This is a genomic window from Pseudomonas sp. MWU16-30323 (genome assembly GCF_020515595.1).
GTDB classification, from domain to species: Bacteria; Pseudomonadota; Gammaproteobacteria; order Pseudomonadales; family Pseudomonadaceae; genus Aquipseudomonas; species Aquipseudomonas yamanorum.
The window spans coordinates 1-57,671 of the sequence record NZ_JAIWYM010000003.1 but is presented as its reverse complement, the minus strand read 5'-3'; the positions used below and the strand labels follow the sequence as shown (position 1 = coordinate 57,671).

Annotated in this window: 49 protein-coding genes and 1 tRNA gene (1 of these 50 running past the window's edge); 21 read left to right on the top strand and 29 right to left on the bottom strand. The window is 60.9% G+C overall.

Annotated elements, in window-relative coordinates; translation table 11 throughout:
• The 8 genes from tolR to LIY45_RS05135 all read left to right on the top strand — a co-directional run.
• Positions 1-145 carry the 3' portion of a protein TolR gene (tolR, locus tag LIY45_RS05170; protein WP_161635741.1) on the top strand. 308 nt of this gene lie to the left of the window's left edge, so the window shows 145 of its 453 coding nt (coding positions 309-453); its start codon lies off the left edge, out of view; its stop codon occupies positions 143-145.
• Entirely contained in the window at positions 145-1,218 is a 1,074-nt protein-coding gene (tolA, locus tag LIY45_RS05165) for a cell envelope integrity protein TolA (RefSeq protein ID WP_017475681.1), read from the top strand. Before tolR ends, tolA begins: the two co-directional genes overlap by 1 nt.
• A 17-nt stretch (positions 1,219-1,235) precedes the next feature.
• Entirely contained in the window at positions 1,236-2,516 is a 1,281-nt protein-coding gene (gene tolB, locus LIY45_RS05160) for a Tol-Pal system beta propeller repeat protein TolB (RefSeq protein ID WP_032868196.1), read from the top strand.
• Positions 2,517-2,571: 55 nt separating this feature from the next.
• The gene (gene pal, locus LIY45_RS05155; protein ID WP_003209827.1) at positions 2,572-3,072 is read left to right on the top strand and encodes a peptidoglycan-associated lipoprotein Pal; all 501 of its coding nucleotides are present in this window, start codon (positions 2,572-2,574) and stop codon (positions 3,070-3,072) included.
• Positions 3,073-3,078: 6 nt separating this feature from the next.
• The gene (gene ybgF, locus LIY45_RS05150; protein WP_063027616.1) at positions 3,079-3,915 is read left to right on the top strand and encodes a tol-pal system protein YbgF; all 837 of its coding nucleotides are present in this window, start codon (positions 3,079-3,081) and stop codon (positions 3,913-3,915) included.
• Positions 3,916-4,079: 164 nt separating this feature from the next.
• Complete coding sequence (queE, locus tag LIY45_RS05145) at positions 4,080-4,727, top strand: 7-carboxy-7-deazaguanine synthase QueE (protein WP_226475570.1); 648 nt, start codon at positions 4,080-4,082, stop codon at positions 4,725-4,727.
• Between the two features lies 1 nt (position 4,728).
• A complete protein-coding gene (gene queC / locus LIY45_RS05140) occupies positions 4,729-5,406 on the top strand; it encodes a 7-cyano-7-deazaguanine synthase QueC (RefSeq protein WP_226475569.1) in 678 nt (225 codons plus the stop codon).
• 63 nt (positions 5,407-5,469) lie between these two features.
• Positions 5,470-5,545 (top strand) — tRNA-Lys (locus LIY45_RS05135).
• 117 nt (positions 5,546-5,662) lie between these two features.
• On the opposite strand, the gene pstB is transcribed toward LIY45_RS05135, so the two are convergent.
• The 7 genes from pstB to lldD form a co-directional block, all read right to left on the bottom strand.
• Positions 5,663-6,442 (bottom strand): phosphate ABC transporter ATP-binding protein PstB, encoded by a 780-nt coding sequence (pstB, locus tag LIY45_RS05130; RefSeq protein WP_003209835.1) that lies wholly within the window; start codon positions 6,440-6,442, stop codon positions 5,663-5,665.
• On the bottom strand, positions 6,442-7,314 hold the full coding sequence (gene pstA, locus LIY45_RS05125) for a phosphate ABC transporter permease PstA (protein ID WP_017475685.1): 873 nt from the start codon (positions 7,312-7,314) through the stop codon (positions 6,442-6,444). The genes pstB and pstA overlap by 1 nt, the downstream gene beginning before the upstream one ends.
• Positions 7,311-8,306 carry a phosphate ABC transporter permease subunit PstC gene (gene pstC / locus LIY45_RS05120; protein WP_017475686.1) on the bottom strand — a complete coding sequence of 332 codons (996 nt, stop codon included), beginning with the start codon at positions 8,304-8,306 and terminating at the stop codon, positions 7,311-7,313. The genes pstA and pstC overlap by 4 nt, the downstream gene beginning before the upstream one ends.
• Before the next feature lie 65 nt (positions 8,307-8,371).
• Positions 8,372-9,388, bottom strand: coding sequence for a phosphate ABC transporter substrate-binding protein PstS (gene pstS, locus LIY45_RS05115; RefSeq protein ID WP_017475687.1), 1,017 nt, complete (start codon positions 9,386-9,388; stop codon positions 8,372-8,374).
• A gap of 173 nt (positions 9,389-9,561) precedes the next feature.
• Positions 9,562-14,517 (bottom strand): hemagglutinin repeat-containing protein, encoded by a 4,956-nt coding sequence (locus LIY45_RS05110; RefSeq protein WP_226475568.1) that lies wholly within the window; start codon positions 14,515-14,517, stop codon positions 9,562-9,564.
• A 103-nt stretch (positions 14,518-14,620) separates the two neighbouring features.
• A complete protein-coding gene (locus LIY45_RS05105) occupies positions 14,621-16,291 on the bottom strand; it encodes a ShlB/FhaC/HecB family hemolysin secretion/activation protein (protein ID WP_226475724.1) in 1,671 nt (556 codons plus the stop codon).
• A gap of 393 nt (positions 16,292-16,684) precedes the next feature.
• Positions 16,685-17,827, bottom strand: coding sequence for an FMN-dependent L-lactate dehydrogenase LldD (lldD, locus tag LIY45_RS05100; RefSeq protein ID WP_017475690.1), 1,143 nt, complete (start codon positions 17,825-17,827; stop codon positions 16,685-16,687).
• Between the two features lie 108 nt (positions 17,828-17,935).
• Between lldD and LIY45_RS05095 the strand changes: the two genes are divergently transcribed.
• Positions 17,936-18,844, top strand: a complete 909-nt coding sequence (locus tag LIY45_RS05095; RefSeq protein ID WP_017475691.1) for a LysR family transcriptional regulator — start codon at positions 17,936-17,938, stop codon at positions 18,842-18,844.
• On the opposite strand, the gene LIY45_RS05090 is transcribed toward LIY45_RS05095, so the two are convergent.
• Positions 18,841-20,799 (bottom strand): PAS domain-containing sensor histidine kinase, encoded by a 1,959-nt coding sequence (locus LIY45_RS05090; protein ID WP_226475567.1) that lies wholly within the window; start codon positions 20,797-20,799, stop codon positions 18,841-18,843. The genes LIY45_RS05095 and LIY45_RS05090 overlap by 4 nt on opposite strands.
• A 359-nt stretch (positions 20,800-21,158) precedes the next feature.
• On the opposite strand from LIY45_RS05090, the gene LIY45_RS05085 reads away from it, so the two are divergent.
• The 3 genes from LIY45_RS05085 (at position 21,159) to nadA (ending at position 25,423) form a co-directional block, all read left to right on the top strand.
• The gene (locus LIY45_RS05085; RefSeq protein WP_017475693.1) at positions 21,159-22,445 is read left to right on the top strand and encodes an outer membrane protein transport protein; all 1,287 of its coding nucleotides are present in this window, start codon (positions 21,159-21,161) and stop codon (positions 22,443-22,445) included.
• Positions 22,446-22,672: 227 nt separating this feature from the next.
• Positions 22,673-24,145, top strand: a complete 1,473-nt coding sequence (locus tag LIY45_RS05080; protein WP_226475566.1) for a lactate dehydrogenase — start codon at positions 22,673-22,675, stop codon at positions 24,143-24,145.
• A 219-nt stretch (positions 24,146-24,364) separates the two neighbouring features.
• Positions 24,365-25,423 carry a quinolinate synthase NadA gene (nadA, locus tag LIY45_RS05075; protein ID WP_003209852.1) on the top strand — a complete coding sequence of 353 codons (1,059 nt, stop codon included), beginning with the start codon at positions 24,365-24,367 and terminating at the stop codon, positions 25,421-25,423.
• Between the two features lie 854 nt (positions 25,424-26,277).
• On the opposite strand, the gene LIY45_RS05070 is transcribed toward nadA, so the two are convergent.
• The 12 genes from LIY45_RS05070 to arcD (LIY45_RS05015) form a co-directional block, all read right to left on the bottom strand.
• Entirely contained in the window at positions 26,278-26,766 is a 489-nt protein-coding gene (locus LIY45_RS05070) for an RDD family protein (protein WP_017475695.1), read from the bottom strand.
• Between the two features lie 95 nt (positions 26,767-26,861).
• Positions 26,862-27,074: a cold shock domain-containing protein gene (locus tag LIY45_RS05065; RefSeq protein WP_017475696.1), complete on the bottom strand. Its 213-nt coding sequence runs from the start codon at positions 27,072-27,074 to the stop codon at positions 26,862-26,864.
• A gap of 388 nt (positions 27,075-27,462) precedes the next feature.
• Positions 27,463-28,587 carry a glycine cleavage system aminomethyltransferase GcvT gene (gene gcvT, locus LIY45_RS05060; RefSeq protein ID WP_226475565.1) on the bottom strand — a complete coding sequence of 375 codons (1,125 nt, stop codon included), beginning with the start codon at positions 28,585-28,587 and terminating at the stop codon, positions 27,463-27,465.
• A gap of 39 nt (positions 28,588-28,626) precedes the next feature.
• Positions 28,627-30,003 carry an L-serine ammonia-lyase gene (locus tag LIY45_RS05055; RefSeq protein ID WP_226475564.1) on the bottom strand — a complete coding sequence of 459 codons (1,377 nt, stop codon included), beginning with the start codon at positions 30,001-30,003 and terminating at the stop codon, positions 28,627-28,629.
• Between the two features lie 142 nt (positions 30,004-30,145).
• Entirely contained in the window at positions 30,146-32,992 is a 2,847-nt protein-coding gene (gcvP, locus tag LIY45_RS05050) for an aminomethyl-transferring glycine dehydrogenase (protein ID WP_226475563.1), read from the bottom strand.
• Between the two features lie 10 nt (positions 32,993-33,002).
• On the bottom strand, positions 33,003-33,386 hold the full coding sequence (gene gcvH / locus LIY45_RS05045) for a glycine cleavage system protein GcvH (RefSeq protein WP_005790845.1): 384 nt from the start codon (positions 33,384-33,386) through the stop codon (positions 33,003-33,005).
• 406 nt (positions 33,387-33,792) lie between these two features.
• Positions 33,793-35,301 (bottom strand): sigma-54-dependent transcriptional regulator, encoded by a 1,509-nt coding sequence (locus LIY45_RS05040; protein WP_226475562.1) that lies wholly within the window; start codon positions 35,299-35,301, stop codon positions 33,793-33,795.
• 184 nt (positions 35,302-35,485) lie between these two features.
• Positions 35,486-35,848, bottom strand: a complete 363-nt coding sequence (locus tag LIY45_RS05035) for a DUF5064 family protein (protein WP_226475561.1) — start codon at positions 35,846-35,848, stop codon at positions 35,486-35,488.
• 18 nt (positions 35,849-35,866) lie between these two features.
• The gene (gene arcC / locus LIY45_RS05030) at positions 35,867-36,796 is read right to left on the bottom strand and encodes a carbamate kinase (protein ID WP_226475560.1); all 930 of its coding nucleotides are present in this window, start codon (positions 36,794-36,796) and stop codon (positions 35,867-35,869) included.
• A gap of 186 nt (positions 36,797-36,982) precedes the next feature.
• Complete coding sequence (locus LIY45_RS05025; RefSeq protein WP_017475702.1) at positions 36,983-37,993, bottom strand: ornithine carbamoyltransferase; 1,011 nt, start codon at positions 37,991-37,993, stop codon at positions 36,983-36,985.
• 11 nt (positions 37,994-38,004) lie between these two features.
• A complete protein-coding gene (gene arcA / locus LIY45_RS05020) occupies positions 38,005-39,261 on the bottom strand; it encodes an arginine deiminase (protein ID WP_226475559.1) in 1,257 nt (418 codons plus the stop codon).
• 24 nt (positions 39,262-39,285) lie between these two features.
• Positions 39,286-40,713: an arginine-ornithine antiporter gene (arcD, locus tag LIY45_RS05015; protein WP_226475558.1), complete on the bottom strand. Its 1,428-nt coding sequence runs from the start codon at positions 40,711-40,713 to the stop codon at positions 39,286-39,288.
• Between the two features lie 451 nt (positions 40,714-41,164).
• Here arcD (LIY45_RS05015) and arcD (LIY45_RS05010) point away from each other — a divergent pair, with 451 nt between their 5' ends.
• Together arcD (LIY45_RS05010) and LIY45_RS05005 are read left to right on the top strand one after the other, a co-directional pair.
• A complete protein-coding gene (arcD, locus tag LIY45_RS05010) occupies positions 41,165-42,592 on the top strand; it encodes an arginine-ornithine antiporter (protein ID WP_226475557.1) in 1,428 nt (475 codons plus the stop codon).
• Between the two features lie 2 nt (positions 42,593-42,594).
• The gene (locus LIY45_RS05005) at positions 42,595-43,458 is read left to right on the top strand and encodes a DNA-3-methyladenine glycosylase (protein ID WP_226475723.1); all 864 of its coding nucleotides are present in this window, start codon (positions 42,595-42,597) and stop codon (positions 43,456-43,458) included.
• Positions 43,459-43,581: 123 nt separating this feature from the next.
• On the opposite strand, the gene LIY45_RS05000 is transcribed toward LIY45_RS05005, so the two are convergent.
• The 7 genes from LIY45_RS05000 to LIY45_RS04970 all read right to left on the bottom strand — a co-directional run bounded on the left by LIY45_RS05000 (position 43,582) and on the right by LIY45_RS04970 (position 49,211).
• Positions 43,582-44,931 (bottom strand): CoA transferase, encoded by a 1,350-nt coding sequence (locus LIY45_RS05000; protein ID WP_226475556.1) that lies wholly within the window; start codon positions 44,929-44,931, stop codon positions 43,582-43,584.
• Between the two features lie 40 nt (positions 44,932-44,971).
• Complete coding sequence (locus LIY45_RS04995; RefSeq protein ID WP_017475708.1) at positions 44,972-46,315, bottom strand: HAMP domain-containing sensor histidine kinase; 1,344 nt, start codon at positions 46,313-46,315, stop codon at positions 44,972-44,974.
• Between the two features lie 65 nt (positions 46,316-46,380).
• A complete protein-coding gene (locus tag LIY45_RS04990; RefSeq protein ID WP_063027665.1) occupies positions 46,381-46,845 on the bottom strand; it encodes a Spy/CpxP family protein refolding chaperone in 465 nt (154 codons plus the stop codon).
• A gap of 269 nt (positions 46,846-47,114) precedes the next feature.
• Complete coding sequence (locus LIY45_RS04985; RefSeq protein WP_003220065.1) at positions 47,115-47,792, bottom strand: response regulator transcription factor; 678 nt, start codon at positions 47,790-47,792, stop codon at positions 47,115-47,117.
• A gap of 7 nt (positions 47,793-47,799) precedes the next feature.
• On the bottom strand, positions 47,800-48,207 hold the full coding sequence (locus tag LIY45_RS04980; protein ID WP_017475711.1) for a hypothetical protein: 408 nt from the start codon (positions 48,205-48,207) through the stop codon (positions 47,800-47,802).
• A 106-nt stretch (positions 48,208-48,313) separates the two neighbouring features.
• A complete protein-coding gene (locus LIY45_RS04975; RefSeq protein WP_226475555.1) occupies positions 48,314-48,613 on the bottom strand; it encodes a YciI family protein in 300 nt (99 codons plus the stop codon).
• Position 48,614: 1 nt separating this feature from the next.
• Positions 48,615-49,211: a septation protein A gene (locus LIY45_RS04970; RefSeq protein ID WP_226475554.1), complete on the bottom strand. Its 597-nt coding sequence runs from the start codon at positions 49,209-49,211 to the stop codon at positions 48,615-48,617.
• Positions 49,212-49,298: 87 nt separating this feature from the next.
• Between LIY45_RS04970 and LIY45_RS04965 the strand changes: the two genes are divergently transcribed.
• The 6 genes from LIY45_RS04965 to rluB all read left to right on the top strand — a co-directional run bounded on the left by LIY45_RS04965 (position 49,299) and on the right by rluB (position 54,308).
• Positions 49,299-50,162 carry a PHP domain-containing protein gene (locus LIY45_RS04965; RefSeq protein ID WP_017475714.1) on the top strand — a complete coding sequence of 288 codons (864 nt, stop codon included), beginning with the start codon at positions 49,299-49,301 and terminating at the stop codon, positions 50,160-50,162.
• Between the two features lie 13 nt (positions 50,163-50,175).
• A complete protein-coding gene (locus LIY45_RS04960; RefSeq protein WP_003220075.1) occupies positions 50,176-50,805 on the top strand; it encodes an L-threonylcarbamoyladenylate synthase in 630 nt (209 codons plus the stop codon).
• Between the two features lie 120 nt (positions 50,806-50,925).
• Complete coding sequence (locus tag LIY45_RS04955; RefSeq protein WP_172834604.1) at positions 50,926-51,624, top strand: ScpA family protein; 699 nt, start codon at positions 50,926-50,928, stop codon at positions 51,622-51,624.
• A 12-nt stretch (positions 51,625-51,636) separates the two neighbouring features.
• Positions 51,637-52,596: an SMC-Scp complex subunit ScpB gene (gene scpB / locus LIY45_RS04950; RefSeq protein WP_226475553.1), complete on the top strand. Its 960-nt coding sequence runs from the start codon at positions 51,637-51,639 to the stop codon at positions 52,594-52,596.
• A gap of 126 nt (positions 52,597-52,722) precedes the next feature.
• Positions 52,723-52,914: a DUF1289 domain-containing protein gene (locus LIY45_RS04945; RefSeq protein WP_017475717.1), complete on the top strand. Its 192-nt coding sequence runs from the start codon at positions 52,723-52,725 to the stop codon at positions 52,912-52,914.
• Between the two features lie 143 nt (positions 52,915-53,057).
• A complete protein-coding gene (rluB, locus tag LIY45_RS04940; protein ID WP_017475718.1) occupies positions 53,058-54,308 on the top strand; it encodes a 23S rRNA pseudouridine(2605) synthase RluB in 1,251 nt (416 codons plus the stop codon).
• 210 nt (positions 54,309-54,518) lie between these two features.
• On the opposite strand, the gene LIY45_RS04935 is transcribed toward rluB, so the two are convergent.
• Together LIY45_RS04935 and LIY45_RS04930 are read right to left on the bottom strand one after the other, a co-directional pair.
• On the bottom strand, positions 54,519-55,478 hold the full coding sequence (locus tag LIY45_RS04935) for a leucyl aminopeptidase (protein WP_226475552.1): 960 nt from the start codon (positions 55,476-55,478) through the stop codon (positions 54,519-54,521).
• 77 nt (positions 55,479-55,555) lie between these two features.
• Positions 55,556-55,693, bottom strand: a complete 138-nt coding sequence (locus LIY45_RS04930) for a hypothetical protein (RefSeq protein ID WP_003175756.1) — start codon at positions 55,691-55,693, stop codon at positions 55,556-55,558.
• 525 nt (positions 55,694-56,218) lie between these two features.
• On the opposite strand from LIY45_RS04930, the gene LIY45_RS04925 reads away from it, so the two are divergent.
• A complete protein-coding gene (locus tag LIY45_RS04925) occupies positions 56,219-57,631 on the top strand; it encodes an amino acid permease (protein ID WP_017475720.1) in 1,413 nt (470 codons plus the stop codon).
• Positions 57,632-57,671: the final 40 nt, after the last annotated feature.

Below are 57,671 nucleotides of genomic sequence, written 5' to 3'. Positions count from 1 at the left end.
TCGCGCCGGCAACGAAGGTGGCAAGCACACCCAGGTGTTCATCCGCGGCGACAAGGTCGTCGACTATGGTTCCGTCATGGGCGCCATGGGCGGGCTGCAGAAGGCCGGCGTCGGTAACGTTGGCTTGATTACCGAGGCGCCCTGATGCACCAACAGCGAGAGCCGTCCGCCTCGGAAAGCTTCTTCTGGCCTAGCGTCTGGGCAATTGCCCTGCACGTCCTGGTGTTTGGCATGCTGTTCGTCAGCTTTGCCATGACCCCGGACCTGCCGCCAGCCAAGCCGATCGTGCAGGCGACCCTGTATCAGCTGAAATCGAAAAGCCAGGCCACCACCCAGACCAATCAGAAGATTGCGGGTGAGGCCCAGAAGTCGGCTGCGCGCCAGACTGAAGTCGAACAGATGGAACAGAAGAAGGTCGAGCAGGAAGCGGTGAAGGCTGCTGCGGAACAAAAGAAAGAAGAGGCGGCTCAAAAGGCCGAGGAATCGAAAAAGGCTGACGAGGCGAAGAAAGCTGACGAGGCTAAAAAGGCTGATGAAGCCAAGAAAGCCGATAAAGCTGCCGAAGCCAAGAAGGCTGAAGAGAAACAATTGGCTGATATAGCCAAGAAGAAATCTGAAGAAGAAGCCAAGAAAGCTGCTGAAGAAGAGGCCAAGAAAAAGGCCGCTGAAGACGCGAAGAAAAAGATAGTCGAAGACGCGAAGAAGAAAGCCGCGGACGACGCCAAGAAGAAAGCTGAAGCTGACGAGGCGAAGAAGAAAATCGCCGACGATGCGAAGAAGAAAGCTGCCGCCGACGCCTCGAAGAAAAAGGCCCAGGAAGCAGCACGTAAATCGACCGAAGACAAAAAGGCCCAGGCCTTGGCCGATTTGCTTTCCGACACGCCGCAACGCCAGCAAGCCTTGGCCGATGAACGTGGTGATGAAGTCGCGGGCAGTTTCGATGACCTGATTCGTTCACGGGCAGCGGAAGGTTGGACCCGTCCTCCTTCGGCACGTAAAGGCATGACAGTAGTGCTGCAGATCGGCATGTTGCCGGACGGTACGGTGACCTCGGTCAGCGTGGCCAAGTCCAGTGGCGACGGTTCGTTCGACAGTTCGGCGGTAGCAGCGGTCAAGAACATTGGCCGGTTGACCGAGATGCAGGGAATGAAACCAAGCGACTTCGCTCCCTACCGTTCATTCAAGATGACATTCACACCTGAGGATCTAGCCTTGTGAGAAACCTTCTTCGAGGAATGCTTGTCGTTATTTGCTGCATGGCAGGGATAGCGGCGGCGGATGAAAAGAACATCCTGGTCACCAGCGGTAGCGACCGGGCCACCCCGATCGCCGTTGTACCGTTTGGCTGGCAGGGCGGCAGCGTGCTGCCGGACGACATGTCGCAGATCATCAGTGATGACCTGCGCAACTCCGGTTACTACGCGCCGATCGACAAAGGCAACATGATCAGCCAGCCGACCCAGGCCAGCGAAGTCATCTTCCGTGACTGGAAAGCGCTGAACGCCCAGTACCTGATGGTGGGCAGCATCACGCCTGCCGGCGGTCGCCTGCAGATCCAGTACACCCTGTTCAACGTCGCGACCGAGCAACAAGTGCTGACCGGCAGCGTGTCGGGTACCACGGATCAGTTGCGGGACATGGCGCACTACATCTCCGACCAGTCGTTTGAAAAACTGACCGGGATCAAGGGTGCCTTCTCGACTCGCCTGCTTTATGTAACAGCAGAGCGTTTTTCGGTAGACAACACGCGCTACACGCTGCAGCGCTCCGACTATGACGGCGCTCGTGCAGTGACGCTGCTGCAATCCCGTGAGCCGATCCTGTCGCCACGCTTTGCACCCGACGGCAAGCGTATCGCCTACGTGTCCTTTGAACAGAAGCGTCCACGGATCTTCGTTCAGCACATCGACACCGGTCGCCGTGAGCAGATCACCAACTTCGAAGGCCTGAATGGTGCGCCAGCCTGGTCGCCGGATGGTTCTCGCCTGGCGTTCGTATTGTCCAAAGACGGCAACCCGGACATTTACGTGATGAACATGGCTTCGCGCCAACTGAGCCGTGTCACCAGCGGCCCGGGCATCAACACCGAACCGTTCTGGGGTAAGGATGGTTCGACCATCTACTTCACCTCCGACCGTGGCGGCAAGCCGCAAGTCTACAAAACCAGCGTCAACGGCGGCGGCGCCGAACGTGTGACCTTTATTGGTAACTACAACGCTGCACCTAAGCTTTCGGCTGATGAAAAGACGTTGGTGATGATTCACCGTCAGGATGGTTTCACTAATTTCCGGGTTGCGGCCCAGGATTTGCAGCGCGGAACCGTAAAAATCCTTACAGATACCAACCTTGATGAGTCAGCCACTGTTGCGCCCAACGGCACCATGGTAATCTACGCCACCCGCCAGCAGGGCCGGGGAGTCTTGATGCTCGTGTCCATTAATGGACGCGTAAGGCTCCCGCTTCCTACCGCACAAGGCGAAGTCAGAGAACCATCCTGGTCCCCTTACCTGAACTGACGCGGCGCTACAAAAAGAAGTACTTAACACACTGGGGTTCATTAGGAGTTTCACGATGGAAATGCTGAAGTTTGGTAAGTTTGCTGCTCTGGCTCTGGCTCTGTCCGTAGCCGTTGGTTGCTCGTCTAAAGGCGGCGACAATGCCGGTGAAGGCGCAGCTGTTGATCCAAACGCTGGTTACGGCGCTAACACTGGTGCAGTTGACGGCTCCCTGAGCGAAGAAGCTGCTCTGCGCGCTATCACCACTTTCTACTTCGAATACGACAGTTCGGACCTGAAACCAGAAGCCATGCGCGCTCTGGACGTTCACGCGAAGGACCTGAAAGCTAACGGCGCTCGCGTTGTTCTGGAAGGTAACACCGACGAACGTGGTACTCGTGAGTACAACATGGCACTGGGCGAGCGTCGTGCGAAAGCCGTTCAGCGCTACCTGGTACTGCAAGGTGTTGCTCCAGGCCAACTGGAACTGGTTTCCTACGGTAAAGAGCGTCCAGTTGCTACTGGCCACGACGAGCAGTCCTGGGCTCAAAACCGTCGCGTCGAACTGCGTAAGTAATTCGTCATGCGAACGTGCCGTCGTGCTCTAACTGTATTGGCTCTCAGCCTGGCACCGCTTGCGGTGTGGGCTGCGGTTCCTGTGGAAGATAGCAACTCTGGCTATAACAATAGCGGGAGCAGTTATCCGCCAGCGGGTTATGGCACGAACGGCGCCTATGCCGGGGGGGCGGCTACGGCCGCGCCTTCGGCACAGGGCGAACTGTTCAACCAGCTGCAACGCATGCAGGATCAATTGTCGCAGCAACAAGGCACGATTGAAGTTCTGCAGAATCAAGTGAACCAGCTGAAGCAAGAAGGCCTGGAGCGTTACCAGGATCTTGATCGACGTATTGGAGCCGGCGTTACACCCGCCGCTACTCCTGATAATTCTTCTGCCGGTGGCGCGCCAAGTGCCGCCGCCGGTGGTGCAGCAGCAGGGGCCGCGGCTGCCAGCCAAGCCCCTGCCGCCAGCAGCGAGCCGGGTGATCCGGCGAAGGAAAAACTGTATTACGATGCAGCCTTCGACCTGATCAAAGCCAAGGATTTCGATAAGGCCAGCCAGGCTTTTACCGCATTCCTGCGCAAATACCCGAACAGCCAGTACGCGGGCAACGCCCAGTACTGGTTGGGTGAGGTGAACCTGGCCAAAGGCGACTTGCAAGGTGCAGGTCAGGCGTTTGCCAAGGTCAGCCAGCTGTACCCCAAGCACGCCAAGGTGCCGGATTCGCTGTACAAACTGGCTGACGTAGAACGCCGCCTGGGTCATACCGACAAGGTCAAAGGCATTCTGCAGCAGGTGGTGGCCCAATATCCGGGTACCTCTGCTGCTCAGTTGGCACAGCGGGATCTGCAACGCATGTAAGCGTCGCAACCCGTTCAGAAGAAACCCGCGCCCTGCGCGGGTTTTTTCGTTAGAATCCACGCCCTTTTATGAAACACGCTTCCTGGGGTTTACGCGTTGGCGGAATTCCTCGAAGTGCCTGACGGAGGCGGACAGCCTGTTTAGCTGTTACGCCCGTGGCGACTATGCAAGACACATTACGTATCACCGAAGTTTTTTACTCGTTGCAGGGTGAAACGCGCACTGCCGGGCTGCCCACTGTATTTGTGCGCCTCACTGGTTGCCCGCTGCGTTGCCAGTACTGCGACAGCGCCTACGCCTTCAGTGGCGGTACCGTGCGCACCCTTGAGGACATCCTCGAGCAAGTGGCCGGTTACCGGCCGCGTTATGTCTGCGTCACCGGTGGCGAGCCGCTGGCGCAGCCTAATGCCATTCCCCTGCTCAAGCAGTTGTGTGATGCCGGTTACGAGGTGTCCCTGGAAACCAGCGGCGCCCTGGATATTTCCGCGGTCGACCCTCGCGTCAGTCGTGTCGTTGACCTCAAGACCCCGGGTTCCAAGGAAGCGCACCGCAACCGCTACGAGAACATCGAGTTGCTGACGGCCAACGACCAGGTCAAGTTCGTCATCTGTTCCCGTGAAGACTACGACTGGGCGACCTCCAAGCTGATCCAATATGGCCTGGACCGCCGCGCCGGCGAGGTGCTGTTTTCCCCCAGCCACCATGACCTGAATGCTCGCGACCTGGCTGACTGGGTTGTCGCAGACAATCTGCCGGTGCGCCTGCAACTGCAGTTGCACAAGTACCTGTGGAACGATGAGCCGGGGCGCTGAGATGACTGATCAAAAGCGTGCAGTCATCCTGCTGTCCGGCGGCCTCGACTCCGCCACCGTGGTCGCGATGGCCCGTGCCGAAGGCTACAGCTGCTACACCCTGAGCTTCGACTACGGCCAGCGCCACCGCGCCGAGTTGAATGCTGCTGCCCGTGTCGCTCGAGACCTGGGCGTGGTGGAGCACAAGGTGATCGGCCTGAACCTCGACGGCATGGGTGGTTCGGCTTTGACCGACAGCTCCATAGACGTGCCGCAAGGCCCCAGCGAAGGCATCCCGGTGACCTACGTGCCGGCGCGCAACACCGTCTTCCTGTCCCTGGCCCTTGGCTGGGCCGAAGTCCTCGAGGCGCGCGACATCTTCATCGGCGTCAACGCCCTGGACTACGCCGGCTACCCGGACTGCCGTCCCGAGTACATCGAGTCGTTCGAGCGCATGGCGAATCTGGCTACCAAGGCCGGTGTAGAGGGGCAGGGCTTTCGCATCCTGGCGCCGCTGCAGAACCGCAGCAAGGCCGATATCGTGAAGGCTGGCGTAGGACTTGGCGTCGATTACTCGCTGACCGTTTCCTGCTATCAGGCGGACAATGACGGTCGTGCTTGTGGGAAATGCGACAGCTGCCGACTGCGTGCTGAAGGCTTCCAGGCAGCCGGAATTACTGACCCGACGCGTTATTTCTGATTTATTTTAAATAAGGTGTTGAATAATCCTTAGAAATCAGTATTATACGCGCCACCACACAGCGGGTCGTTAGCTCAGTTGGTAGAGCAGTTGGCTTTTAACCAATTGGTCGTAGGTTCGAATCCCACACGACCCACCATTTTTGGCGGTTTAGAAAATCCGGAAGGCCCACGCAAGTGAGGATTTCCGGGTTTTTTTTTGCCCAACAAAAGCCGATCACTCTCATGGCAGAGAGTGATCGGCTTTTTTGTTAAAGCTAGCCGAACCGCCCGGTGATGTAGTCCTCGGTCTGCTTCATCTTCGGCTTGGTGAAGATCTCATCCGTATTGCCGTGCTCAATCAGCTCCCCCATGAACATGAACGCCGTGCTGTCCGAGACCCGAGCGGCCTGCTGCATGTTGTGGGTCACGATGATCACCGTGTATTGCTCTTTCAGCTCAGTGATCAACTGCTCGATGCGCCCGGTGGAAATCGGGTCGAGCGCCGAGGTCGGTTCATCCAGCAGCAAAACCTGCGGCCGCAGTGCAATGGTGCGGGCGATGCACAGGCGCTGTTGCTGGCCACCTGAAAGACTCTGGGCGCTCTGCTTGAGCTTGTCTTTCACCTCATCCCACAGCGCGCCGCCGCGCAAGGCTTGCTCGACTCGATCATCCATTTCCCGGCGTGACAGCTTTTCATGGTGGCGCACGGCATAGGCGATGTTGTCGTAGATCGACATCGGGAACGGCACCGGCTTCTGGAAGACCATCCCGACGTGGCTGCGCAGGCGGTTCATCGAGTAGCCGGGGGCGAGGATGTTTTCGCCATTGAGCAGCACTTCACCGCGGGCTTCCTGCTTGGGGTACATCGAGTAGATACGGTTGAACACCCGCAGCAAGGTCGACTTCCCGCAACCTGATGGGCCAATGATCGCGGTGATGCGTTTTTCCGGAATGTCGATGTCGATGGATTTCAGCGAACGTTGGTTGTTGTAGAAAAACTCCAACCCACGGACACGGATTTTGGTTTTTTCAGGATCAAGGCGGGTCGATTGCATCAGTGGGACCTATTGCGCAAAAGAATCAGGCGAGACAGCAAGCTCAGCACCAGCACGAACATCGTCAGTACCAAGGCGCCTGCCCATGCGAGGGAGTGCCAGTCATCGAAGGGGCTCATGGCGTACTGGAAAATAACCACCGGCACGCTGGCGATCGGTTTGAGCAGGTTGCTGCTCCAGAACTGGTTGCCGAAGGCGGTGAACAGCAGCGGGGCGGTTTCCCCGGTAATCCGGGCCAGCGCCAGCAGGATGCCGGTCACCACACCCGCCTTGGCCGCCCTCAACACGATCTGCAACGTCAGCTTCCATTGCGGCACGCCCAGGGCCAGGGCCGCCTCACGCATGGTGGAGGGCTGCAGTTGGAGCATCTCGTCGGTTGTCCTCACCACCACCGGAATCACCAGCAGTGCCAACGCCAGGGCGCCAGCAATGGCAGAGAAGCCGACCTGGTGATTGGTCAGCAGGTTCAGCGGCAGGATTACGCCGGTGTAGATGAACAAACCGAGGACGATCGAGGGCGCGGACAGCAGAATGTCGTTGATGAAACGCACGGTGGTGCCCAGGCGCGAGTGCCGTGCGAATTCCGCCAGCCAGATACCGGCCATCAGCCCGATGGGCGTGCCAATCAGCAGCGCAATCCCGGACATCAGGGCACTGCCGTAAAACGCGTTGGCCAGGCCGCCGTCTGTTCCGGGGGGCGGCGTCATCTCGGTAAACAGGCGCAGGTTGAGTGCCTGGAAACCGTTGATGATGGTGGTCAGCAGAATCCACGCCAGCCACAGCAGGCCAAAGACTGTCGCGCCGCAACTGAGCAGCATGGCCACCCGGTTCTTGAAGGCACGCTTGCGGTACAGGCGGTCGTTGCTGCTCATAGGCCCTCCTTGCGTGACAGGCGCATGAGCATCAACCGCGCCAGTGCCAGCACCACGAATGTCACGATAAACAGCAGGAAGCCCAGGGCGATCAGCGCCGAACGATGCAGGTCGGTGTAGGCTTCGCTGAACTCGTTGGCGATGACCGATGCGATGGAACTGCTGGGCATCAGCAACGAGGCGGAGAACTGTTGCGCGTTACCCAGCACGAAGGTGACGGCCATGGTTTCACCCAGGGCGCGGCCGAGGCCAAGAAAGATCCCCCCGACCACGGCCGAGCGGGTGTAGGGCAACACGATGTCCCACACCACTTCCCAGGTAGTACTACCGAGTGCGTAGGCCGACTCCTTCAATTGAGTTGGCACACTGCGGAAAACCTCATGCATCACCGACGTGATGAACGGCGTAATCATGATCGCCAGCACGATGCCGGCGGTCAGCATCCCGATGCCCAGCGGCGGCCCCTGGAACAGCGAGCCAATAAACGGAAGTGCGCCCAGGTAGTCATTGATCCAGGGCGACAAGTGTTCTGCCATAAAGGGCCCGAAAACAAACAGGCCCCACATGCCGTAGATGATTGAGGGAATGCCCGCGAGCAATTCAACGGCGGAGGCGACTGGCATTCTCAGCCAGGGCGGCGCCACTTCGGTGAGGAAAATCGCGATGCCGAAACTCACGGGCACCGCAATCAGCAACGCGAGGAAAGAGGTGACCAAGGTGCCGTAAATCGGCACCAGGGCGCCGAAGTGGTTGTTGACCGCATCCCAGTCGGTGCTGGTAATGAAACCGAAACCAAACGTCTTGAAGGCCAGGCCGCCGCCCCAAAGCGTTGAGGCAGCAATGCTGGCCAATAACAGCAAGACCAGCATGGCAGCGCCGAACATGGAGCGTTTGAACCACAGGTCGTTGCGCTGATCGCGAGCAGCACGGTTGTCACCGCTCACATCGCCCGCGTGAGTAGTCATCACCATCGGTTGCACGGTTTCGTTCATATCAGATGTGCTCACCAGCGCCCCCTGGCATCAGGTTGCTTGAGGGCGCGGGTCTCAGGGACGGATCAGTGGGCGAAGTCGGACTTCCAGTAACCTTCGATCCGGGTCACGAGGGAATCAGGCAGCGCGACGTAGTCCAATGCCGCAGCCTGCTGTTGACCTTTCTCCAACGACCATTTGAAGAAGTTGAAAGCGGCCTGGCTTTGCTCGGCGTTCTTTGCCTGCTTGTACATGATGATCCAGGTGGTCGCCGTGATCGGCCACGCGTTCTCGCCCGGTGCGTTGGTCATGATCAGGTTGAAGTCCTTGGCGTTGGCCCAGTCGGCGGTATCCGCCGCTGCCTGGAAGGCCTTGGCGTTGGGCTCGACGAATTTGCCGGACGCGTTCTTCAGTGAGGCGTAAGTCATCTTGTTCTGCAGGGCGTAGGCGTATTCAACAAACCCGATGGAGTTCTTGATCTGCTTTACGTAGGCCGAAACACCTTCGTTACCCTTGCCGCCTACACCGACTGGCCACGGCACGGTGGTGCCGAAACCGATTTTGGTTTTCCAGCCATCACTGACTTTGGAGAGGTAGTTGGTGAAGTTGTACGAAGTGCCCGAGCCGTCCGAGCGGTGGACCACGGTGATATTCGCGCCGGGCAGCTTCAGGCCGGGGTTGAGGGCGGCAATCGCCGGGTCGTTCCAGGCCTTGATGTCACCGAGGAAAATCTTCGCCAGCACCTCGCCATCCAGTTTCAGCTGGCCAGCCGCCACACCCTCGACGTTCATCACCGGCACGATGCCGCCAATCACGCTGGGGAACTGGCCGAGGCCGCCGGCCTTCAGTTCATCTGCCGACAGCGGTGCGTCGGAAGCACCGAAATCCACGGTGGCCGCCTTGATCTGGGCGATGCCGCCGCCAGAACCGATGGACTGGTAGTTGATCCGGTCACTGGAGCTTTTGCTGTATTCCTGGGACCACTTGGACAGCACCGGGTAGACGAAACTGGAGCCTGCACCCGTGACGTCAGTGGCGTGAGCGACACCACTCAGGCACAGGGCAGTGAACAACACTGACAGACTCTTTTTGGTCAGCAACATCACGACGACACCTCAAAGGAAGGGGGTAGGTGGAGGGCTCCACCTGTCTGGGACGTGACGATTTAATTCCTGAAATGTGTCTGTTTAATGACGGTTTGGCTTTATGAAGAAACATTTAGAAATGTTTGCTCCGGTGCAGGCGGGCGTGCTCGTCTGCACCGGAGCAGGGTTGCTTAGTGGGGGCCTTGATCAATCCCGGCCTGTAGCTCCTGGCTGTTACTGTGGCCGCCTACCCGCAACGGTCCGAGGTTGATGGCTTGATCCTTACGCGTTGCGTCGTCCTGTTTGCGGGTCAATTCGTCCTTGGCGCCCAGCGCCAGATTGACCGGTGACTTCGAGACGTTCAGCCCGACATCCGCGCGATAGTCGCTGCCCTTCAACGTGGTGGCGTTTACCGCAGACCCCCCCAGGTCGACCTTGCCTGCCGAAGCCCCGATGCGCGCACCGATCAGGCGAGTCTCGCCACCCACCTGCAAGTTCACGCCCTGGGTGCCGCTGATGCCCGAGGCCTGAGTGACGCTGTCCTTGGCGACGTGGCTGACGTCCAGGTTCAAGGTCGGGGTGTAGGCGGTGCTGCCGCTCTTGTCGCCGAATAACACGCTTTCTGCGGTATTGGCCACCGAGCTGCCGGTGGTGTTCTTGCCGCTGACGGCGTAGCTGTCACTGGTTTTTGGCCAGAGCTGTTCCTTGACGCTGGACAGGCGCGTGCCCAGGGCGTCCTTCTTGTCGGCGAGGTAAGACTTGGCCTGGTCCACGCGGGTGCCGAAAGCGCCACGGGGCTCGGGGTTCACGTCGTAGCTACCGCTGCGGGTGAGTTTTTCGCCCAAGCGTTCCTTGGCGTTGCCGACGCTGTTGACCACGTTGTCCTTGGCCGAGGCCAGGTGCTCGGTGCCCTTGTCGACGGCGTTCTCGAGTTTTTCGCGGTGCTTGTCGAACGCGCCTTCCGCCTTGGCCTGCACTTTGTCCTTGAGGGGGCCGGTGGTCTTGGCGAGTTTATTGACGACGCCGGGCTGGTTTTTCTCGACGTCCAGCCTGGCGTCGACGTTGACCTGGGTGCTGCTGACGTGATCCTTGCGGCTCTCGACAACGAGGTCGCCGCCGATCTTGCCGCTCACCTGATTCGCGTCGATCCGTGCCCCGGACACTCGGGTATCACCGGCACTGTTGATCACCACGGTGTCGGCCTTGATCCGGCTGTCGTGCTGAGTGGTGCCTTGCAGGTAATTGACGTCGACCTTGGCCCGGGCATTGATGCCATGTTGGGTCTTGGGCCTGTCGTGTTCACCCGCGTTGGCCAGCGTGGTTTTGCCGCCACTGCCGCCCGCGCCCAAGGTCACGCCCCAGCTGTCATGGGCCTGGGTCGATTGCGCCGACGCCTGCAGGATGCCGCCATTTACCGCGTCGAGGCTGACGTTGCCGGCCGCGATTTGCGTGCCTTGCAGGTGGATGGCATCGGCGCTGTTGCCGCCGCTGGCGAGCGTCACGTTGCCGTTGCTGTGCAGCTGTCCGACGCTGACGGTCTGGTCGTTTTCCGCGCCCTTGCCGATGTTGAAGTTGGCGCTGAGGCTCCCGGTCTTGCCGCTGCTTTCAGCGCTGCTGGTCTTGCCGGCGCCGACGTTCAGGCCGCCGCCCAGGTTACTGGCGTTGCTGACGTGGCGCTCGGTGGCGGCTTGCAGGTCCAGCTTGCCACCGGCGGCGAGGTTGATGTCACCGGTCCTGGCGCTGCTGCTGCCAATTCGGGTGCCTTGCAGGGTCAGGTCGGCGCCGCTGTCGAGTTGCACCGGACCTTTGCCCTGGATGCTCGCGACCCGGGCCTGGCTGTCCTGGGTGTCCAGGCGCTTGTTGTCCAGTTGCACGCCGGCACCGAGGTTGACGTTATTGCCGTTGGCGCCCGGCGCCGTGCCCACGGTCAACGAGCCGTTGCCGCGCAGGGTGCTGCTGGTATTGCTCTGGGTATCGTTGGCTTGATTCAGCGCCAACTCGCCGCCCGCCTTGAGGTCGACACCGGCCTGGCCGCCGTTGAACTGGCTGCCTTCATAACGCGCATCGCCCTTGGCATCGATGCTAACGCCCTTGGCCCCGGCGTAGCTGCCGACCACTGCCGTGCGGGTGGATTCGCGTACATCACTGCTGCCGCCTGCGCCGCTGCCGCGCACGTTCAAGTCTTCTCCGGTGGTGGTGTAGACCCGCACACCAGCCTTGGTGTCCACGCCTTGCTCGCTGCTGCTGTGGGTAGTGGCGGCAGCGGTGGCAAGGTGGCTGCCGGCATCGATTTTCAGGCCGACCTCGGTGGCGTGGTATTGAGTGCCTTCATCCTGCAATTTGCCGGCGACGTTGACCTGCACCGTGCCGCCCGTGAACTGGCTGACCACTGCCGTGCTGTCCTGCTGTGTGCGGGTCTTGTTGGCATGTCCGATTTCAACATCGAGCCCGACATTGGGTTGTTCGAACGCGTCCAGCAGCCCTGGCTGATGAAACTTGCTTTGGGCCACACCTTCGATGGCTTTTTCGATGGGCCGGGTGATGCCCTTGTATTCGACATTGGCGCCGACATCGGCCGTCCAGCCATTCTCCTTGTGGGTGCTGGACTCGCTGTTATGCGCCGCCTGGTTGTCGACCTGCGCAGCGTTGAGCTGCAACCCGGAACCGGCCTTGACCTGTGCGCCCTGGCTGGTGAGGGTGTTGCCGGCATTGATGGTCAGCTTGCCGGCCGCCGCAACAGTGGTGGTGTGCGCGGTGGTTTTGCTGTTGGTGTCGTGGCTGCTTTGATGGCTGAACTGCGCGCCGCTGCCGGCCCTGTCGAGGCCGCCGGTGTAGTAGACGCCGCCGCCAGTGGTGGTCTGCTCGGTGGCGTTGGCCGTGCTGTCATGGGTCGCCAACAACTCGACATTTTTCCCGCTCAAGGTCGCATCACCCTGGGTGGCCTTGAGGCCTGAACCCTCGACGCTCAAATCGCCACCCGCAGTGACGGCCAGGGTGCCGCCGCTGAGGCTGGAGGCTTGTTGGCGGGTGGTGTCGGTGTGGCTGGTTTTCTGCTGGTCTTCGTAGTTCACGCCGGCGCGGTACTGGCGCGTGCCGTCGGCGGTTTCCCTGGCGTAGCCATCAAAACCACGGGTGTGAGTGCGGGTGGTGTCGCTGGAAGTGTTTTCCGCCGAGGCGATCTTGATATCACCCTTGGCGTCAGCCGTCAGTTCGCCTGTGGCAGACACCTTGGAACCACTGACTTCGATGTCCTTGGCGCTGTGCAGTGCGAGGTTACTGTCCGAGCGCAGTTCGCTGGCGACCACGGTGCTGTCCTTGAGGTTCTTGCGGCTTTCGTCCTTGGAGATCCCGAAGAACTTGCTGTCCTTGCTGTAGCGGTTGTCGTGGGACGTGTCGCGTACGCCATCGATCACCAGCGAACCCTTGTCGCTGATGACGCTGGCCTGCGTGCCGCCACGGGCCTGGCTGCCGCTGATGCGTACTTCATCGGCTTTCACGATCAGCTTGCCGTCGGCGTTGACCTTGCTGCCGGTATTCAGGGTTTTGCCCTTGTCGCCATCGCCCTTGGAGCCGAAGAAACTGCCGCCCACCAGGTCACCGGAGTAACCGTTGTCCCGGCTGCTTTGGGTACGGCTGGCGCTGGTGATTTCCACGTGCCGGGCGGCCAGTTGAATATCCCCCGGGGTTTGCAGTTCGGCGCCTTGCAATTGCAGGGTCTGCCCGCCGGTTAGCTCCAGGTTCTTGCCAGCCTTGAGGCTGCTGGTGATGCTGCGTTGTTCGCTGGCGGATTTGTCCCAGTCGGCTTTCCACAGGTGCTTGCGGTGGTTGCCCTGGTCGCGGGTTTCATGGGTTTCGGTGGCGGCGGTCAGGCGCAGGTCCGCGCCACTGTTGACCCGCACGGTGTCGCCGGCGTCGACACGGCTGGCCTTGATCTCGGTGTTGGCGCCGGAAGACAGCGCGGCATTCTGCTGCGCGACGACGCTGTTGCCGTGCTGGCGCGAGTCCTTGTCGGTGGTGGTGCGGTCATAGGTTTCGTAGGTGAAGAGGAAGTTGCTGTTGTTCCACTGCTCACGCTGTTCCTGAAGCTTGCGGCTTTCCAGGCTGCTCAGGGTCAGGTTGCGGCCAGCGTCGAGCTTGACGTTGCGCCCACCGACATCGGTGGCGGCGAGATTCAAATCCTTGGCGCTGTGCAGGTCCACATCGCCCTGGCGGCTCTGCACCCCGGCGCGGGTGGCCTCGAGGCTATTGGCGTGCACCTGGCCGCTGATGTCGAGGTCGCCGGCCGAGCGGATGTTCACGCCGTCCCGCCCATCCACTTGCACGGCCCCCACGCGTACGCCGGCACCTTCGGCGGTACTGACGATATTGATCCGCCCGGCCTGCATCGCACCGAACAGGCTGGCGTCGATACGCTGGTCGCCGGTCTTGCTGGCCGGGTCTACCTGGCGCACCTGGCCGCTGGCAACGTCGACCTGATTGCGGCCGATGGTGAGGTTCAATTGATCACGGGCGCTGAGCCGACCTTCGCTGTCGATGCGCGGTGCGATCAGGTTGATCGAACCGTCACGGTTTTGCAGACCCTGGGCCTGCACCGTCAGTTGGCCGCTTGCATCACGGGTGTTCAAGCCTTGCAGCTTGCCGTCGTTGAGCTCGGGACGGCCGACCACCAGGCTGGCGTTGGGGGTGTTGATGAAGCTGCCGCCGTTGACTGAAATCCCGTTCGGGTTGGCCAGCACATAATCGGCTGCCCGGCCAAAAATCTCCTGCGCACCGTTGAGGGCCGAGGCGTTGCGGCTGACCACTTCATTGAGGATCACGCTCGCTGCCTGGCCCTGGAACTGCGGGTTGGCCGCCAAGTGCCCCGCGAGTTGGGATTGCCCCGCCTGCAAGGCGTTGTTCAACACCACGCCTTGGCGGTCGACGTTGTAGTCGAGAAATTGGTTGTGGGACAGGCCGCCGGCATTCGGCGCGACGATATTGACGATGGGCACGCCCGCCTGGTTTTGCAGTTGCGGGGTGCCGCCGGGCCCTTCGATGACGGTCAAGCCGCCGGCCAGTACGAGTTGAGGTAACAGGAACAGGCTGGCGATGGCCCAGCGCAGTTTGCCCTGTGGAGAGAGGTGAAAGGCATGAGTGTTAGTCGGCATAAATAGTCTCGCTCTGTTGGCTGATCCGCGAAGTGCGTCGTTCGGTGCAACGCTGCCGTGCTGATCAGGTGCTGCGGTTATTTCAGGCAAATCAGGTGTCGGCTCATATCTGCAAACTAAGGCGCGTCAGCCAGACCTCCGGCTCTTGGGCAAACCCCGCGGGGGTGTTCAGGTTGCGTTGGTAATCGAGGTCGAGCTGCAGGTTCTTCCAGCTCAGGTTGAGCCCGGCACTGGCGCCGCTCAGGCGTTGGCTGCGGGCGCCGTATTCACGCTTGACCCAGCCGTTGTCCAGGCCCAGGCGCGGGGTGATCTTGAACGGCAGGTCGCTGTTGAGTGGCAGGCGCAGGGTGTTGCGCCACACCGCGCCAATGGCGCCGGACGCGCTGTTCTCGCGATAGCCACGCACCGCCGAATCGTCAGTAACCAGCAGTTGTTCGATGGCCGGCAATGCATCCGGGCTGTATTGCACCGACAGTTGGCTCTGCCACTGCCACGGTTGCCCGATGAGCTGGCCGTTGCGCCATTGGGTGAGGTTGGCGCGGTACTTGTGAAATTGCGCCTGGGGCAGGTTCTTCACCACCTGATCGGCGTCGCGGTCGGCGCCGAACCAGGTCAGGCCCTGGGCGTAATTGACGTCCAGGTTCCACACTGCGCTGTTGAGCCAGAACAGATTCACACCGGCCTCGGCCACGGTCAGTGTCGGGCTCTGGATACCCAGGCGGACCTTTTGCAGGTAGCTGTCGACATCCTTGTAAGCCAGTTGCAGGTTGGCGCTCAGTTGATGGCTTTGGTCGCGCCACAACACGCGGTCGGTGCGCAGGCTGACTTGATCGGTGCGGCCACTGTTATAGAGCGTGGTGCGGCTGAGCTTGAACGGCGAGCGGTACTCGGCATGGCTGGCGAACAGGCTGTAGGTCCAGTAACCGTAGGGGATGGAATAAAACAGGCTGTTGCTGCGGCTGTAACGCGGACCGTGGTTGAGGGTGTCGCTGAAGCTCAGGTTGAGGGCGTCGTTGAGCTGCAACGGGCTGTCCAGGCTCAGGCTGACCGCATTGCGATCACGGCCGGTGCCGGCGCTCCCGAGGTTGTCGACACCCAGTCCCAACGCCCACCGCGAGGCACTGCTGCGCGAGCGCAGGATGATCCGTGAGGCGCCCGCTGCGCTGCCGGGGGCGATGTCGGCGGTGAGGTCTACCGAGCGCAGGCGATTGAGTTGGTCCAGGCCCTGTTCCAGGTCCCGCAGGTTCAGCGGTTGGCCGAGCATGCCCGGGAATGCCCCGCGTAACGACACGGGCAGGCTCTGGTCGGCCAGCTCGATAGCTTCGACGTAGCCTTCCTCGACGTGAATATCCAACGGGTGCCCGGCGGCCGGGGGGCTGATCAGGTATGGGCGACTGGCGATATAGCCGGCCTCGACATACAGGCGGGTGATCTCGGCGAGCAGGCGGTTGATTTGCGCGACGCCCATGCACGGCGCCACATAGGGCTCGATGCGGGTGTTCAGTTCAGCCTTGTTGAACAGCGTGACACCGGCCACGCGCGTCCCGCTCAAGGGCCAGCAGCGCTGGTCCTGGGGGGTGTCTGCCGGCAATGCGGGTGTGGTCGGTGGTGCTGCGAAACGGCCTCGCTGGATTTGCCGCTGACGCTGTTCCAGTTGTAATTGCTGCAGGTCGCGCAGCTGTTGCTGCTGCAAGCGCAATGCTTCCTGGCCAGGCAGCGGCCCATCGGCGGCGGCCGCCGGCAGCGTGCACAGGCAGAGCAGGGCAACGATCAGTCTGTTGCTACAACAGAGTGGCTCGGTTGAGGGCTGATTTGGCACTCGACATCCTTAACGTGAAATACGCACGATCCATGCCCCTGAGCCAAAACGGTGAACTCAGGGACTTTCCACAGTTGAGCCACCTTTAAAACGTTTGTTACATCAGGGACAGGATTTATTACGTAAAACGTGGGGAATGCCGCGTTATTCACAAAATAAATGCACAGAGGTGGTGCAAGTCGGGTAGAAGGGTGCCTAATGCAGGTTGTTTTTGCGGGATTTTTTCGTGAGGAGTGGTGCGAGGGGCCTTTTGATTGTTGCAGCAAAGGCGTTTAATCATTTTGTTTATGCGTGACTGAAAAGGGCAGCCCCGGTCTTGGCAAGAGACCGGGGCTGCTTCGTTTCAACTCAGTGTTGGCCGCGTACCAGAATCGATTCATCGATTTGTGCAATCGACGTGACCCCGGTCAGCGTCATCGCCACGCGCATCTCCTTGGCGAAGATATCCAGCAGGTTCTCCACGCCACGCTGCCCGTCAGCGGCCAGTGCGTAAGCCTGGGCACGGCCCAGCAACACGCCCTTGGCGCCCAGCGCGAGCATGCGCACCACGTCCAGCCCCGAGCGTACGCCGGAGTCCACCAGCACCGTCAGGTCGCTGCCCACGGCTTGTACGATAGGTGCCAGCGCCTTGGCCGTGGACAGCACACCGTCCAGTTGGCGGCCGCCGTGGTTGGAGACGACGATGCCGTCGGCGCCAAAGCTCACTGCGTCCTTGGCATCCTGGGGATCGAGGATGCCTTTGATGATCATCGGGCCTTTCCAGAACTCGCGGATCCACTCCAGGTCTTTCCAACTGATGGACGGGTCGAAGTTGTTGGCCAGCCAGCCGATGTAGTCCTTCAACTGCGTGGGCTTGCCCAGGTATTTGGAGATGTTGCCCAGGTCGTGGGGGCGCCCCAGCAGGCCCACATCGAAGGCCCAGGCCGGTTTGGTCATGGCCTGCAGGATTTGGCGTTGCGGCCCGTAGGCGCCGGACATCCCCGAATGGGCGTCGCGATAACGCGCGCCGGGGGTGGGCATGTCGACGGTGAACACGAGGTTTTTCACCCCGGCGGCCTGGGCTCGCTCCAGGGCATTTTTCATGAAACCGCGATCTTTCAGCACATACAGCTGAAACCAGATGGATTGCGCGCTCTGGGACGCCACTTCCTCGATCGGGCACACAGACACCGTCGACAGGCAAAACGGAATGCCCTTGTTCGCTGCCGCCTTCGCCGCCTGGACTTCACCGCGCCGGGCAAACATGCCGGTCAGGCCCACCGGACTGAGGACCACCGGCATCGCCAAGGGCTGGTCGAACAGCGTGGTTTCAAGGCTCAGGCTTTCGACGTTACGCAGGATGCGCTGGCGCAGGCTGATATCGGACAGGTCCGAACTGTTGGCCCTGAGGGTGTGTTCGGCGTAGGCACCGCCGTCGATGTAGTCGAACAGGAAACGCGGCAGTTTGCGGCGGGCGGCTTCGCGGTAATCCGATGCGGACGAAATGATCATGAACAGTGATGCCCCGAGTGAAGAAAAACGGTGGGGTGAGCATAGACAAAGGCCTTTCATGGTAAAAACAACTTTTTCAACTTGATTCAAGTCGCAAATGGAATACTCATGAACCTTCGCACGTTGTTGGCCTTTGTCGAAGTGGTGCGCCAGGGCAGCTTCTCACAGGCGGCCGAGGTGGTTTCGCTCACTCAGTCTACCGTCAGTAAGGCGGTCAAGACCCTGGAAGATGAGTTGGGCACGCCGCTGTTCAATCGCATCGGCCACAAGAGCGAGCTGACGGCCGCTGGCGAAATTGCCTATCGTCGCGCGCTGGTGTTGCTGGCCGAGCGCAGTGACCTGGTGGCCGAGATCAACGACCTGCTGGGGCTCAAGCGCGGTGTATTGCGCATTGGTTTGCCGCCGGTGGGCAGTGGCGTGCTGTTTGCGGCGATGTTTGCGTTGTATCGACAGCGTTATCCGGAGATCGAGATCGAGCTGATCGAGCACGGCAGCAAGAAGCTGGGCGAATGCCTGGAAGCCGGGGAGGTGGACCTGGCCGCGTTGCTGGTACCCGTGGCGGGTGAATTTGAATATCAGGATGTCCGCGTCGAGCCGCTGATGGTGGTGATGCCGATCGACCATCCATTGGCCGGGCGCAAAAGCGTCGATTTTTCCGATCTGGCCGACTCGCCCTTCATTCTGTTCGAAGCCGGGTTTGCGCTTAACCGGATTATTCTCACGGCCTGCGAGCGCAGAGGCGTAGTCCCACGCGTCACCGCCCGCAGCGCCCAGATCGACTTTATCGTCGACCTGGTGGCCGCAGGCTTGGGGGTCGCGTTTTTGCCGAGCATGCTGGCTTACAAACACCTGCATGCCGGTATTGCCCTGATCCAGCTGGACGAGCCCCAGACCGATTGGCACATCGCCCTGGCCTGGCGGCGACAGGCGCATCTGCCCCCGGCAGCGCGGGCCTGGCTGGACTTGGCCCTGGAGATGGGCAATGTTCCAGACAGCGCGGCCCAGCCTGCGGTTTAGCCTTGAGCGATCAGGGTCAGGCGACTCTTGACGACTTTTTGCAGCAGCAGGGCCAGGGCCTCGGTGGAGTACGGCTTCTGCAGCAAGACAAAACGGCTGGCCTCTTCCTGAGCGATACGCGCGTACTCGTCGTTGTAGCCAGTGGTGAGCACCACCGGCAGCCACGGATACAGGGCCTCGATTGCGTCCAGCAACTCCAGGCCGCTCATGCCGGGCATGGAGATGTCGGAGAACACCACCTGGAAGCTTTCCGGGTTGGGTGCCAGGGCGTCCAGCGCGCTGTTGGCATCCGGCACCCAGAGGACGTGAAAGCCCATCTGTTCCAGGGTTTGCGAGGTATACAGGCCGACATCGGCGTTGTCCTCGACCATCAGCACGCACAAGCTTGAGACGATGGGCGTGGCGCTGGTGTCTTGAAGAACCGGTAGGGTACTTGGCTCGACCTTGGGCAGGTACAGGGTGAACTGGCTGCCAGTGCCGCACTCGCTCTGCACCAGGATTTCACCGCCCGACTGCTTGGCGAAGCCGTACACCTGGGACAAACCCAAACCGGTGCCCTGGCCGATGCCCTTGGTGGTGTAGAAGGGCTCAAAGATCGCGTCGAGTTTTTCCGGCGGGATACCCGAGCCGGTGTCGGCCAGCTCGATGGTCACGTATTCGGCGACGCGTACCGGATGAGCGCGAACCGAAGGCAACCAGGTTGCCGTCGAAACGGTGATCGTCAAATGCCCATGACCGGCCATGGCGTCCCGGGCGTTGACCACCATATTGACCAGCGCGGTATCGAACTGGCTTTCATCGGCGTTGATAAAGCAGGCGTCGTCAGGCACCTGGATGCTGACCTTCACCCGTGAACCGGTCAAGCTGTCCATCATCTCGCCCACTCGCTTCACACTTTCGCCGACGTTGAACACTTCTGGCCGCAAGGCCTGGCGGCGAGCGAATGTGAGCAACTGGGCGGTCAGGCGGGCTGCGCGGTCGACGGTGCTGGCGATGGCTTCCACGTATTTCACGCGCCGCGCCTCGCTGAGGGCGGGCGGCTTGAGCAAGTCGGCGCAGGACTTGATCACCGTCAGCAGGTTATTGAAGTCATGTGCGACACCGCCAGTCAGCTGGCCGATGGCTTCCAGTTTCTGCGACTGGCGCCGGGCATCTTCCGACAGGCGCAAGGCTTCCTTGGCTTCTTCCTCGGCCTGGATGTCGCGGCCCACCGCATGGATGTAGTCGCTGTCGGGCACGGCCGTCCAGGCGATCATGCGGTAGCTGCCGTCCTGGTGACGGTAACGGTTCTTGAAGTTGGGGAAGTTCTTGCCATCCCCCAGGCGGCTGACCGCCGAGGATGAGACGGCCAGGTCGTCGGGGTGAACCAGGGCCAGCAATTGGCTGCCCACCAGGTCGTGTTCGGTGTGGCCGAGCATGCGTGTCCAGGCCGGGTTCACGGCGGAGATCACACCATCGAGTTGCGCCACCAGCATCAGGTCCGGCGACAGGCGCCAGATACGGTCGCGGTCGCGGGTGCGTTCGATCACCCGCTGTTCCAGGGACTCGTTGAGTTTGCGCAGGGACTCTTCGGCTTCGCGCAGGGGCGTGATGTCCCGGGACACGCAGAGGATTTTTTCCGGCAGGCCGTTACTGCCCATGATCGGGCTGACGTTCACGTGCCACCATTTCAGGTTGCCGGCCAGGGTGTTGGCGGCGCCGACAAAGCTGGCGTTGCGCCCGGCCTTGGCGGCCTCTACGGCGGCCTTGGCGTCGAGATTGCCCTGGTCCTGCCAGAAGTCCGGCCAGGGGCAGCCGCGAATCGCATTGAAGTCGCTGACTTCCATGATCTGCTTGCCGCCTTCGCTCATGAAGGTCAGACGGGCGTCCAAGTCCAGCACCTTGATGCAGTCATTGATGCTGGCAAGCACGCGCTCAGTGAAGGCTTCACTGTGAGTGAGGCCCGCGGCGGACAAATCACTCTCGCCAGATTCAGGTGGGCTATTTGTATCGGAGCCCTTCCCGATAGTGCTATTCATTTGAGTGCGGCCGCGCGTGTTAAATGGCCGCCATCATGTCATTACGACACCTATACCACCAGCGACTTGACACTTATTCGGTGACCACCGCTCGCCATGCTGCAAGCGGAAGGACCAGGGTTAAAACCCATCAGTCATAGTGGGGTTTTCGGGTCTGAATAAGTGCTGGGAAAACCGTCGAAGTCTTTGAAAAAGCTAAGATTGTCGGACAGTTTCTCCCATGAAAAACTCTTCATAATTTGCCCGCTCGAAGATTGGTAGCTTCCTCTCGCTGCCCAATAATTCGAGTTCTAATAATGAATAAAAAACTCTTCAAGAGCGCTTTGGCGCTGTCGATTTCGCTCGCCTCCACTTCCCTGCTTGCGGGTGGTTTCGCCCTCAATGAACAAAGCATCAGTTCAATGGGTACCGGTTACGCCGGGCGCTCCTCTTCCGCCGATGATGCCAGCACGGTGTACGGCAACCCGGCCGGCATGGCCCGCCTCAAGCAGAATGAAGTGAGTATCGGGGCGACCTACCTGGATGCCAGTTCGAATATCAAGAATGCCAGCTCCTCGCAATTGGGTGCCAACAACCCCGGCACCGACAAGGGCGACATGGTGCCGGGCATTGCCGTACCGATGGGCTACCTGGTGACGCCGATTGATGAACACTGGGCGTTCGGCCTGGGGATCTACGCGCCGTTTGGCCTGGAAACCGACTATGAGCGCAGCTTTCAGGGCAATGGCTTTGGCAATAAAAGCGAGATCAAGGTCATTACCGTCCAGCCGACGGTCAGTTATGCCTTCAACGACAAGGTCTCGGTGGGTTTCGGTCCTACCTTCAACCGGATCTCGGGTGAACTGGATTCCAACGTGCCGCTCGGGGGTGGCGCCGGCGAGAAGGTCAAGGTCAAGGGGGACGACACCGCCACCGGTTTCAATGCCGGTATCCTGGTGCAGCCGCTGGAAAGCACGCGCATCGGCCTGACTTATCACTCGCAAGTGGTCTACCACCTCAGCGGCAAGACCAACGCTTCCGGCCTGATTTCCGATGCCTTTGATGGCGGCCCGCAACGCTATGACGCCAGCCTCAATGTCACCACACCCTCGTCGGTGGACTTCTCGGTTACCCATCAACTGAACGATGACTGGACCTTGTACCTGGGCAGCACTTACACGCGCTGGAGCCAGTTGAAGAAGATCACCATCAACAACGACGGTGTGTCCGCTTTGGCCGCCCAGTTCGGCGGTTTGAATTCAATCACCGAACAGCAGAACTGGCATGACACCTGGTCCCACGCCATTGGCGCGGCGTATCGGGTCAACAAGCAACTGGTGCTGCGTACCGGGTTCTCGGTGGACCAGACGCCAACCAACAACACCGACCGTTCCGTGCGGATTCCGACGGGTGACCGCACCGTATTCAGCCTCGGTGCCGGGTGGACGCCAATCGAAAACGTAACCTTTGACGTGGCTTATTCCTACCTCAAGGAAGAACCGATCAAGGTCCGTCAGAGCCAGCCGGCCTTGGGCCTGACCTACGACGCCAAGTATGAAAACAGCGCCAACGGTTTTGGTGGTTCGGTCACTTACCGCTTCTGATGCACTGGAAAAGGGCAAAGAGTCATTTTTCTGACATGGCTCTTTGCTAGCAATTGTATCAATCGTGCTACCAAACCCTGCCTGCCTTGGCTAAATTAGGTGCAATCCAGCTCAAGACAGGGATCGTCATGACTACGCTTTCGCCGATAAGCTCCGCCATTCCCCTTATCAATCGACCCGCCGTTACGCCACCAGCAACGCTGACGTCAGAAACGGACGCCACTGCCGTGCGTCCTTCCTCGGTGGTCAGCCTTGGCAATGTCACCGTGGAGGTTCAAGCCGAGACCTATTCCCGTAACGGCCAATTGCCCGGCCATGGGTCGATCAACGCCTGGGAAAGTGACCGCTACGATGCGGTCACTAAAGCGATCAACACGAATTTCTACGCGCTGCCCAGAGGCACTGGCTTCAGCGGCCTGGGCGCTACCCTGATCGAGCAATTTGCGAAGAGCGGTACCGACATTTCCCAGTCGGCGCTGAGCACCACCTCGTCCAAGACCCAAAGCCCCGACGAGCTCAAGATTCAACAGGCGCTGCTGCACAGCAAGGCAGACAACCTGGTCAGCCTCACCGTCAAAACGGCCAGCGGCAAGACCGTCACCTTCAGCCTGGCCAGCCAGTCCGGTGGCCTGGCCGCGCAGGCCAAGGTGGACGGCGGCACCCTCAGCGCCGCCGAGCTCAAGGAAGTCGCCAAGTTGGGCGAAGCCTTCCAGGGGGCTATCGACGGCCTGACCGCCCAGCCGCCGAAACTCGAGCTGAGCAAGCTGACGCAGTTTGATTCCAGTGTGTTGTCCTCGGTGGACCTCAGCGGTAAATTGAAAGTACGCAATGCTGAGGACCTCACCCTTGCATTCCATGCGGACAGCCAGAGCCGTACGACCCGCATGAGTGGCCCGGCGGGGGACGTGAATCTCTCGGTCGACCTGAAAAACGCCGGCATCATCGGTGACGCCAAGCAACAGGCCATCGCGCTGAAAAGCTACCTGGCCCAGTTCGACAAGGCCCAGGCGCGAGGCAAAGCGGATGCTGAGCTGATGGCCATGTTCAAGGCTGCGTTTACCGCCATGAACAGCAACTACCCACAGGGCGTCAAAGCCCCTGCGGCGCTGACCCGGAGCGCGGCGGATCAAGGCCTGCTGACGGGCTTGGCCGACTTCAAGGCATCCATCACCCAGGCCGCCAAGTCCACTAACCCCGGACGCCTGGGAGAAACCGACACCTTTGCCTATGACGTCTCCCAGAAGACGCGCGTGGGTGGCAATGATATTTTGAATCGCACGATCCAGCAGGCCCAGCAATCAAGTCTCAAAGCCAGTTTTCATTTGGGGCTCGACGGTGGGAAGGCGCCGGATCTCGGCACCCGGCGCGCGTCGCAGAACTACCTCTATGTGCAGGTCGATGACAAGGCCAGCAGCGCGGCGAATATCACCTATAAGGATGGCTTCCTGACCAACGCCTCCGTGGACCAAAGCGCCAGCCAGAACACTCGCACCCAGCGCTATGAAATGGGGATATTGGTTAAAGACAGCGTGGCGCCGAACCAGGCCAGCAGCCATCGCGACTACCGGGTGTTGCTGGAGTATGCGGCGCGGGAAGGCAAGAAGGCCCAGGGCGCCGATGAAACCATCCTGAAGGATGCGCTGGCGAACATGCATCAGTGGGTGTTGCTGCAAGACGACCCCACCGTTTTGCCCCGTTAATCCGATCGTTGTCAAAAAGGGAAACCCCTGGCCGGGTTTCCCTTTTTTATGCCTCGCCGGATCCCAGATTAGGCTTTTGAAACCATTCGATATTCTGTAGCCTTGCGCAGCTTCACCGTGCTTGATGAACACAATCACTTCGTCCGGCGGCGCCCGAAGGGCTCCAGAGCCGGTGGTACACTCGACTTTCGCGCAACTGCGCCTGCAGGTCTTGCGAACATGACGCAAATTTCCGAACGCCTTCTGGTCCAAGCCCACCTCGACGCCAAGCAGCCCAAGGTGCTGAGCGCCGAAGAAGAGGCGGGCTACCGTGCCGCCATCGCCGCCGAGCTCAAGGCTCAAGACGCGGTGCTGGTGGCGCACTTCTACTGCGACCCGGTGATTCAGGCCCTGGCCGAAGAAACCGGTGGCTGTGTCTCCGACTCCCTGGAAATGGCCCGCTTCGGCGCGGCGCACCCGGCCAAGACCGTATTGGTGGCGGGCGTGCGCTTCATGGGCGAGACGGCCAAGATCCTCACCCCTGAAAAACGCATCCTGATGCCAACCCTGGAAGCCACGTGCTCCCTGGACCTTGGCTGCCCGGTGGATGAGTTCTCGGCGTTCTGTGACCAGCACCCCGAGCGCACGGTGGTGGTTTATGCCAACACGTCGGCGGCGGTGAAGGCCCGGGCTGATTGGGTGGTCACCTCCAGTTGTGCGTTGGAGATTGTCGAAAGCCTGATGGATAACGGCGAGACCATTATCTGGGGGCCGGACAAGCATCTGGGTACCTATATCCAGCGCCAGACGGGGGCGGACATGCTGCTGTGGGACGGTGCGTGCATCGTGCACGAGGAGTTCAAGTCCAAGCAGTTGGAGGACATGAAGGCGTTGTACCCGGACGCAGCGATTCTGGTGCACCCGGAGTCGCCGACGTCGGTGATCGAGTTGGCGGATGCGGTGGGGTCGACCAGCCAGTTGATCGCGGCAGCGCAGCGGTTGCCGAACAAGACGTTTATCGTGGCTACCGATCGGGGCATCTTCTACAAGATGCAGCAGCTGTGCCCGGACAAGGTGTTTGTCGAGGCGCCGACGGCAGGGAATGGGGCGGCGTGTCGCAGTTGTGCGCATTGTCCCTGGATGGCGATGAATACCCTGGAGCGCACGCTGCAGTGTTTGCGTGAGGGGAGTAATGAGATTTTTGTTGAGCCTTCGGTGATTCCGCAGGCGGTTAGGCCGCTGAAGCGGATGTTGGATTTTACTCAGGCGGCTCGGTTGAGGTTGGCGGGGAATGCCTGATTTGCGGTGGGTTGGTTTGTGTACATATCCGTTGCTGCGGTAACGGCGGCTTAGGGTTCCGCTCTTACAGCGGGTCACTTTTGGCAAACGCCCGGAATGCCGGCCCAGCCAAAAGTAACCAAAAGGTCTTTGCCCCACCACTCGGTGCCTCGCCTAGGCTCGGCATGCCCGCACTCCGGCCCGGCTCCGCGGGCCGCCGCGATGGGCCATCCCTGGCCCAGCGCGGCTAAACCGGCGTCCTGCCGGTTTACCCGCTCCACCGTGCCTACTTGCGGCCATCGTGGTTAACGGGGCCCGCAGATCAAAATCAAAAGCAGATCAAAAGCAGAGCACAGCGGCCTCCCGGCCGGCTTGAGTGTTAAAAGCAAAAGCAAAGACCAGAGCGAAAACAGATCTGCTTTTCTGTGGGAGCTGGCTTGCCTGCGATGCAGACAACTCGGTCTTCCAGATGCACCCAGTTGATGCTATCGCAGGCAAGCCAGCTCCCACATTTGACCGTGCCCGCTTTAGATTTTGATTTTGCTCTTCAACACTCAAGCCGGCCGGTAGGCCGCTGTGCTTTTGCTTTTGATCTTGATCTTAGGCGCCCCGTTAAACCACGCTGGCCGAACGCAGGCTTTGGAGCGTGGGTAACCCGGCAGGACGCCGGGTTAGCCGTCCTGGGCCAGGGATGGCCCATGACGGCGGCCCACGGTCCAAAGCCGGAGTGAGGGCACACCGAGCATTAGCGAGGTGCCGAGTGGTGGGGCAAGAGCGTTTTGCTTACTTTTGCGCTTTTCAAAAGTGAGCCGCTGTAAGAGCGGAACCATAAGCGGCCATCACCGCAGCAACGGATATGCCCCCAATCTAAAAACCTACTTCTTTTTCTTCGGAACCCGCACCAACTGCGTGTCGGAGTAGATGTCGTGCCAGCCACGCTTCTGCTTGTCGAACAACGACCAGATAAACCCAAGCCCCAGACACAACCACGAAGCAATCGACACCACAAACCGCAACAACGCCTGCCACAGACTAATCCGCGACCCATCAGCGTTCTGCACCCGCACCCCCCACACCTGCATCCCCAGGGTCTGCCCCGAATGCGTCCAAAACTTGGCAAAAAACCCAAACAACACAAAAAACAAAATCGTCGACAACAGCGGATCACCATCCAGCGCGCCAGACTCAGACAGCGCCCGTAACTTGGCCTCCCCGACAAACCCCATCCACACCAGCTTGTAGATAAAGGCCGTGACGATCAGCAGGGCCGTGCACAACAGGAAGTCATAGAACATCGCTGCCAGACGACGGCCCAGGCCTACGGCGGGAAACTCGCCTTGGGGGCTCAGCAGGTGTTTCGACATGGCATGGCTCTCGGCAGGAAAAAAGCCATTTTACGGAAGAACGCCCATAAAAAAGCCCCTGATGTCATATCAGGGGCTTTTTGTCGCAGCAAGGATCAGCCTTCTGCTTGTACTTCGTCGGCTTGCATGCCTTTTTGGCCTTGCACCGCGATGAAGGTCACTTTCTGGCCTTCTTTCAGGCTTTTGAAGCCGTTGCCCTGAATAGCGCGGAAGTGGACGAACAGATCCGGACCGCTTTCTGGAGTGATAAAACCAAACCCTTTTTCGTCGTTAAACCACTTGACGGTACCGCTCTGACGATTCGACATTTCTTATTTCCTTGACGCTAAAAATTAATGACAGCCCCTTTCACATGAAAGAGTACTGGGCTGGGTTGCAGGAAAGTAAGAGACGTCGAACGGGTTGTAGCAAACTTTGGCTACTGCCCAGGTCCAGGTTCCAAGCGACCCATGCAAACACAGTGGGCAAACTCTACGACAACTAAGACAGAAAAAACAAGCCCCGGGAAAAGCCCAGGTTTTGCTCGGCTTTATTACAGTTCTGTTCACAATGTGGAACGTCTTTATTCGATAGAATTCGTCACTTGTTATAGGTGACGGTACATAACATTGACTATCGACAGTGCACTTTAATGTGGCGGTTGCGTTACAGATTAGTGCACGTTAACGCAACCGCGTTACTTATAGGAACAGTCAATCAACCACGGTAGTAACGTTGTGGCACGAATGGCATTTTACTTACACGAAGTGGCACCTTTTTCCCACGTACCAAGGCAGACACTTCGGTATCCAGTGCGATGAACGCGCTGTCCAGGTAACCCATGGCGAGCGGGCCACCCAGGCTCGGGCCAAAACCGCCGCTGCAGACGCTGCCGATCACGGTGCCGTGTTCGTCGACGATTTCTGCGCCTTCACGCACCGGTGTCCGCTCCTGCGGCAACAGGCCCACGCGTTTGCGGCTTACACCGGTTTGTTGCTGGGTGAAGATTTCGTCGGCACCCGGGAAGCCGCCGGCACGTGCGCCATCCGCGCGACGGGCCTTGGAAATTGCCCACAACAGGCTGGCTTCAATCGGTGTGGTCTCGGTGTTCATGTCATGGCCATAGAGGCACAGGCCGGCTTCCAGGCGCAGGGAGTCGCGAGCGCCCAGGCCGATGGCCTGCACTTCGGTTTCGGCCAGCAGGCTGCGGGCCAGGGCTTCGGCACTGGCGGCCGGCACCGAGATTTCGAAGCCGTCTTCGCCGGTATAGCCCGAACGGCTGACGTAACAGTCCACACCCAGCAGGCGGGTCGGTGCGAATTGCATGAAGGTCATGTGCTTGACCTCTGGCGCCAGGCGCGCCAGCACGCTGACGGCGGCCGGGCCTTGCAGGGCCAGCAGGGCGCGTTCCTCGAACAGCGGCTCGATGGTGCACTGGTCACCGATGTGCTGGCGCAGGTGGGCCAGGTCCTGGTCCTTGCAGGCGGCGTTGACCACCAGGAACAGTTCGTCGTTACCCAGGTTGGCGACCATCAGGTCGTCCAGGATGCCACCTTGCTCGTTGGTGAACATCGCGTAACGCTGCATGCCCACCGGCAGGTCGATGATGTCCACCGGCACCAGGGTTTCCAGGGCTTTTGCGGCACCGGCGCCGGTCAGGCGGATCTGGCCCATGTGCGACACATCGAACAACCCGGCCTGTTCACGGGTGTGCAGGTGTTCCTTCATCACGCCCAGCGGGTATTGCACCGGCATGTCGTAGCCGGCGAAGGGCACCATGCGCGCGCCCAGCTCGATGTGCAGGGCGTGCAATGGGGTTTTCAACAGGGTTTCGGTGGACATATTCAGCTCCTGAAAAACGTGCGGACGCGCGGGTGGGCGTCAGCACTCGATAATGTTGACCGCCAAACCGCCACGGGCGGTTTCCTTGTATTTGCTTTTCATGTCGGCGCCGGTCTGGCGCATGGTGCGGATGACCTTGTCGAGGGACACGAAGTGTTGCCCGTCGCCGCGCAGGGCCATGCGCACCGCATTGATGGCCTTGACCGAACCCATGGCGTTGCGCTCGATGCAGGGCACCTGCACCAAGCCGCCGATGGGGTCGCAGGTCAGGCCGAGGTTGTGTTCCATGCCGATCTCGGCGGCGTTCTCCACCTGGGAAACCGTACCGCCCAACACTTCGCACAGGGCGCCGGCGGCCATGGAGCAGGCCACGCCGACTTCCCCCTGGCAGCCGACTTCGGCGCCGGAGATCGAGGCGTTTTCCTTGTACAGAATGCCGATGGCCGCGGCGGTGAGCAGGAAACGCACCACGCCGTCTTCGCTGGCCCCTGGGATAAAGCGCATGTAGTAGTGCAACACCGCCGGCACAATCCCGGCTGCACCGTTGGTGGGCGCAGTCACCACGCGCCCGCCATTGGCGTTTTCTTCGTTGACCGCCAGGGCGTACAGGTTGACCCAATCCAGTACCGACAACGGGTCACGCAGCGCCGATTCCGGGTGCTTGCACAGTTGGCGATGCAGCGCGGCGGCGCGGCGCTTGACCTTCAGGCCGCCGGGCAAAATCCCTTCGTTGCGACAGCCCGCGTCCACGCAGTCCTGCATCACCTGCCAGATTTTCAGCAGGCCGGCGCGGGTTTCCGCTTCCGGGCGCCAGGCGCTTTCATTGGTCAGCATCACCTGGCTGATGGACAGCCCATAGGTGGCGCAATGGCCGAGCAAGTCCTTGGCACTTTTGAACGGGAAGGTCAGTGGGGTGGCGTCTTCGACGATACGGTCGTGGCCGGCGGCATCTTCATCCACCACAAATCCGCCGCCCACCGAGTAGTACTCGCGGCTGCGAATCTGCAGGCCGGCGGCGTCGAAAGCGCGGAAGATCATGCCGTTGGGATGATAGGGCAGGGGTTTGCGAATCATCGCCAGGTGTTCTTTCTCATTGAACGCAATGCTGTGTTCGCCGAGCAGGTTCAAGCGTGCGTTGCCGCGAATTTCCAACAGGCGGGCGGCAACGGTTTCAGTGTTCACAGTGTCCGGGAGTTCGCCTTCCAGGCCCAGCAATACAGCCTTGTCACTGCCGTGGCCTTTGCCGGTGGCGCCGAGTGAGCCGTAGAGTTCCACCTTGATGCAGGTGGTGGCGCCCAACAGGTTGTCGCGCTTCAGTCCCTCGACGAATCGAGCGGCAGCGCGCATCGGGCCGACGGTGTGGGAGCTGGAGGGGCCGATGCCAATCTTGAACAGGTCGAACACGCTTAAAGACATGGTTGTTCTCCGGTTTCTTATTATTTATCGGATGTACTCGGTCCAATTGTGGGAGCGGGCTTGCTCGCGAAAGCGGTGGGTCAGTCACCAGATGTATCAACTGACACTCCGCATTCGCGAGCAAGCCCGCTCCCACATTAGGTTACGCGTAGCTCTCGATCGACGGGCAAGCGCACACCAAATTGCGATCGCCAAACACGTTGTCGACCCGGCCAACCGGCGGCCAGTACTTGGCTTCGATCAACGACGCCACCGGGTACACCGCTTGCTCGCGGCTGTAGGGGTGGCTCCATTCGCCAACCAGTTCCGCGGCAGTGTGTGGTGCGTTCTTCAGCGGGTTGTCGTCCTTGTCCAGGGCACCGTTTTCCACTGCGCGAATCTCTTCGCGGATGGCGATCATCGCGTCGCAGAAGCGGTCCAGTTCTTCCCGGGATTCGCTTTCGGTCGGCTCGATCATCAGGGTGCCGGCTACCGGGAACGACATGGTCGGGGCGTGGAAACCAAAGTCGATCAGACGCTTGGCCACGTCATCCACGCTGATGCCGCTGCTGTCTTTCAACGGGCGCAGGTCGAGGATGCATTCGTGGGCCACCAGGCCGTTGCTGCCGGTGTACAGCACCGGGTAGTGCTCTTCCAGGCGGCGGGAAATGTAGTTGGCATTCAGGATCGCCAACTGCGAAGCGCGCTTGAGGCCCGCGCCGCCCATCATGCTGATGTACATCCAGGTGATCGGCAGGATGCTCGCGCTGCCGAACGGTGCGGCACAGACCGCGCCTTCCTTGCGTTCCATCGCGGCATGGCCGGGCAGGAACGGCGTCAGGTGGGATTTGACACCAATCGGGCCAACGCCCGGGCCGCCACCACCGTGGGGAATGCAGAAGGTCTTGTGCAGGTTGAGGTGGGACACGTCGCCGCCGAACTTGCCCGGGGCGCACAGGCCGACCATCGCGTTCATGTTGGCGCCGTCGATGTACACCTGGCCGCCGTTGTCGTGAATGATCCCGCAGATTTCGCGGATGCCTTCTTCGAACACGCCGTGGGTGGACGGGTAGGTGATCATCAGCGCGGCGAGGTGTTCGCGGTGCTCGATAGCCTTGGCGCGCAGGTCTTCGATGTCGACGTTACCGCGGGCATCGCACGCGGTGACCACCACGCGCATGCCAGCCATGTTGGCGGTGGCCGGGTTGGTGCCGTGGGCCGACGACGGGATCAGGCAGATGTCGCGGCGCTCTTCGCCACGGCTCTGGTGATAGGCACGGATGGCCAGCAGGCCGGCGTACTCGCCCTGGGAACCGGCGTTCGGTTGCAGGGAGATCGCGTCGTAACCGGTGGCCGCGCAGAGCATGGCTTCCAGTTCGGTGGTCAGTTGCTGGTAGCCGGCGCTTTGCGAGGCGGGGGCGAACGGGTGCAGGGCACCGAACTCGGCCCAGGTGACCGGGATCATTTCGCTGGCGGCATTGAGCTTCATGGTGCAGGAACCCAGCGGGATCATGGTGCGATCCAGGGCCAGGTCCTTGTCGGCCAGCTTGCGCAGGTAGCGCATCAGCTCGGTTTCGGAGTGATAGCGGTTGAACACCGGGTGGCTGAGGATCGGCGACTGGCGCAGCAGCGCGGCCGGCAGGGTGCTTTCAACGCTGGCAGCCAATGCGGCGAAGTCTGGCAGGGCTTTGCCGTCGGCGAACACGCTCCACAGGGTTTCGATATCGGCCTGGGAGGTGGTTTCGTCCACCGACAGGCCAAGGCGTTCGCCATCGACCACGCGCAGGTTGATGCGCTGGGCGCGGGCCTTGTCGTGCAGGGCGGCGGTTTGCGCGCCGGTCTTGAGGGTCAGGGTGTCGAAGAAGTGGGCTTGTTCAACTGCCAGGCCCAATGCGCTCAAGCCTTTGGCGAAGATCGCGGTCAGGTGATGGATGCGGTTGGCAATCTGGGTCAGGCCTTTCGGGCCGTGGTACACGGCGTACATGCTGGCGATGTTGGCCAACAGCACTTGGGCGGTGCAGATGTTGCTGGTGGCTTTCTCGCGGCGGATATGTTGCTCGCGGGTCTGCATGGCCAGGCGCAGGGCCGGCTTGCCGAAACGGTCGACGGACACACCGACCAGACGGCCCGGCATGTCGCGCTTGAACGCATCCTTGGTAGAGAAGTACGCCGCGTGCGGGCCACCGAAGCCCAGCGGCACGCCGAAGCGTTGCGCGCTGCCGATGGCCACGTCGGCGCCGAACTCGCCCGGCGGGGTCAGCAGGGTCAGGGCCAGCAGGTCGGCGGCCACGGCCACCAGTGCGTTGGCGGCGTGGAAACGCTCGGTCAGTTCGCGGTAGTCGAACACGTCACCGTTGCTCGCCGGGTATTGCAGCAGGGCGCCGAAGAAGGCGCTGACGTCGGTCAGTTCACGCTCGTCGCCCACCACTACGTCGATGCCCAGTGGCTCGGCACGGGTGCGCAGTACGTCGAGGGTTTGCGGGTGGCTGTGCACGGAGGCGAAGAACGCGTTGCTGCCTTTGTTCTTGCTCAGGCGTTTGCAGAAGGTCATGGCTTCGGCAGCGGCGGTGGCTTCGTCCAGCAGCGAGGCGTTGGCGATCGGCAGGCCGGTGAGGTCGCTGATCAGCGTCTGGAAGTTCAGCAGCGACTCCAGGCGGCCCTGGGAAATCTCAGGCTGGTAGGGCGTGTAGGCGGTGTACCAGGCCGGATTTTCCAGCAGGTTGCGCAGGATCGGCGACGGCGTGTGGCAGTTGTAGTAGCCCTGGCCGATGTAGGTCTTGAACAGCTCGTTCTTGGCGGCAATCGCCTTGATCGAAGCCAGTGCGTCGGCTTCGCTCAGGCCATCACTCAGGCCCAGCACGGCGGTGCCCTTGATGCTTTCCGGGATCACGCTGGCGCTCAGGGCTTCCAGGGAGTCAAAGCCCAGGGTGGCGAGCATGTGTTGCTCGTCGTCCTGGCGCGGGCCGATGTGGCGGGCAATGAATTCGTTGGCGGTGGTCAGATTAGTCATGGCGCGCTCCTCAGGCTTCAGCGTTGGCTTTGATCAGGCGGTCATACGCATCCTGATCCAACAGCTTAGCTACTGCATCGGCATCAGCCGGTTTAAAGCGGAAGAACCAGCCTTCGCCCATCGGGTCTTCGTTGACCAACTCAGGGCTGCCGTCCAGCTTGTCGTTCACTTCGAGGACTTCGCCGTCCAGCGGCATGTACACGCCGCTGGCTGCCTTGACCGACTCAACGGTGGAGGCTTCTGCGCCCTTGTCGTAGGCCTGCAGTTCAGGCAGTTGCACGAAAACCACATCACCCAGCGCGTTCTGCGCAAAAGCGGTAATGCCCACGGTAACGCTGCCGTCGGCTTCGGCGCGCAGCCATTCGTGATCTTCAGTAAAGCGCAACTCGCTCATGGAAACTCCTCAGGGCCAGATTCGTCTGGTGGACGGGATTGGAATAATGGGGAGTTGCTTAGCAAAATCGCGGCCAATGTTTTTTTATCTTTATAAAACAATTAGTTACTGATTATGGCTGGCGATGTTCGAATGCTGGTTGTAGCGATATCGCTACAGCTGGGCCGTGGAAAAAAAGACTATGAGGATCAAAGCCTTGCATGGCGTCGCCTAAGACGGTGTGTATCGATATCGTTCCGCTGTAGCGCTTTCAGTACAGGTGGACGTCGCTTTTGATATCAACGTTGGAATGCAATCAATGTGGGAACTGGCTTGTCGAAACGTCGCACCGCTGCGATAGCGGTGGGTCAGTCGACACCGCTATCGCAGGCAAGCCAGCTCCCACATTTTCACCGCGTGCAGTCAGTCAGGGCTTGTTGGGAATGCCGTACTTGCGCAAGCGATGGGCGATGGCGGTGTGGGAGGTTTGCAGGCGGCTCGCCAGCTGACGCGTGGACGGATAGCTGGCGTACAGCTTCTCCAGCAACCCGCGCTCGAAGTCTTCCACCGCCTGCTCCAGGCTGTCGACTTCACCGTCGTTCTGGCGCGCCACCGAGGTGCCGGCAATGTCCAGGTCGCCAATATCCACCAGGCTGCTTTCGCAAATGGCCGCGGCGCGGAAGATCACGTTCTGCAATTGCCGCACGTTGCCCGGCCAGCGGTTGCCCAGCAGTGCAGGGTAGGTGCCCGGCGCCAGGCGGCAGACCGGGCGCTGGATCTGCGCGCAGGCCTGCTGCATGAAGTAGCGGGCCAGCAGCAGGATGTCCTGGCCGCGCTCGCGCAGGGGCGGCACTTCGACGTTGAGCACATTGAGGCGGTAGAACAGGTCTTCGCGGAAGGTGCCTTCGCTGACCATTTTTTCCAGGTCGCGGTGGGTGGCGCTGAGGATCCGCACATTGACCTTCACCTCACGGTCGCCGCCTACCCGACGGAAGCTGCCGTCGTTGAGAAACCGCAGCAGCTTGGCCTGCAAGTACGGCGACATCTCGCCGATTTCGTCGAGGAACACCGTGCCCTGGTTCGCCAGTTCCATCAGCCCCGGCTTGCCGCCACGCTGGGCGCCGGTGAATGCGCCGGGGGCGTAGCCGAACAGTTCGCTCTCGGCCAGGTTTTCCGGCAGCGCCGCGCAGTTCAGGGCCAGGAACGGCGCACTGTGCCGCGCGCTGATGGCGTGGCAGGCGCGGGCCACCAGTTCCTTGCCGGTGCCGGTCTCGCCCTGGATCAACAACGGTGCATCCAGCGCCGCCACCCGTTGCGCCCGCGCCTTGAGGGTGCGGATCGCCGGGGACTCGCCCAGCAGCGCGTCGAAACCTTCGGCATGGTCGTGGTGCAGCGCCGAGAGTTGTTCGCCGATGCGGTTGGGTTGGTACAGGGTCAGCAGGGCGCCCGCATCGGTGATCGGCGTGGCGTCCAGCAGCAAGGTCTGGCCGTTGACGCTGATTTCCCGCAGGGCCAGGCGAAAGCCGTGTTCCAGCAGGGTGGCCAGCAGCGTTGGGTCGTCGAACAGTTCGTTGATGCTTTCCCCGGCGGGCTCGCGGCCGTACAAGGCGATCAAGGCCGGGTTGGCCAGGAGGATCTTGCCCGCGCTGTCCAGGGCCAGTACCGGGTCGGTCATGGCGGCGAGCAGGGCGTCGAGTTGCAAGTGCTGGCGTTGGCCGGGGAGGATGTCGACCACGGTCACGGCTTGCACGCCGCGCACGCTGAACAGTGCGTCGCGCAGTTCTTCCAGCACCTCGGCGCTCAAGGTCGGCGCGTCGATGTAGACGTTGGGCGGAACCATTTCCACCGCATCCAGGTTGAGATTGCGCCCACCGAGCAAGGCCAGGACTTCCTGGGTGATGCCGACGCGGTCGATGAAGCTGACGTGGATACGCATGGGGCGGTTAGCGGTTCTGGCGAGCGAGAGGTGGCAAGTATGCCTTGGAGAAGATGGAGATCAAAATGTGGGAGCGGGCTTGCTCGCGAATGCGGTGTATCAGCTGATACATCCGGTGACTGACACACCGCATTCGCGAGCAAGCCCGCTCCCACATTTGATGGTTGGGGCTTGGGAAACCGGGTTATCCGAGGTGTTCGGGTTTGACCGGATCCCCAGGCTTCACATCCAGCTGGTGCCGCACATCCTCAAACATCAAATCGTACTGCTTGTGCATCTGGCCATTGAGCGTCGCGACCTTCGGCATACCGTATTTCTGAGCAATATTCATCGCATGCCGGGCGAAGTCGAACGACTGGTCCTTGGGCAGGAAAAACTCTTCGTTGAGCTCCTTGCCTTGCACCGAGCCGTGCATTTTGAAGAGCATTCCTTTGCCTTCCTTTGGGTCCTGGCTGACTTCGTAGTCGATGCACAGGTTGTAGCTGTAGTCATCCGGGTTCAGCGCGTGGCGTTCGATGTGCAGGTGACCAGGTTCAAAGGTAGCCATAGGCATTTCTCCTCTACTTCACAGGTAGGTGATTCCGGGTTTCGCCGTGCTGATTCGCGTGCCGGCAGTGCCCTGGACAATCGCTTCGATGTCCGAGAGTGAACCGATCACTGCGGTTTTGCCAGTCTGGCGGGCGAACTCGCAGGCGGCCTGGACCTTGGGCCCCATGGAGCCGGCGGCGAAGCCGAGCTTTTCGATTTCGTCCGGGTGCGCCTGGCCGATGGCTTTCTGAGTGGGCTTGCCGAAGTCGATAAACGCGGCATTGACGTCGGTGGCGATCACCAGCAAATCGGCGTCCAGTTGCCCGGCCAGCAAGGATGAGCACAAGTCTTTGTCGATCACCGCTTCAATGCCCTGGAGCTTGCCGTCTTCGCCATACATCGTCGGAATCCCGCCGCCGCCGGCGCAGATTACGATGCTGCCTTTTTCCAGCAGCCACTGGATCGGGCGGATTTCAAAGATCCGCTTCGGCCGTGGGCTGGCCACCACGCGGCGATACTTGTCGCCATCGGGGGCAATCGCCCAGCCTTTTTCGGCGGCGAGTTTTTCCGCTTCGGCCTTGGAGTAGACCGGGCCGATGGGCTTGGTCGGGTTCTGGAAAGCCGGGTCCTTGGCGTCCACTTCGACCTGGGTCAACAGCGTGGCGAACGGCACTTCGAAGTCCAGCAGGTTGCCCAGTTCCTGTTCGATGATGTAGCCGATCATGCCTTCGGTTTCGGCGCCCAGCACGTCCAGTGGGTAGGGCGACACCTGGGTGTAAGCCGCCGCTTGCAGCGACAGCAGGCCCACTTGCGGGCCATTGCCGTGGGCAATCACCAGTTCGTTGCCGCTGTGGATCTTGGCGATCTGTTCGGTGGCGATGCGGATATTGGCCCGTTGATTGTCTGCGGTCATGGGTTCACCACGGCGCAGAAGGGCGTTGCCGCCCAGTGCAACGACGATACGCATAATTCAATCCTTCTAAAATTGAGCGAGGTCTCTCATGAGCAACCCGGTCAATGTGGGAGCTGGCTTGTGTGGGAGCCGGGCTTGCCCGCGATGGCATCACCTCGGTGTATCTGAAATACCGAGGTGTCTGCATCGCAGGCAAGCCAGCTCCCACAAAAGCACTCCCACATTGACTGTGTTGTGGGTTTAGATATCCGCCAACGCCGACACCAGGATCGCCTTGATGGTATGCATGCGATTCTCAGCCTGCTCAAAGGCGATATTGGCCGGGGACTCAAACACTTCTTCGGTCACTTCCACACCGTTGGCCAGGTTCGGATAACGCGCGGCGATGTCCTTGCCGACCTTGGTTTCACTGTTGTGGAACGCCGGCAGGCAGTGCATGAATTTCACCCGTGGGTTGCCCGAGGCCTTCATCATCTTGGCGTTGACCTGGTACGGCAGCAGTTGCTCGATGCGCTCGTCCCACGCTTCCACCGGCTCGCCCATGGACACCCAGATATCGGTGTGGATGAAGTCCACGCCTTTCACCGCTTCCTTCGGGTCTTCGGTGATGGTGATGCGCGCGCCGCTTTCTTCGGCGAATTCCTGGCACTGCTTGATGAAATCAGCATGGGGCCACAGGGCTTTCGGTGCGCCAATGCGCACGTCCATGCCCAGCTTGGCGCCGATCATCAGCAGCGAATTGCCCATGTTGTAACGGGCGTCGCCGAGGTAGGCGTAGCTGATGTCATGCAGCGGCTTGTCACTGTGCTCGCGCATGGTCAGGGTGTCGGCGATCATTTGGGTCGGGTGGAATTCAGCGGTCAGGCCGTTGAACACCGGCACGCCGGCGAACTTGGCCAGTTCTTCGACGATTTCCTGTTCAAAGCCACGGTACTCGATGGCATCGAACATCCGGCCGAGGACGCGGGCGGTGTCTTTCATGCTTTCCTTGTGGCCGATCTGCGACGACACCGGGTCGATGTAGGTGACGTGGGCACCCTGGTCGTGGGCCGCGACTTCGAACGCGCAACGGGTGCGGGTCGAGGTTTTTTCGAAGATCAACGCGATGTTTTTGCCCTTCAGGTGCGGACGCTCGGTGCCGGTGTATTTGGCGCGCTTGAGGTCGCGGGACAGGTCGATCAGGTAGTGCAGTTCGCGGGTGGTGTGATGCATCAGCGACAGCAGGCTGCGGTTGCGCATGTTGAAAGCCATGATGGATCTCCTTAGTAGTCGATTGGGTCGCGAATGATCGGGCAGGTCATGCAGTGGCCGCCGCCACGGCCGCGGCCGAGTTCGCCGGCGCTGATGGTGATGACTTCCACGCCGGCCTTGCGCAGCAGGGTGTTGGTGTAGGTGTTGCGGTCGTAGCCGATCACTACGCCAGGCTCCACGGCCACCACGTTGTTGCCGTCATCCCACTGCTCGCGCTCGGCGGCGAAGCTGTTGCCGCCGGTTTCCACCACGCGCAGGGCCTTGAGGTTCAGGGCGGCGGCGACGGTGTCGAGGAAGTTGGTTTTCTCGCGTTGGATATCGATGCCGCCGGGCTTGGTCTCGTCCGGGCGCAGGGTGAAGGCGACGATCTGGTTGACCACTTCCGGGAAGATCGTGACCAGGTCGCGGTCGCAGAAGCTGAACACGGTGTCGAGGTGCATCGCCGCGCGGGATTTCGGCAGGCCGGCGACAATCACGCGTTCCACGGCTTTGTGCTTGAACAGGTTCAGGGCGAGTTGGCCGATGGCCTGGCGCGAGGAACGCTCGCCCATACCGATCAACACCACGCCGTTACCGATCGGCATCACGTCGCCGCCTTCCAGCGTCGCGTTGCCGTGTTCCTGGTCCGGGTCGCCGTACCACACCTGGAAGTCGGCGTTGGTGAACTCGGGGTGGAATTTGTAGATGGCGCTGGCCAGCAGGGTTTCCTGGCGTCGTGCCGGCCAGTACATCGGGTTCAGCGTCACGCCGCCGTAGATCCAGCAGGTGGTGTCGCGGGTGAACTGGGTGTTGGGCAGCGGCGGCAGAATGAAGCTGGAGTGCCCGAGGAAGTCGCGGAACATCTCGATGGTCTTGCCGCCGAAGCTGCTCGGCAGGTCATCGGCCGACACGCCACCGATCAGGAACTCGGCGACCTTGCGCGGCTCCAGGCTGCGCAGCCACGAGCTGACTTCATTGACCAGCCCCAGGCCGACCTGGTTGGCGGTGATCTTGCGCGCCAGGATCCAGTCCAGCGCTTCGGGGAGGGCGACGATGTCGGTCAGCAGGTTGTGCATTTCCAGCACATCGATGTCGCGCTCGCGCATCTTGGTCACGAAGTCGAAGTGGTCGCGCTTGGCCTGGGCCACCCACAGCACGTCATCGAACAGCAGTTCATCGCAGTTGTTGGGGGTCAGCCGCTGGTGGGCCAAACCTGGGGAGCACACCATGACTTTGCGCAGTTTGCCGGCTTCGGAATGTACGCCGTACTTCACTTTTTCCGTGGTCATTACAGATCCTCCAGTGAACAATAATTACAGGGTCAGGAAGCCGGAGTAGAGGCCATAGCCCGCCACGAGGGCGCCTACGACGACTGCGGCGAAAATCAGCTTCTCGACGTTGGTGAAAATCGGTTTGCCCAGTTCATGCTTGGCCATGGCGAACAGGATCACGCCGGGGGCGTAGAGCAGGGCGGACAGCAACAGGTACTTGGTGCCACCGGCGTACAGCAGCCAGACCGCGTAGATCAACGCGATGGCGCCGATCAGCAGGTCTTTGCGGCGTTCGCCCGGGGCGCTTTCATAGGTTTCACCGCGCACCGCCAGCAGCAGTGCATAGGCCGCCGACCACAGGTAAGGCACCAGGATCATCGAGGTGGCGAGGTAGATCAGCGACAGGTAAGTGCTGGCCGAGAACAGTGTGATCACCAGGAAAATCTGCACCATGGCGTTGGTCAGCCACAGGGCGTTGGCCGGCACGTGGTTGGCGTTTTCCTTACGCAGGAACTCCGGCATGGTGTGGTCCTTGGCGGCGGCGAACATGATCTCCGCGCACAGCAGTACCCACGACAGCAGCGCCCCGAGCAAGGAAATGATCAAGCCGACGCTGATCAGCACCGCGCCCCAGTGACCCACCACATGCTCCAGCACGGCGGCCATCGAAGGGTTCTGCAGCTTGGCCAGTTCCGGTTGGGTCATGATCCCCAGGGACAGCACGTTCACCAGCATCAGGAACAGCAGCACGGTGATAAAACCAATCACGGTGGCCTTACCGACGTCGGAGCGTTTTTCGGCGCGGGACGAGAAGATACTCGCGCCTTCAATGCCGATGAACACCCAGACGGTGACCAGCATCATGTTGCGCACCTGGTTCATCACGCTGCCCAGGTCCGGGTTTTTCACACCCCAGATGTCAGCGGTGAAGATGTCCAGCTTGAACGCGAAGAGCGCGATCAACACGAACAGCACCAGTGGCACTACCTTCGCGACGGTGGTCACCAGGTTGATAAACGCGGCTTCCTTGATCCCGCGCAGTACCAAAAAGTGCACGGCCCACAGCAGCACCGACGCGCCGATCACCGCCGCCGGGGTGTTGCCTTCGCCGAAGATCGGAAAGAAGTAACCGAGGGTGCTGAACAGCAGCACGAAGTAGCCGACGTTGCCCAGCCAGGCGCTGATCCAGTAACCCCAGGCGGATGAGAAACCCATGTAGTCGCCAAACCCGGCCTTGGCGTAGGCGTAGACCCCGCCGTCGAGGTTGGGCTTGCGATTGGCCAGGGTCTGGAACACGAAGGCCAGGGTCAACATGCCCACGGCGGTAATCACCCAACCGATCAATACCGCGCCGACATCGGCGCTGGCCGCCATGTTTTGCGGCAGTGAGAAGATCCCGCCACCAATCATTGAGCCCACGACAAGTGCAACCAGTGCGCCTAATCGAAGTTTTCCGGGAGAATCAGACATCGCATGACTCCAATGCAGGAGAAGAGAGACCACAGAATAAATCCGTGCGCTAATCAAACAGCTGACTCAGATCACTTCATTGGCACATTCCATTGTGAATTAATGACTTATGATGAAAGGTACGGGCGCTCAAGCGCCACGCAGAGGCTCGTTGTAGAGCGCTTCTACGTCTCAAACAGTAGGTTTTCTCATTAGCATGGACGGTTGAAGCTAGTTCTTTTTTTCAGATATGCAAACTTTTTGGAAAGGGTGTGTGCAACGCTTCACTGTTGCGAAAGTTCAATCATTATTTAAATTATAAATTTGTCTGAAGGTTATTTACTGTCATGCCTTTAAGTTATGAGGCGTGAGGGTTTATTCGCTATATCTAATAAACGCTGCTGGCGTTAGATAAATTAGTTGAGTGCACGCTTGTGGCCTCAACCGCTGTTTCTTTATTTCAGGAATATCCATGTCCCACGCGTCAGAAAAGCTTCGCCTCAACGCCTTGATCGCCCTGGTGGTGGGCTCGATGATCGGCGGCGGGATCTTCTCGTTGCCCCAGAACATGGCGGCGCGGGCTGAAGTGGGCGCGGTGTTGATTGGCTGGGGAATTACCGCCGTGGGCATGTTGACCCTGGCCTTCGTGTTCCAGACCTTGGCCAACCGCAAGCCGGAGCTGGATTCCGGGGTCTACGCCTACGCCAAGGCCGGGTTTGGCGACTATATGGGGTTCTCGTCCGCGTGGGGCTACTGGATCAGTGCCTGGATGGGCAACGTCGGTTACTTCGTGTTGCTATTCAGTACCCTGGGCTACTTCTTCCCGGTGTTCGGCCAGGGCAATACCCCGGTGGCCATCGGCTGTGCGTCAGTATTGCTGTGGGCTGTGCATTTTCTGGTGATGCGCGGGATCAAGGAGGCGGCGTTCATCAACCAGATCACCACCGTGGCCAAGATCGTGCCGTTGGTGATGTTTATCGTGATCGCCGCGGTGGCGTTCAAGGCCGACATCTTTACCCGGGATATCTGGGGCCTGAGCAACCCTGAGTTCGGCGGCGTGGTGGACCAGGTGCGCAACATGATGCTGGTCACGGTGTTTGTGTTTATCGGTATCGAGGGCGCCAGCGTCTACTCGGCGCGGGCCGAGAAACGCTCGGACGTGGGGCGGGCCACGGTGATTGGCTTTCTTGGCGTGTTGGCGCTGCTGGTGTTGGTCAACCTGCTGTCCCTTGGGATCATGAGCCAGCCGGAACTGGCCAACCTGCAAAACCCGTCCCTGGCCGGGGTGCTGGAACATATCGTCGGCCCCTGGGGCGCGCTGTTGATCAGCATCGGGCTGGCGGTTTCGCTGCTGGGGGCGTTGCTGTCGTGGGCGTTGCTCTGCGCTGAAATTCTCTATGCCACCGCCCATGACAAGACCATGCCCGCGTTCCTGAAAAAGGAAAACGTCAATCAGGTGCCGGTCAATGCGTTGTGGCTGACCAATGTGATGATCCAGCTGTTTCTGGTGATCACGCTGTTTTCGGAAAGCACCTACACCACCCTGATCTACCTGGCGTCCTCAATGATTTTGGTGCCCTACCTGTGGTCGGCGGCTTATGCGGTGCTGTTGAGCGGGCGCGGTGAAACCTACGAAGGTGCCCATGGCGAACGCTTGAAGGACCTGCTGGTGAGCCTGATCGCTTTGGCTTACGCAGTGTGGCTGCTTTACGCCGGAGGCTTGAAGTACCTGCTGCTGTCGGCGTTGCTGTATGCGCCGGGGGTGATCCTGTTTGCCCTGGCCAAGCGTGAACAGGGCCAGCCCTTGTTTACCCACCTGGAAAAAGGCATTTTCGCCTGCGTGATCGCCGGGGCGAGCCTGGCGGCGTATGGGTTGTACAGCGGGGTGTTGTCGTTGTGAGGATGCAGCTGGCGTATCAGGCGCCGTATGACTGGGCGGCGATGCTGGGCTTTTTGTCGGCGCGGGCGATCAGCGGGTTGGAGACGGTGGACGGCGGCGTGTACTCGCGCAGTATCAGTGTCGACGGTCAGCAGGGTTGGCTCAGCGTGGCGCCGGGGGCCGGTGATTGGCTTGAAGTCACGGTGGACTTCCCCAATGCGGCGGCGTTGCCGGAGATCGAGCAGCGGTTGCGTGACATGTTTGACCTGTCGGCTGACCCGAAACGGATCAACCGGCAACTGGCGACTGATCCTTTGATGGCGAGGTTGGTTGCGGCGCGTCCCGGCCTGCGGGTGCCGGGAACCTGGGATGGGCTGGAGTTGGCGATCCGTGCGGTGTTGGGCCAGCAGATTACCGTGGTAGCGGCGATCAAGCTGGCGGGCAAGCTGGTGGCGCAGTACGGGACGCCGTTGGTGACGCCCCATGCCGGTGTGACCCATGTGTTTCCTTCAGCCAAGGTGCTGGCGGCGGCGGACCTGGCAACCCTCGGCATGCCGAAAAGTCGCGGGCGCACCTTGTCGGGTGTGGCCCAGGCCTTACTGGATGACCCGCAGGTTTTCCAGCCGAAGGCGAGCCTGAAGGAGGGTGTGGCGCGGCTGGTGGCATTACCGGGGATTGGTGACTGGACGGCGCAGTACATCGCCATGCGCCAGATGCGCGAGCAGGATGCGTTTGCCTCGGGGGATATCGGCTTGATCAATGCGTTGGTGGCGCTGGAAGGCGGGCCGGTGAGCCCACGCCAGTTGCTGGCGCGGGCCGAGGCCTGGCGACCGCTTAGGGCCTATGCGGCGCAGCATTTGTGGACATCACTGAGCCGGGTGGATTGATTCTGCCTACCTGTGGTGAGGGAGCTTGCTCCCGCTGGGGCGCGAAGCGGCCCCATTGACCCCAAAGCAGGGGCCTGCTGCGCAGTCCAGCGGGAGCAAGCTCCCTCGCCACAGGAGCTTCGGTCACCATTGAGGGCGATGTGAACCCAACTCCCCGGCGGGCAAATCCCACTGCAACGGTGTCCCGCTGATGGTCACCGGGGGCAGCAGGCGGTGGGCCGGGCCCCAGGCTGTTTGTTCCACCACCAAGCCTTGATCGCCCGGTTCTTCGGCCCGCAGCGGTAGTTGTTCCGGGACTTGCCCTGCGTCCACCAACAGTTTTGCCGTGCGCGCGAGGGACAGCAGCGCCGAACCGCCGCGCCCGGATTTCAATCGCTCACTCAAGGCCTGGATTGCACTGGCCGCCATCAAATACCCGGTGGCGTGATCCAGTGCCTGTAATGGCAGCGGCACCGGCTTGTCCGACTTTTTCCACTGCCTGCCGGCCTCGGCAATCCCGGTACTCATCTGCACCAGGCTGTCGAACCCTCGGCGATTGCGCCATGGGCCGCTCCAGCCATAGGCATTGAGGCTGGCGTCGATCAGGCCGGGGGCGATGGCTTGTAGCGCGGCCTCACCGTAGCCTAACTGCTCCAGGGCATCGGCGCGGTAGCCGTGCAGCAGAATGTCGGTGTCCTTCAGCAGGTTTTCGAAGGTCTGGCGGTCGTCGGCGTTCTTCAGGTCCAGGCGGGCGCAGCGTTTGCCCAGGGTCATTTCCGGTACAACGCCGGGTTCGTTCCAGTCAGGGGAGTCGATGCGCAGTACATCGGCGCCAAGGCCTGCCAGAAAACGACTGGCAGTGGGGCCGGCCAATACGCGTGTCAGGTCCAGCACCTTGATCCCCGCCAACGGCCTTGCCACCGAGCCCAGCCAGGGTTTGTCGCTGAGGGCTGCAAAGGTCTGGCGATGGACCAGCGGTTCCTGATTGACCGCCAAACCTTGTGGGTGCAGCTGCCAGTCTGGCCACGAGCGCATCTGCGCCGCACAGCCGTTGGCTTCGACAATCGCCTGTTCCAATTCGGCGGCGTTCCATTGGGCGACCTTCGCGGCCATCGCATCACGGTCAGCGACCTGCCCGAGTACGCGTTCAGCGGCGGCACGATGGTGTGGCGCATTGGTGTGCAGGCGAATCCAGCCATCGGCGCAGGCGTAGTCGCCGGCAATCGGGTCCCACAGCGGCGGTGTGGTCCAGCCATCGGGGCGCAGGGATGAGGAGAACCAGAATGAGGCGAGGCGCCGGTCCACGGTCACCGAGGGCAGGCGCCCGGTTTGCTGTTGCAGCAACTGGGCAACCGCCTGGCCTGCCGCACCGATGCTGGCGCTGGCCAGTTCGGTGACGGCAAAGGTCGAGGGCAGGGCGCCGGCCTCGGTAAAGGCCAGCGGGGTGACGGGTAAGTCGAGTGCTTCCTGGATGGGGGTGAGCAGATCAGTCATCAAAGGCCCTCCTTATGAGAAGGACCATCATAGAAGATCATCAGGGTTGAATGACAACCCCAGGCTCCAGCGGTAAATCCACGCTGGCGATAAAACCGCCGCCTTGATGATTGGCCAGGATCAGGCTGCCGCCATGACGTTCTGCGGCGCGCCGCGCGATGGCCAGGCCCAGGCCGTGGCCCTGGGCGGTTTGCCCCGGGGCGCGGTAAAACGGCTCGCCCAGTTGCTTCAGGTGTTCGGCATCCACGCCGGGGCCGTGGTCGCGCACGCTGATCACAATGCGGTCGCCCTGGCGTCTGGCGTCCATTTCAATCGGTTGCCCCGGCGGGTTGAAGCGCTGGGCGTTGCGCAGCAGGTTGTCCACGGCGCGTTCGATCATGGTCGGCCAGCCCTTGAGTTGCAGCCCGGCCTCGGCGTCGAGCTGCACGGGTTGGTCCGGCGCGCCGAGCAAGGCGTCTTTTTGCAGGGTCCGGAGCAACGGGTTGAGGTCGATGTCTTCGGCGCTGGCGTTATCGGCATCCACCCGGGCGAGTACCAGGATTTCGCTGATCAGCGCTTCAAGGCGGTCGCATTCGCGGGTCAGGCGCGGCCAGAGTTTCTCCCGTGCCTCGGGGGTGGCGCGTTCTGCCAGGGCCAAGGCGATCCGCAGCCGGGCCAGGGGCGAACGCAGTTCGTGGGACACGTCCCGCAGCAATTGGCGCTGGCTGCCAATCAGGCTTTGCAGGCGGGCACCCATGCGGTTGAAGTCGGTGGCCAGTACGCCGAATTCGTCGCGACGGTTGGCCAGCCGCGCCAGGCTGTTCTGCTGGTAGGTGGTCTGGCCCAGGTCGTGCACTGCGCCGCGCAGGCGGCTGAGGGGGCGGGTGATGGACAGCGTCACCAGCAAACTGAACAGGGTCAGCACCACCAACGCGATCGCCAGGGCACTCAACGGCCAGAGCAGGCTGTTGCGGTGCCAGGCGTCCAGTTCCGGGTGGGGAATGCGGTAGATCAGCAGGTAAGTGTCGCCGGTTTTTTCACTGGTGTACTCGGCGGTCAGGCGCCGCCAGGGCAGATGGCGGTCCTGGCTGTCTTTTTGTCGGGCTTCGAGGGCGGCGGCGCGGCGCGGGAAGGTGCCGAGCACCACGGGCTCACCGCTTTCGTTAAGCACTTGCACGTCGATGTGGTACTGGCGCTTGCGCTGCTGCAGCAATTCCTGGGCGGCGTCCTCGCCTTGGGCCTCATAGAGCTGCGTCCATTCCTGCGCAAGGTTATTGAGCCCGGGGTGGCGGCTGAGAATCCAGGCGTCCTGGTTGAGCATATGCCCAAGCAGGATCGACAACCCGGCAACCAGGGCGATGGCCAGCCAGAAGCTGGCTAGGACGCGCCAGAACAATGAACGCACAAGAAACCCTCAAACAGGAAAAGCCCAGCGGCGGTGGCCACTGGGCTGGGAGTGAAGCTAGATCATTATTGCGCTTTTTGCGGCTGTTGGGCTTTCCAGGCCTGGAATTCCTTCCACTCGGCGCGGCGCTCGGCTTGTTTCTTCACGATCTCGTCGAATTTCTTCTGTTGATCGGGTTTCAGCACGGCACGGATGTCGGTCTGGGTTTTCTGCTTGGCGGCCGCCATTTCGTCCTTCATGGCTTGCTTGTCAGCGGCTGGCAGTTTGTCCAGGTACTTGCGCACCAGCTCTTTGCGAGCGTGCCACTGTTGGCCCATCAACTTGCCGATCTGCTGGCGCTGTTCAGGGCTCAGGTCCAGCTGGCTGAAAGGGCCACCTTTGCCCCGCATGCCGTGTTCGCCGCCGTGGCCTGGGCCACCCATCATGTGGCCTTCAGGACCGCCCATCGGGCCTGGGCCTTCAGGTGCTGCGGCCATGGCAACGGTTGGCAGGGCAGCAGCGAACATCAAAGCGATAAGGGTCTTGCGCATGGTGATTCTCCTGTCTCTATTCCGGTGAGTCCGGATGTGAGTAGATTACGGAGAACAAGGTCAGCGGCAGTCAGGGGACGGTAAAGCTTGGGTAAAGAGGATTTTGGGCGGGGCTGACAAAACTATCCCGGCAGGGGAGATCATGTGTGGGAGCTGTCGAGCCTTGGCGAGGCTGCGATGCAGGCACCGCGGTCTATCCGTTGCACCGGGGTGATGCCATCGCAGCCTCGCCAAGGCTCGACAGCTCCCACAGGGGAGAGGTGTTGTGCTTAGAGGCTGTAGTAATAGCCGCGGCTACGCAGCGCCACGATCCGTGGCCGGCCATCCGGGTGCGGGCCGATCTTCTTGCGCAGGTTGCTGACGTGCATGTCCAGGCTGCGGTCATACAGGGTCAGCTTGCGGCCCAGGGCGATTTGCGCCAGTTCCTGCTTGTCCAGCGGCTCGCCTGGCTGGCGCAGCAAGGCTTCCAGCAGACGGCTTTCGGAAACGGTCAGGGCAAATTCCTGTTCATCGATAGTGACCACGCCACGCACCGGGCTGAAGCACAGGTCACCCAGCTCCAGCTGGGTGGACACGGCAGCCGGGTGACTGCGGCGCAGCACGGCGCGCAGGCGGGCGGTCAGTTCGCGAGGGTCGCAGGGCTTGGCCAGGTAGTCGTCGGCGCCCAGTTCCAGGCCGAGGATCCGGTCCAGCGGTTCGCCGCGAGCCGAGAGCATCAGCACCGGCAACTCCGGGTGGTCGCTGCGCAATTGCTTGAGCAGCTCCAGGCCGCTGCCGTCAGGAAGCATCACGTCGAGCACCACGGCCGCCGGGGCGGCTTCGGCCAAAGCCTTGCGGGCGCTCAAGCCGTCATGGCAGGCGCGCACCTGGAAACCTTCCTGGCTCAACCAACTGGTCAGCAGCTCACAGAGCTCCTGGTCATCATCTATCAGTAACAGCTCGCTCATGACTCACTCAATTTAGCCATTGTCGACGGCGCCGGTGCCCGCCACTGGCGAAGATCCCGCACAGCAGGGCGATCAGTGCGACTGCTCCACCGGTCACGAACCATTGCTGTTGCTCGGTAAGCCAGCGTGGCAAGGCACCGCCCTGTGCTTCTTTGAGTTGCTGGACCAGGCGTTGGTTCTCCTGGCGCAGTTTACTCAGTTGGGTACTTTCCCGGGTGGCATCAGCACTTTGCAATTGCTTGCTTAGTTCATCCCGCTGCCGTTCGCTTTCTTTCAAACGTTGCTGCAAATCGGTGATCTGGCTGCCGGCACTCAAGGACAGGGGCGTGGAACTGCCGGTGTTCGAGGTTTCTTCAGCGTGGGCCGTAGCCCCGATCATTAACACTGCCAACAGACACAACTGACGTAAGCGCATCGGAACTCCTGATTCCACACGAATATTCAGAACGTTGTCGGCAGGTTACCGGGAATAATGAGCGTTTAGGAGTGCCCTGAAGCCAATTGGTTCAGCGCACCACGAATCAAGGCAGGACTTGCTTGAACGGCTTGACCAGCACATGAGCATACACGCCGGCCGCGACATACGGATCAGCGTCGGCCCAAGCTTGTGCCGCCGCCAGGGACGCGAACTCGGCGACGATCAGGCTACCGGTGAAACCGGCGTCTCCCGGGTCATTGCTGTCGACTGCCGGGTGCGGGCCGGCGAGCACGATACGGCCTTCGGCTTGCAGCTGTTTCAGGCGCTCGACGTGGGCCGGGCGTACGGACAGGCGTTTTTCCAGGGAGTTGGCAACGTCGGTGGCAATGATGGCGTAGAGCATGTCAGTCCTCGGTTTTCGGCGTGGTAGGGTCGGTGTCATGCAGGTGGCGCGACAGGTAGATCCCCTGGCCGACCAGGAACAGCACGGTCATGCCGAGGCTGCCGAACACCTTGAAGTCCACCCAGTAGCTCTGGAAGGTAAAGGCGACGAACAGGTTGGCGGCGCCGCAGAACAGAAAAAACACGATCCAGGCGATGTTCAGACGGGTCCAGACCGGCTCCGGCAAGCTCAGCGCGTGGCCCATGATCCGCTTGATCAGCAAACGGTCACCGATGAAGTGGCTGCCGATAAAGGCCAGGGCGAACAGCCAGTTGACCACCGGGGCTTTCCATTTAAGGAAGGTTTCGCTGTGGAAGGCCAGGGTCAGGCTGCCGAAGACGAGGCAGGCTATCAGGGTCAGCCATTGGCTTTTTTCCAGCTTGCGCTGGGAGATGAAGAGCGCGCCGTAGACCACCACGGAGCTGATGATCAGCACCGCCGTGGCACTGTAGATGCCACCGACTGTCAGCTCGTGGCCGGCAATATCGATAACGCGAGGGTCGATTTTATAAACGATGAAAAACAGCAACAGCGGGATGAAGTCGATGAATTGTTTCACAGTAAGAGCCAGAAGCTGGATGTGGCGGCATAATAACAAACATCCTTGGTAGCGAAAGCGCCAGCTGACTTGAGGTTACACACTCCCGTGAATGTTGATTTGCACTGCCATAGCACAGCCTCCGACGGCGCCCTGGCGCCCGCGGTCCTGGTTGCGCGTGCGTTTGAAAAAGGCGTGCGAGTCCTGTCGTTGACCGACCACGACACCCTCGAAGGCCTGGCAGAGGCCCGTGATGCGGCGAATGCGTTGGGCATGCAACTGGTCAACGGGGTTGAATTGTCCTGCACCTGGGGTGGCGCAACCATCCACGTATTGGGCTACGGTTTCGACGTCAACGCGCCGCCGCTGGTGGAGGCCATCGCCAAATTGCACGATGGCCGCTGGCTGCGGTCCGAAGAAATAAGCCGCAAGCTGGCCCTCAAGGGCATGCCCAACGGCCTGGAAGGCGCCCGCGCCATCCAGCAGGAACTGGGCGACAGCGGCAACGCCCCGGCCCGTCCGCACTTTGCCGACTGGATGGTGCGTGAAGGTTTTGTAAAGGATCGCGCCGAAGCGTTCCGCAAATGGCTGGGCGCCGGCAAGCTGGGGGACGTCAAGCAACACTGGCCCACCCTGGAAGACACCGTCGGCACGCTGCGGGCAGCAGGCGCCTGGGTCAGCCTGGCGCACCCGTGGCATTACGATTTCACCCGCAGCAAGCGCCGCAAGCTGATTGGCGACTATATTGGAGCGGGCGGCCACGCAATCGAAGTGGTCAACGGGCATCAACCCGCCGAGCAGGTAGGCAGCCTGGCGATTCTTGCCCGCGAATTTGGTCTGCTGGTCAGCGCCGGCAGTGATTTTCATGGCCCTGGCGGCTGGTCCGAGATTGGCGAGTACCGTGCCGTCCCGGAAGATTTGCCGCCCCTTTGGTGTCGCTTCAAACATGACCCCATTATTGCCACCGTCTGAACAGGTAGAACACGTGAGTCAATTCTTCCAGATTCATCCGGAAAACCCCCAGGCGCGCCTGATCAAACAGGCCGTGGAGATCATCCGTGCCGGTGGCGTGGTGATCTACCCCACGGATTCCTCCTACGCTATCGGTTGCCAGATCGGCGACAAGAACGCGGTCGAGCGCGTAAGACGCCTGCGTGACCTGGACAAGAACCACAACTTCGCACTGATTTGCAGCGACCTGTCCCAGTTGGGGCTGTTCGCCAAGGTCGACACCGGCACCTTCCGCCTGCTCAAGGCCCACACGCCAGGGCCTTACACCTTCATTCTCAACGCTACCCGCGAAGTACCGCGCCTGCTGCTGCACCCGAAGAAGCGCACCATTGGCCTGCGGGTGCCGGAACACCCGATCGCCCTGGCGCTGCTGGCCGAACTCGGTGAGCCGTTGATGAGCGTGTCGCTGATCCTGCCGGGTGAAGAAGAGCCGTTGTACGACCCTTATGAAATGCGCCGGTTGCTGGAAAAACACGTCGACCTGATCATCGACGGCGGCTACGGCGGCAACAAGGCCTCCACCGTGATCAACCTGGCCGACGGCGAGCCGGAAGTGGTGCGCGTAGGGTGTGGCGACCCGGCTCCGTTCATGGTCGAGGCCTGAATGTCGGCCGTGGAAACCGTCGACAGCCAGGCGGGCGCCCAGCAGGAACTGCCATTTGCCATGGTCTACGGCCAGGCCGTCATGGAAATGCCGCTGGACCTGTACATCCCGCCGGACGCCCTGGAAGTCTTCCTCGAAGCCTTCGAAGGCCCGTTGGACTTGCTGCTGTACCTGATCCGCAAGCAGAACATCAACATCCTCGACATCCCGGTGGCGGAAATCACCCGCCAGTACATGGGCTATGTCGAGCTGATGCAGACCGTGCGCCTGGAACTGGCTGCCGAGTACCTGGTGATGGCCGCGATGCTCGCGGAGATCAAGTCACGCATGCTGCTGCCGCGTTCGGAAAGCATCGAGGCGGAAGAGGATGACCCGCGCGCTGAACTGATCCGTCGCCTGCAGGAGTACGAACGCTTCAAGGCTGCTGCCGAAGGCATCGACGGCCTGAGCCGGGTGGGCCGCGATGTGGTGGTGCCCAAGCTCGACGCCCCGGAAGCCCGGGCGCGCAAGCTGCTGCCGGACGTGAGCCTGGAAGAATTGCTGATGTCCATGGCCGAAGTACTGCGCCGTGGCGATATGTTTGAAAGCCACCAGGTCAGCCGCGAGGCGCTGTCCACCCGCGAGCGCATGAGTGATGTACTCGACCGCCTCAAGGGCGGCGGGTTTGTGCCGTTTGTCGAGCTGTTTACCAAGGAGGAAGGGCGCCTGGGGGTGGTGGTGACCTTTATGGCGATCCTCGAGCTGGTCAAGGAATCCTTGGTCGAGCTGGTCCAGAATGAGCCTTTTGCGGCTATCCACGTGCGGGCGCGAGCCGAATAAAGAGCTGAATCGATGAATTTGACTGAACCCCGCGAACTGGCCCCGCTGCTGGAGGCCTTCCTCCTGGCCTCGGGCAAGCCGCAATCCCTGGAACGCTTGTTCGAACTGTTTGAAGAAGCCGAACGCCCTGAGCCGCCGGTGTTCAAGAAGGCGTTGGAGATTCTGCGCAAGTCCTGCGATGGCCGTGCCTTTGAGCTGCGGGAAGTGGCTTCCGGTTATCGCCTGCAAATCCGCGAGAAATTCTCGCCGTGGGTGGGCCGCCTCTGGGAAGAACGCCCGCAACGTTATTCCCGGGCGATGCTGGAAACCATGGCGCTGATCGCTTATCGCCAGCCGATCACCCGGGGCGAGATCGAAGACGTGCGGGGCGTGGCGGTTAACAGTCATATCGTCAAGACGCTGCTGGAGCGGGAGTGGATTCGGATCGTTGGTTATCGGGATGTGCCCGGCAAGCCGGCGATGTTTGCTACCACCAAGGTGTTCCTCGACCACTTCAACCTGAAAAACCTCGACGACTTGCCGCCGCTGGCAGAGCTGCGGGAGATGGAGCCGGACCCGGTCCTGGATTTCGACGACGCCCCGGTGCCGGCCAGTTTGCAGGAACTGGCGGACGCCAGCGCCGAGCCGGAAGAGCCGAAGGACGAAACCAGTTTCCATACGCTGTTGCTGGAACTGGACGACATGGAGCAGGGCATCAAGACCGACTTCGACGACTTGCTGCGTGATGGTGCGGTCAGTGACGGTGAGCAGGAGCCTGCGCTGCAACTGAACGTTGAGGTTGAGCTGCCAGTCGAAGTTGAAGATGAGCCCGAGCCTGAACCCGAGGAGGACATCCTTGGCGTCGCCGAAGCCCGTGCCAAACTCCTGGCCGCCGTCGCGGCGCTCGAACAACCGCCGCTGAGCGACGAAGAGGCCGAAGCCCAGGCACTGGCCGAAGCCATCGAAAACGAACGCCGCCAATTCGAAGACTGACGCCGCTTCAAAATGTGGGAGCTGGCTTGCCTGCGATGCAGGCGACTCGGTCTTGCTGCTACACCGAGATGATGCCATCGCAGGCAAGCCAGCTCCCACAGAAAACCAGTGCCTTGGAGGATTTCAATGAGCTCCACCAAAGACCCCTGCATCAGCCTCTGCAAATTCACCGACGACATCTGCGTGGGGTGTGGCCGCAGCAAGCGCGAGATCCGTGCCTGGAAGAAACTCGACAAGGTCGACAAGCGCACGGTACTCGCCGAAGCTGAACTGCGCCTGCTGGCGCTGGGTGCCACCGGTCGGCGGAAAGGCAAATGAACCGGCACTTATCGACTAGTCTCTGATGCGCAACGCGCGGCTTACGCGTATGATTCGCGACCCTTTGGCGATGCGTTCGCCAAAAGCCCAGCTTTTACTATCTTCAGGCCCAGCCTGAATCGACACACCGGGAGGTGCTTAAGATGAGTGACCAAGACCAGAAAGACAGCCAGGAAATCGGCCCCGCAGGTGAAAAACTGCAGAAAGTCCTCGCCCGTATCGGCGTAGGCTCGCGCCGCGACGTAGAAGCCTGGATCACCCAGAAGCGCATCAAGGTCAACGGCGTTGAAGCCACCCTCGGCCAGCGCGTCGACCTGCACGATGCAATCACCATTGATGGCAAGGTCATCAAGCGTGAAGAGGCCGCCGAATCGGTGCGCCGCGTCATCATGTACAACAAGCCTGATGGCGAAATCTGCACCCGTGACGACCCGGAAGGCCGTCCAACCGTATTTGACAAGATGCCGCGCCCTAAAGAAGGCCGCTGGATTAACATCGGTCGTCTCGACATCAACACCACCGGCTTGCTGATGTTCACCACCGACGGTGAACTGGCCAACCGCCTGATGCACCCTTCCTACGAGATGGACCGTGAATACGCGGTACGTGTGCGTGGCGAAGTCGATGACGAGATGATCGAGCGTCTGAAAGCCGGCGTCGTGCTGGAAGACGGCCCGGCCAAGTTCACCGACATCAAGCAGGCGCCAGGCGGCGAAGGCTTCAACCATTGGTACCACTGCGTGGTGATGGAAGGCCGTAACCGTGAAGTACGTCGTTTGTGGGAATCCCAGGGCCTGGTGGTCAGCCGCCTGAAGCGCGTGCGTTTCGGTCCGGTGTTCCTCAACTCCGACCTGCCGATGGGCCGCTGGCGCGAAATGAGCCAGTACGAAGTCGACATCCTGAGTGCCGAAGTCGGCCTGACGCCGGTGGCCATGCCGCAGATGAACGCCAAGAGCAAAGACAAGCTTGAGCGTATGCAGCGTAAATCGTCGCGTCCGGTGGCACGTACCGACCGTGTTGCCCGCACCCTGCGCCCTGCGCTGGATGCACCGGCCACTGGCGGTCGTATCTCCCGCGAGCCGCACATCGAAGGCGAGCGTCGTCCTTCGGCACCGGCCCGTCAGGATGGCGAACGTGCGCCGCGCGCGCCGCGTCCAGCCGGTCGTGGTGGTGATGCCCCAACGGGCGGTCGCGGTAACCGTGGCGAGTCTGGCCGTGGTGCTCCGGCTGCGGGCCGTCCCGACGACAGCGCCAGCACCAAACGCCCAGCCAAGCCATCGCCGAAAAAGCGCCCGGGCCTGAAGCTGGTCGATGACGCGCCATCGGGCAAGCGTCGTGGTGCACCGGCCGGTTCCGGCCAGCGTCCAGGTTTTGGTCGCAAGAAGCCGCAGTGATTCGTTAAGCGCTGCATAAAAACGCCAACCCTCGGGTTGGCGTTTTTTTTGGTCTGGATTTGGAACCTGCTCTATGAGCAAAGCAGGTCCATTGTGGGAGCGGGCTTGCTCGCGAATGCGGTCTATCAGTTGATACATCCAGTGACTGACCCACCGCATTCGCGAGCAAGCCCGCTCCCACCGTTGATCTCCATTGTTTTGACGACCGTGTCAGAACATGAAAGCCCCATCGAACACGGGTTTATCGTCGAGGGCCAACACGCCGCTGGCGAAGATCAGGTCCAGATGGTGGCTGCCTTTCTGCCCGCCACCCAAGCCCAGGTGCAGCCCGCAATGACGCTCTTCAAAGCCGGCATTGCGCGCATACAAATCCTTCACGCCTTCATTGGTGCCAATGCCCAGTTCTTCCACCCGGCGGTTGGACGGGTTGGCATTCAGGTATTTGTTGAAGTCATCCGCCAGCCCCGGCACTTCACTGGCCACGGTGCAGATGGTCGAGTTCTCGATCCACAGTTCCAGCGGTGATTGCAGCACGCCGTATTTGCGCGCAAAGGGAATGGTGCTGAGGAAGGTGCCCACAAACCTGACTTGGCCATTGATGGCCTCGCTGTGGGTCGCGATCTCGCCGGGCGCCAGGTCGTGGTTGCCGACGCCGTTGATATTGGTCCACTTCTTGATGCTGCTCATGGGCGCTTCAAGGCGCGAGCCATGCTGGTCGGTGAAGCTCAGCACGCTGGCCTGGGACATACGCCGGATCAACGTGGCGTTGAGGTCGGCAATCCGCTGTGGGGCGACGCTGAAGGTGTCGTAGAAATAGTCGCCGTAGTCCTTGAGCAGCAGGGATTTTTTCCAGTGCTCGGCCATCACGCCTTGCAGCGCACGGATAAAGTCCGGGCCCTCGGCACGAGGGTTGGGCAAGGTCGAGGAATCGTAGAGAAACATGTACAGGTCGCAGGTTTCGATGGCCTTGGCCAGTGCTTCGCTGGGGGCCTGGTCCAGGCGTTGTACCTGGAAGTCGAAACGGGCGGCGCTGCCTTGGGTGATCGAGTGGGCGATGGCGTCGTAGCGTTCGGTATGGCCGAGCAGAATGGTGGGGCGGTGCAGGCCGGTGAGGGCCGGGTGATGAGCGAGGTAGTAGAGAAAATGTTCGACGGCGCGGGCCTTGTCCATGACGTCCTTCCTTCAAAGCCTTCGGTAGGAGCAGTGGCAGGTGCGGCGTCCCGCACCTGCCGGGGTGCCTGATCAGATCAGAAAGGCCACATCGCGGTGCCGAACGGCACGACGGCATCGGCTTGCATCATTTCAACGGCGGCCTCGTGGGTCGGCGCTTCAAACCAATCGTCGAGTTGCAGTTCGGTTTCCAGGTCGTTTTCCAGTGCTTGCATGGTGAATCTCCTAGATGACGGTGTTTGAGAACGAGCTTGCCAGCGGGCTGCGCTGGGCAAGTGGATGAACCTAGAAGAGAGTGTTGGGGAATGCAAAATTTTTATTGACACGGTTCCATTTGGATTTTTTATTCCGTTTTGATGGCGATTTGGTTTATGTCGATGAAACAGAGAGTTGGTTGCGTCGTTTTGTAGGAATCGTCCTTTCGTCAACTTCTCGTTATCTGAAAGAATTTTCCTAATGTCCCTCCTATCTGCCGCACCGCATCCTGTCAGCCCAGACAGGTTTGGCGGTGTACAATGCGCCGCGTTTTACTGTGATCCCACTTTTTCAGGGCTATCCGCCTTGTTCATTCCGCCTGGCCACAAGCCCGTCGGGTTCGATTTCGTCACAGATAAAAACAACAGGTGACGTATGACCGTAAGAAAAAACGCTGGACCGGGGTTTGATCGGCGCTGCTGTAGCCCGTTACCAAAGCAGCACCCCTCCATGAGCACCCTCAAACCTTGCGTGAGACCCTTTCCATGAGTGAAGCCAACTCGCATTCAGGCGAACTGAAGCGCGGCCTGAAAAATCGCCATATTCAACTGATCGCCCTCGGTGGCGCGATTGGTACCGGGTTGTTTCTGGGTTCGGCCGGCGTGCTGAAATCCGCCGGGCCGTCGATGATCCTCGGCTATGCCATCTGTGGCTTTATCGCCTTCATGATCATGCGCCAACTGGGCGAGATGATCGTCGAAGAGCCGGTGGCCGGTTCCTTCAGCCACTTTGCCCACAAGTACTGGGGCGGTTTCGCCGGCTTCCTGTCGGGCTGGAACTGCTGGATTTTGTACATCCTGGTGGGCATGTCGGAGCTGACGGCCGTCGGCAAGTACGTGCACTACTGGTGGCCCGAGATCCCGACCTGGGTGTCGGCGGCGGCGTTTTTTGTGTTGATCAACGTGATCAATCTGTCCAACGTCAAAGTCTTCGGCGAGGCCGAGTTCTGGTTTGCGATCATCAAGGTGGTCGCCATTGTCGGCATGATCGCCCTGGGCAGTTACCTGCTGGTGAGCGGCACCGGCGGGCCACAGGCCTCGGTGAGCAACCTGTGGGAACACGGCGGGTTCTTTCCCCATGGGGTCGGTGGTCTGGTGATGGCCATGGCGATCATCATGTTCTCGTTTGGTGGCCTGGAAATGCTCGGGTTTACGGCGGCTGAGGCGGATAAGCCTCGCACGGTGATCCCGAAGGCGATCAACCAGGTGATTTACCGGATCCTGATTTTCTATATCGGTGCACTGGTGGTGCTGCTGTCGTTGACGCCCTGGGACAGTCTGCTGGAGACCCTGAATGCTTCCGGTGACGCCTATAGCGGCAGTCCGTTTGTGCAGGTGTTTTCGATGTTGGGCAGCAATACTGCGGCGCACATTCTCAACTTTGTGGTGCTGACGGCGGCGCTGTCGGTCTACAACAGTGGCACTTACTGCAATAGCCGGATGCTGTTGGGGATGGCCGAGCAGGGTGACGCGCCGCGTGCATTGGCGAAGATCGACAAGCGTGGCGTGCCGGTGCGGTCGATTCTGGCGTCGGCGGCGATCACGTTGGTGGCGGTGTTGATGAATTATCTGATTCCGCAGCATGCGCTGGAGTTGCTGATGTCGCTGGTGGTGGCGACCCTGGTGATTAACTGGGCGATGATCAGCTTTTCGCACTTCAAGTTTCGCCAGCATATGGATCGGACGGGGCAGGTGCCGTTGTTCAAGGCGCTTTGGTATCCGTATGGGAATTATGTGTGCCTGGCGTTTGTGGTGTTTATTCTTGGTGTGATGCTGCTGATTCCGGGGATTCAGGTGTCGGTGTATGCGATTCCGGTTTGGGTGGTGTTTATGTGGGTTTGCTACGGGATCAAGAACAGGCGTAAGGCTCGGGAGGGGGTGGCCTTGAACCGGGGTTGATCTCGAGTACATATCCGTTGCTGCGGTAACGGCTGCTTAT

Bases quoted from the DNA above. Each gene is read 5' to 3' on its own strand.
- LIY45_RS04980 (WP_017475711.1), bottom strand. From the start codon at position 48,207: ATGCGCTTACGTCAGTTGTGTCTGTTGGCAGTGTTAATGATCGGGGCT.
- tolB (WP_032868196.1), top strand. From the start codon at position 1,236: ATGCTTGTCGTTATTTGCTGCATGGCAGGGATAGCGGCGGCGGATGAA.
- LIY45_RS05040 (WP_226475562.1), bottom strand. From the start codon at position 35,301: ATGCGTATCCACGTCAGCTTCATCGACCGCGTCGGCATCACCCAGGAA.
- ybgF (WP_063027616.1), top strand. From the start codon at position 3,079: ATGCGAACGTGCCGTCGTGCTCTAACTGTATTGGCTCTCAGCCTGGCA.
- LIY45_RS05070 (WP_017475695.1), bottom strand. From the start codon at position 26,766: ATGTCGAAACACCTGCTGAGCCCCCAAGGCGAGTTTCCCGCCGTAGGC.
- LIY45_RS04935 (WP_226475552.1), bottom strand. From the start codon at position 55,478: ATGGACAAGGCCCGCGCCGTCGAACATTTTCTCTACTACCTCGCTCAT.
- nadA (WP_003209852.1), top strand. From the start codon at position 24,365: ATGACGCAAATTTCCGAACGCCTTCTGGTCCAAGCCCACCTCGACGCC.
- arcD (WP_226475557.1), top strand. From the start codon at position 41,165: ATGTCCCACGCGTCAGAAAAGCTTCGCCTCAACGCCTTGATCGCCCTG.
- LIY45_RS05065 (WP_017475696.1), bottom strand. From the start codon at position 27,074: ATGTCGAATCGTCAGAGCGGTACCGTCAAGTGGTTTAACGACGAAAAA.
- LIY45_RS04975 (WP_226475555.1), bottom strand. From the start codon at position 48,613: ATGCTCTACGCCATCATTGCCACCGACGTTGCCAACTCCCTGGAAAAA.
- LIY45_RS04925 (WP_017475720.1), top strand. From the start codon at position 56,219: ATGAGTGAAGCCAACTCGCATTCAGGCGAACTGAAGCGCGGCCTGAAA.
- LIY45_RS05055 (WP_226475564.1), bottom strand. From the start codon at position 30,003: ATGTCTTTAAGCGTGTTCGACCTGTTCAAGATTGGCATCGGCCCCTCC.
- rluB (WP_017475718.1), top strand. From the start codon at position 53,058: ATGAGTGACCAAGACCAGAAAGACAGCCAGGAAATCGGCCCCGCAGGT.
- LIY45_RS05025 (WP_017475702.1), bottom strand. From the start codon at position 37,993: ATGGCTTTCAACATGCGCAACCGCAGCCTGCTGTCGCTGATGCATCAC.
- gcvT (WP_226475565.1), bottom strand. From the start codon at position 28,587: ATGTCCACCGAAACCCTGTTGAAAACCCCATTGCACGCCCTGCACATC.
- LIY45_RS04945 (WP_017475717.1), top strand. From the start codon at position 52,723: ATGAGCTCCACCAAAGACCCCTGCATCAGCCTCTGCAAATTCACCGAC.
- queE (WP_226475570.1), top strand. From the start codon at position 4,080: ATGCAAGACACATTACGTATCACCGAAGTTTTTTACTCGTTGCAGGGT.
- arcD (WP_226475558.1), bottom strand. From the start codon at position 40,713: ATGTCTGATTCTCCCGGAAAACTTCGATTAGGCGCACTGGTTGCACTT.
- LIY45_RS04985 (WP_003220065.1), bottom strand. From the start codon at position 47,792: ATGAGCGAGCTGTTACTGATAGATGATGACCAGGAGCTCTGTGAGCTG.
- arcA (WP_226475559.1), bottom strand. From the start codon at position 39,261: ATGACCACGGAAAAAGTGAAGTACGGCGTACATTCCGAAGCCGGCAAA.
- arcC (WP_226475560.1), bottom strand. From the start codon at position 36,796: ATGCGTATCGTCGTTGCACTGGGCGGCAACGCCCTTCTGCGCCGTGGT.
- pal (WP_003209827.1), top strand. From the start codon at position 2,572: ATGGAAATGCTGAAGTTTGGTAAGTTTGCTGCTCTGGCTCTGGCTCTG.
- LIY45_RS05110 (WP_226475568.1), bottom strand. From the start codon at position 14,517: ATGCCGACTAACACTCATGCCTTTCACCTCTCTCCACAGGGCAAACTG.
- LIY45_RS05085 (WP_017475693.1), top strand. From the start codon at position 21,159: ATGAATAAAAAACTCTTCAAGAGCGCTTTGGCGCTGTCGATTTCGCTC.
- LIY45_RS05095 (WP_017475691.1), top strand. From the start codon at position 17,936: ATGAACCTTCGCACGTTGTTGGCCTTTGTCGAAGTGGTGCGCCAGGGC.
- LIY45_RS05000 (WP_226475556.1), bottom strand. From the start codon at position 44,931: ATGACTGATCTGCTCACCCCCATCCAGGAAGCACTCGACTTACCCGTC.
- pstA (WP_017475685.1), bottom strand. From the start codon at position 7,314: ATGAGCAGCAACGACCGCCTGTACCGCAAGCGTGCCTTCAAGAACCGG.
- LIY45_RS04930 (WP_003175756.1), bottom strand. From the start codon at position 55,693: ATGCAAGCACTGGAAAACGACCTGGAAACCGAACTGCAACTCGACGAT.
- pstB (WP_003209835.1), bottom strand. From the start codon at position 6,442: ATGCAATCGACCCGCCTTGATCCTGAAAAAACCAAAATCCGTGTCCGT.
- queC (WP_226475569.1), top strand. From the start codon at position 4,729: ATGACTGATCAAAAGCGTGCAGTCATCCTGCTGTCCGGCGGCCTCGAC.
- LIY45_RS04990 (WP_063027665.1), bottom strand. From the start codon at position 46,845: ATGCGCAAGACCCTTATCGCTTTGATGTTCGCTGCTGCCCTGCCAACC.
- gcvH (WP_005790845.1), bottom strand. From the start codon at position 33,386: ATGAGCGAGTTGCGCTTTACTGAAGATCACGAATGGCTGCGCGCCGAA.
- tolA (WP_017475681.1), top strand. From the start codon at position 145: ATGCACCAACAGCGAGAGCCGTCCGCCTCGGAAAGCTTCTTCTGGCCT.
- pstS (WP_017475687.1), bottom strand. From the start codon at position 9,388: ATGTTGCTGACCAAAAAGAGTCTGTCAGTGTTGTTCACTGCCCTGTGC.
- scpB (WP_226475553.1), top strand. From the start codon at position 51,637: ATGAATTTGACTGAACCCCGCGAACTGGCCCCGCTGCTGGAGGCCTTC.
- pstC (WP_017475686.1), bottom strand. From the start codon at position 8,306: ATGAACGAAACCGTGCAACCGATGGTGATGACTACTCACGCGGGCGAT.
- LIY45_RS05005 (WP_226475723.1), top strand. From the start codon at position 42,595: ATGCAGCTGGCGTATCAGGCGCCGTATGACTGGGCGGCGATGCTGGGC.
- lldD (WP_017475690.1), bottom strand. From the start codon at position 17,827: ATGATCATTTCGTCCGCATCGGATTACCGCGAAGCCGCCCGCCGCAAA.
- gcvP (WP_226475563.1), bottom strand. From the start codon at position 32,992: ATGACTAATCTGACCACCGCCAACGAATTCATTGCCCGCCACATCGGC.
- LIY45_RS05035 (WP_226475561.1), bottom strand. From the start codon at position 35,848: ATGGCTACCTTTGAACCTGGTCACCTGCACATCGAACGCCACGCGCTG.